Source organism: Scytonema hankhaensis NUACC26, assembly GCF_045865695.1.
GTDB lineage: Bacteria > Cyanobacteriota > Cyanobacteriia > Cyanobacteriales > Nostocaceae > Scytonema.
Genome location: NZ_BAACAP010000221.1, coordinates 1 through 57671, shown reverse-complemented (window position 1 = coordinate 57671; position 57671 = coordinate 1). Strand labels below are relative to the sequence as shown.

At 41.6% G+C, this 57671-nt stretch carries 55 protein-coding genes, 1 pseudogene and 1 riboswitch (1 of these 57 running past the window's edge); of the genes and pseudogenes, 31 read left to right on the top strand and 25 right to left on the bottom strand.

Going from position 1 to position 57671, the window contains the following annotated elements; genetic code table 11:
* The 4 genes from ACKTT2_RS30820 to ACKTT2_RS30805 all read right to left on the bottom strand — a co-directional run.
* Positions 1 to 210, bottom strand: partial view of an AbiJ-NTD4 domain-containing protein gene (locus ACKTT2_RS30820; protein WP_407893896.1) — the beginning only. 735 nt of this gene lie to the left of the window's left edge; the window shows 210 of its 945 coding nt (coding positions 1-210); the start codon lies at positions 208 to 210; its stop codon lies beyond the left edge, outside the window.
* A gap of 59 nt (positions 211 to 269) precedes the next feature.
* Positions 270 to 1367, bottom strand: a complete 1098-nt coding sequence (locus tag ACKTT2_RS30815) for an AAA family ATPase (RefSeq protein WP_407893894.1) — start codon at positions 1365 to 1367, stop codon at positions 270 to 272.
* Between the two features lie 36 nt (positions 1368 to 1403).
* Positions 1404 to 2543 (bottom strand): dynamin family protein, encoded by a 1140-nt coding sequence (locus ACKTT2_RS30810; RefSeq protein ID WP_407893892.1) that lies wholly within the window; start codon positions 2541 to 2543, stop codon positions 1404 to 1406.
* A 737-nt stretch (positions 2544 to 3280) separates the two neighbouring features.
* A complete protein-coding gene (locus ACKTT2_RS30805) occupies positions 3281 to 3457 on the bottom strand; it encodes a hypothetical protein (RefSeq protein WP_407893890.1) in 177 nt (58 codons plus the stop codon).
* 593 nt (positions 3458 to 4050) lie between these two features.
* Here ACKTT2_RS30805 and ACKTT2_RS30800 point away from each other — a divergent pair.
* The 8 genes from ACKTT2_RS30800 to dpdD all read left to right on the top strand — a co-directional run bounded on the left by ACKTT2_RS30800 (position 4051) and on the right by dpdD (position 9139).
* Positions 4051 to 4368: a type II toxin-antitoxin system HicB family antitoxin gene (locus ACKTT2_RS30800; protein ID WP_407893888.1), complete on the top strand. Its 318-nt coding sequence runs from the start codon at positions 4051 to 4053 to the stop codon at positions 4366 to 4368.
* Positions 4365 to 4796 carry a type II toxin-antitoxin system VapC family toxin gene (locus ACKTT2_RS30795; protein ID WP_407893886.1) on the top strand — a complete coding sequence of 144 codons (432 nt, stop codon included), beginning with the start codon at positions 4365 to 4367 and terminating at the stop codon, positions 4794 to 4796. Before ACKTT2_RS30800 ends, ACKTT2_RS30795 begins: the two co-directional genes overlap by 4 nt.
* Before the next feature lie 437 nt (positions 4797 to 5233).
* Entirely contained in the window at positions 5234 to 5629 is a 396-nt protein-coding gene (locus ACKTT2_RS30790) for an AAA family ATPase (RefSeq protein WP_407893884.1), read from the top strand.
* Between the two features lie 12 nt (positions 5630 to 5641).
* Positions 5642 to 5932: a phospholipase D-like domain-containing protein DpdK gene (gene dpdK / locus ACKTT2_RS30785; protein ID WP_407893954.1), complete on the top strand. Its 291-nt coding sequence runs from the start codon at positions 5642 to 5644 to the stop codon at positions 5930 to 5932.
* Positions 5933 to 5957: 25 nt separating this feature from the next.
* Positions 5958 to 6323 (top strand): papain fold toxin domain-containing protein, encoded by a 366-nt coding sequence (locus ACKTT2_RS30780; RefSeq protein WP_407893882.1) that lies wholly within the window; start codon positions 5958 to 5960, stop codon positions 6321 to 6323.
* A gap of 14 nt (positions 6324 to 6337) precedes the next feature.
* Entirely contained in the window at positions 6338 to 6727 is a 390-nt protein-coding gene (locus ACKTT2_RS30775; protein ID WP_407893880.1) for a hypothetical protein, read from the top strand.
* 316 nt (positions 6728 to 7043) lie between these two features.
* Positions 7044 to 7565: a phospholipase D-like domain-containing protein DpdK gene (gene dpdK, locus ACKTT2_RS30770; protein WP_407893878.1), complete on the top strand. Its 522-nt coding sequence runs from the start codon at positions 7044 to 7046 to the stop codon at positions 7563 to 7565.
* Positions 7562 to 9139, top strand: coding sequence for a protein DpdD (gene dpdD / locus ACKTT2_RS30765; RefSeq protein WP_407893876.1), 1578 nt, complete (start codon positions 7562 to 7564; stop codon positions 9137 to 9139). Before dpdK (ACKTT2_RS30770) ends, dpdD begins: the two co-directional genes overlap by 4 nt.
* A gap of 120 nt (positions 9140 to 9259) precedes the next feature.
* Here the strand turns inward: dpdD and ACKTT2_RS30760 are convergent, their stop codons facing one another.
* Both ACKTT2_RS30760 and ACKTT2_RS30755 read right to left on the bottom strand, forming a co-directional pair.
* Positions 9260 to 10084 carry an IS982 family transposase gene (locus ACKTT2_RS30760; RefSeq protein ID WP_407893874.1) on the bottom strand — a complete coding sequence of 275 codons (825 nt, stop codon included), beginning with the start codon at positions 10082 to 10084 and terminating at the stop codon, positions 9260 to 9262.
* Positions 10085 to 10317: 233 nt separating this feature from the next.
* A complete protein-coding gene (locus ACKTT2_RS30755; protein WP_407893872.1) occupies positions 10318 to 11157 on the bottom strand; it encodes a prephenate/arogenate dehydrogenase in 840 nt (279 codons plus the stop codon).
* Between the two features lie 137 nt (positions 11158 to 11294).
* On the opposite strand from ACKTT2_RS30755, the gene ACKTT2_RS30750 reads away from it, so the two are divergent.
* The 3 genes from ACKTT2_RS30750 (at position 11295) to ACKTT2_RS30740 (ending at position 14454) form a co-directional block, all read left to right on the top strand.
* The gene (locus tag ACKTT2_RS30750; RefSeq protein WP_407893870.1) at positions 11295 to 12860 is read left to right on the top strand and encodes a pentapeptide repeat-containing protein; all 1566 of its coding nucleotides are present in this window, start codon (positions 11295 to 11297) and stop codon (positions 12858 to 12860) included.
* A 26-nt stretch (positions 12861 to 12886) separates the two neighbouring features.
* The gene (locus ACKTT2_RS30745) at positions 12887 to 13477 is read left to right on the top strand and encodes a DUF1517 domain-containing protein (RefSeq protein WP_407893868.1); all 591 of its coding nucleotides are present in this window, start codon (positions 12887 to 12889) and stop codon (positions 13475 to 13477) included.
* Positions 13478 to 13548: 71 nt separating this feature from the next.
* A complete protein-coding gene (locus ACKTT2_RS30740) occupies positions 13549 to 14454 on the top strand; it encodes a hypothetical protein (protein ID WP_407893866.1) in 906 nt (301 codons plus the stop codon).
* Between the two features lie 250 nt (positions 14455 to 14704).
* Here ACKTT2_RS30740 and aroF read toward each other — a convergent pair whose 3' ends face one another.
* The 3 genes from aroF to rpsO all read right to left on the bottom strand — a co-directional run bounded on the left by aroF (position 14705) and on the right by rpsO (position 16702).
* A complete protein-coding gene (gene aroF / locus ACKTT2_RS30735) occupies positions 14705 to 15775 on the bottom strand; it encodes a 3-deoxy-7-phosphoheptulonate synthase (protein ID WP_407893864.1) in 1071 nt (356 codons plus the stop codon).
* 180 nt (positions 15776 to 15955) lie between these two features.
* Complete coding sequence (locus ACKTT2_RS30730; RefSeq protein ID WP_407893862.1) at positions 15956 to 16420, bottom strand: PAM68 family protein; 465 nt, start codon at positions 16418 to 16420, stop codon at positions 15956 to 15958.
* Between the two features lie 12 nt (positions 16421 to 16432).
* A complete protein-coding gene (gene rpsO, locus ACKTT2_RS30725; RefSeq protein WP_407893860.1) occupies positions 16433 to 16702 on the bottom strand; it encodes a 30S ribosomal protein S15 in 270 nt (89 codons plus the stop codon).
* A 336-nt stretch (positions 16703 to 17038) separates the two neighbouring features.
* On the opposite strand from rpsO, the gene ACKTT2_RS30720 reads away from it, so the two are divergent.
* The 5 genes from ACKTT2_RS30720 (at position 17039) to ACKTT2_RS30700 (ending at position 24208) form a co-directional block, all read left to right on the top strand.
* A complete protein-coding gene (locus tag ACKTT2_RS30720) occupies positions 17039 to 19540 on the top strand; it encodes a response regulator (protein WP_407893858.1) in 2502 nt (833 codons plus the stop codon).
* A 152-nt stretch (positions 19541 to 19692) separates the two neighbouring features.
* The gene (locus ACKTT2_RS30715) at positions 19693 to 22881 is read left to right on the top strand and encodes a PAS domain S-box protein (protein WP_407893856.1); all 3189 of its coding nucleotides are present in this window, start codon (positions 19693 to 19695) and stop codon (positions 22879 to 22881) included.
* Entirely contained in the window at positions 22853 to 23227 is a 375-nt protein-coding gene (locus ACKTT2_RS30710) for a response regulator (protein ID WP_407893854.1), read from the top strand. The genes ACKTT2_RS30715 and ACKTT2_RS30710 overlap by 29 nt, the downstream gene beginning before the upstream one ends.
* 199 nt (positions 23228 to 23426) lie before the next feature.
* The gene (locus tag ACKTT2_RS30705) at positions 23427 to 23876 is read left to right on the top strand and encodes a hypothetical protein (protein ID WP_407893852.1); all 450 of its coding nucleotides are present in this window, start codon (positions 23427 to 23429) and stop codon (positions 23874 to 23876) included.
* 56 nt (positions 23877 to 23932) lie between these two features.
* Positions 23933 to 24208 (top strand): Mo-dependent nitrogenase C-terminal domain-containing protein, encoded by a 276-nt coding sequence (locus ACKTT2_RS30700; protein WP_407893850.1) that lies wholly within the window; start codon positions 23933 to 23935, stop codon positions 24206 to 24208.
* Positions 24209 to 24226: 18 nt separating this feature from the next.
* Here ACKTT2_RS30700 and ACKTT2_RS30695 read toward each other — a convergent pair whose 3' ends face one another.
* From ACKTT2_RS30695 to ACKTT2_RS30680, 4 genes are all read right to left on the bottom strand, one after another.
* The gene (locus ACKTT2_RS30695) at positions 24227 to 25894 is read right to left on the bottom strand and encodes an alpha-amylase family glycosyl hydrolase (RefSeq protein ID WP_407893848.1); all 1668 of its coding nucleotides are present in this window, start codon (positions 25892 to 25894) and stop codon (positions 24227 to 24229) included.
* A gap of 203 nt (positions 25895 to 26097) precedes the next feature.
* A complete protein-coding gene (locus ACKTT2_RS30690; protein WP_407893845.1) occupies positions 26098 to 26952 on the bottom strand; it encodes a cyanophycinase in 855 nt (284 codons plus the stop codon).
* Between the two features lie 132 nt (positions 26953 to 27084).
* Positions 27085 to 27354, bottom strand: coding sequence for a hypothetical protein (locus ACKTT2_RS30685; RefSeq protein ID WP_407893843.1), 270 nt, complete (start codon positions 27352 to 27354; stop codon positions 27085 to 27087).
* Between the two features lie 247 nt (positions 27355 to 27601).
* A complete protein-coding gene (locus ACKTT2_RS30680; protein ID WP_407893841.1) occupies positions 27602 to 27814 on the bottom strand; it encodes a hypothetical protein in 213 nt (70 codons plus the stop codon).
* Positions 27815 to 28221: 407 nt separating this feature from the next.
* Here ACKTT2_RS30680 and ACKTT2_RS30675 point away from each other — a divergent pair, with 407 nt between their 5' ends.
* Positions 28222 to 30132: an ATP-binding protein gene (locus ACKTT2_RS30675; protein WP_407893839.1), complete on the top strand. Its 1911-nt coding sequence runs from the start codon at positions 28222 to 28224 to the stop codon at positions 30130 to 30132.
* A 184-nt stretch (positions 30133 to 30316) separates the two neighbouring features.
* Here ACKTT2_RS30675 and ACKTT2_RS30670 read toward each other — a convergent pair whose 3' ends face one another.
* The 3 genes from ACKTT2_RS30670 to ACKTT2_RS30660 all read right to left on the bottom strand — a co-directional run bounded on the left by ACKTT2_RS30670 (position 30317) and on the right by ACKTT2_RS30660 (position 33304).
* The gene (locus tag ACKTT2_RS30670; RefSeq protein WP_407893837.1) at positions 30317 to 31186 is read right to left on the bottom strand and encodes a DUF2382 domain-containing protein; all 870 of its coding nucleotides are present in this window, start codon (positions 31184 to 31186) and stop codon (positions 30317 to 30319) included.
* A 128-nt stretch (positions 31187 to 31314) separates the two neighbouring features.
* Positions 31315 to 32277: a DUF2382 domain-containing protein gene (locus ACKTT2_RS30665; RefSeq protein ID WP_407893834.1), complete on the bottom strand. Its 963-nt coding sequence runs from the start codon at positions 32275 to 32277 to the stop codon at positions 31315 to 31317.
* Between the two features lie 184 nt (positions 32278 to 32461).
* Positions 32462 to 33304 carry a DUF2382 domain-containing protein gene (locus tag ACKTT2_RS30660; RefSeq protein WP_407893832.1) on the bottom strand — a complete coding sequence of 281 codons (843 nt, stop codon included), beginning with the start codon at positions 33302 to 33304 and terminating at the stop codon, positions 32462 to 32464.
* 299 nt (positions 33305 to 33603) lie between these two features.
* On the opposite strand from ACKTT2_RS30660, the gene ACKTT2_RS30655 reads away from it, so the two are divergent.
* Entirely contained in the window at positions 33604 to 34263 is a 660-nt protein-coding gene (locus ACKTT2_RS30655) for a bifunctional 4-hydroxy-2-oxoglutarate aldolase/2-dehydro-3-deoxy-phosphogluconate aldolase (RefSeq protein ID WP_407893830.1), read from the top strand.
* Between the two features lie 89 nt (positions 34264 to 34352).
* Entirely contained in the window at positions 34353 to 35189 is an 837-nt protein-coding gene (rsmA, locus tag ACKTT2_RS30650) for a 16S rRNA (adenine(1518)-N(6)/adenine(1519)-N(6))-dimethyltransferase RsmA (RefSeq protein WP_407893828.1), read from the top strand.
* A gap of 396 nt (positions 35190 to 35585) precedes the next feature.
* Here rsmA and ACKTT2_RS30645 read toward each other — a convergent pair whose 3' ends face one another.
* The 3 genes from ACKTT2_RS30645 to ACKTT2_RS30635 form a co-directional block, all read right to left on the bottom strand.
* Entirely contained in the window at positions 35586 to 35963 is a 378-nt protein-coding gene (locus tag ACKTT2_RS30645) for an endonuclease domain-containing protein (protein ID WP_407893826.1), read from the bottom strand.
* 247 nt (positions 35964 to 36210) lie between these two features.
* Positions 36211 to 37260 (bottom strand): serine hydrolase, encoded by a 1050-nt coding sequence (locus ACKTT2_RS30640; RefSeq protein ID WP_407893824.1) that lies wholly within the window; start codon positions 37258 to 37260, stop codon positions 36211 to 36213.
* A gap of 129 nt (positions 37261 to 37389) precedes the next feature.
* Positions 37390 to 37617, bottom strand: coding sequence for a hypothetical protein (locus tag ACKTT2_RS30635; protein WP_407893822.1), 228 nt, complete (start codon positions 37615 to 37617; stop codon positions 37390 to 37392).
* A 242-nt stretch (positions 37618 to 37859) separates the two neighbouring features.
* Between ACKTT2_RS30635 and ispE the strand changes: the two genes are divergently transcribed.
* From ispE to ACKTT2_RS30620, 3 genes are all read left to right on the top strand, one after another.
* On the top strand, positions 37860 to 38810 hold the full coding sequence (gene ispE, locus ACKTT2_RS30630) for a 4-(cytidine 5'-diphospho)-2-C-methyl-D-erythritol kinase (protein ID WP_407893820.1): 951 nt from the start codon (positions 37860 to 37862) through the stop codon (positions 38808 to 38810).
* Positions 38811 to 38876: 66 nt separating this feature from the next.
* Entirely contained in the window at positions 38877 to 39197 is a 321-nt protein-coding gene (locus tag ACKTT2_RS30625; protein WP_407893817.1) for a DUF3082 domain-containing protein, read from the top strand.
* A gap of 163 nt (positions 39198 to 39360) precedes the next feature.
* Positions 39361 to 40125, top strand: a complete 765-nt coding sequence (locus ACKTT2_RS30620) for a pentapeptide repeat-containing protein (RefSeq protein WP_407893815.1) — start codon at positions 39361 to 39363, stop codon at positions 40123 to 40125.
* A 58-nt stretch (positions 40126 to 40183) separates the two neighbouring features.
* On the opposite strand, the gene ACKTT2_RS30615 is transcribed toward ACKTT2_RS30620, so the two are convergent.
* Together ACKTT2_RS30615 and ACKTT2_RS30610 are read right to left on the bottom strand one after the other, a co-directional pair.
* Positions 40184 to 41386, bottom strand: coding sequence for a glycosyltransferase family 4 protein (locus ACKTT2_RS30615; protein ID WP_407893813.1), 1203 nt, complete (start codon positions 41384 to 41386; stop codon positions 40184 to 40186).
* A 222-nt stretch (positions 41387 to 41608) separates the two neighbouring features.
* Complete coding sequence (locus tag ACKTT2_RS30610) at positions 41609 to 42790, bottom strand: phosphoserine transaminase (protein WP_407893811.1); 1182 nt, start codon at positions 42788 to 42790, stop codon at positions 41609 to 41611.
* A gap of 106 nt (positions 42791 to 42896) precedes the next feature.
* On the opposite strand from ACKTT2_RS30610, the pseudogene ACKTT2_RS30605 reads away from it, so the two are divergent.
* Both ACKTT2_RS30605 and ACKTT2_RS30600 read left to right on the top strand, forming a co-directional pair.
* Positions 42897 to 43088: pseudogene (locus ACKTT2_RS30605) on the top strand (cryptochrome/photolyase family protein); the annotation flags it as partial.
* A 278-nt stretch (positions 43089 to 43366) separates the two neighbouring features.
* Complete coding sequence (locus ACKTT2_RS30600) at positions 43367 to 45172, top strand: alpha-amylase family glycosyl hydrolase (RefSeq protein ID WP_407893809.1); 1806 nt, start codon at positions 43367 to 43369, stop codon at positions 45170 to 45172.
* A 512-nt stretch (positions 45173 to 45684) separates the two neighbouring features.
* Here ACKTT2_RS30600 and ACKTT2_RS30595 read toward each other — a convergent pair.
* The 4 genes from ACKTT2_RS30595 to hppD all read right to left on the bottom strand — a co-directional run bounded on the left by ACKTT2_RS30595 (position 45685) and on the right by hppD (position 51239).
* A complete protein-coding gene (locus tag ACKTT2_RS30595; RefSeq protein WP_407893807.1) occupies positions 45685 to 47745 on the bottom strand; it encodes an AMP-binding protein in 2061 nt (686 codons plus the stop codon).
* 86 nt (positions 47746 to 47831) lie between these two features.
* Positions 47832 to 48746 (bottom strand): hypothetical protein, encoded by a 915-nt coding sequence (locus ACKTT2_RS30590; RefSeq protein WP_407893805.1) that lies wholly within the window; start codon positions 48744 to 48746, stop codon positions 47832 to 47834.
* 209 nt (positions 48747 to 48955) lie between these two features.
* Positions 48956 to 50113 (bottom strand): homogentisate 1,2-dioxygenase, encoded by a 1158-nt coding sequence (locus ACKTT2_RS30585; RefSeq protein WP_407893803.1) that lies wholly within the window; start codon positions 50111 to 50113, stop codon positions 48956 to 48958.
* Positions 50114 to 50147: 34 nt separating this feature from the next.
* The gene (gene hppD, locus ACKTT2_RS30580) at positions 50148 to 51239 is read right to left on the bottom strand and encodes a 4-hydroxyphenylpyruvate dioxygenase (protein WP_407893801.1); all 1092 of its coding nucleotides are present in this window, start codon (positions 51237 to 51239) and stop codon (positions 50148 to 50150) included.
* A 524-nt stretch (positions 51240 to 51763) separates the two neighbouring features.
* Between hppD and ACKTT2_RS30575 the strand changes: the two genes are divergently transcribed.
* From ACKTT2_RS30575 to ACKTT2_RS30545, 7 genes are all read left to right on the top strand, one after another.
* On the top strand, positions 51764 to 52198 hold the full coding sequence (locus tag ACKTT2_RS30575; protein ID WP_407893799.1) for a response regulator: 435 nt from the start codon (positions 51764 to 51766) through the stop codon (positions 52196 to 52198).
* A gap of 388 nt (positions 52199 to 52586) precedes the next feature.
* Positions 52587 to 52778 carry a DUF2795 domain-containing protein gene (locus ACKTT2_RS30570; protein WP_407893797.1) on the top strand — a complete coding sequence of 64 codons (192 nt, stop codon included), beginning with the start codon at positions 52587 to 52589 and terminating at the stop codon, positions 52776 to 52778.
* A gap of 221 nt (positions 52779 to 52999) precedes the next feature.
* Positions 53000 to 54274 carry a TIM-barrel domain-containing protein gene (locus ACKTT2_RS30565; protein ID WP_407893795.1) on the top strand — a complete coding sequence of 425 codons (1275 nt, stop codon included), beginning with the start codon at positions 53000 to 53002 and terminating at the stop codon, positions 54272 to 54274.
* Positions 54219 to 54557 carry a DUF5110 domain-containing protein gene (locus ACKTT2_RS30560; protein WP_407893793.1) on the top strand — a complete coding sequence of 113 codons (339 nt, stop codon included), beginning with the start codon at positions 54219 to 54221 and terminating at the stop codon, positions 54555 to 54557. The genes ACKTT2_RS30565 and ACKTT2_RS30560 overlap by 56 nt, the downstream gene beginning before the upstream one ends.
* A 569-nt stretch (positions 54558 to 55126) precedes the next feature.
* Positions 55127 to 55312: riboswitch (cyclic di-AMP (ydaO/yuaA leader) on the top strand.
* A 162-nt stretch (positions 55313 to 55474) separates the two neighbouring features.
* Positions 55475 to 56752 carry a glycosyltransferase gene (locus ACKTT2_RS30555; RefSeq protein WP_407893791.1) on the top strand — a complete coding sequence of 426 codons (1278 nt, stop codon included), beginning with the start codon at positions 55475 to 55477 and terminating at the stop codon, positions 56750 to 56752.
* 145 nt (positions 56753 to 56897) lie between these two features.
* Positions 56898 to 57149 (top strand): hypothetical protein, encoded by a 252-nt coding sequence (locus ACKTT2_RS30550; protein WP_407893789.1) that lies wholly within the window; start codon positions 56898 to 56900, stop codon positions 57147 to 57149.
* Positions 57150 to 57299: 150 nt separating this feature from the next.
* A partial coding sequence (locus tag ACKTT2_RS30545; RefSeq protein ID WP_407893787.1) for a hypothetical protein occupies positions 57300 to 57671 on the top strand: 372 nt, incomplete at its 3' end.

Here is a 57671-nt window from a genome sequence, read left to right as displayed (position 1 = left end):
CAATATATCTAATTTCATCCCCGATCGATCCGTTCCACATACGTGATTGTTATTATCAGGACATCTTTCAGAAAACTCTTCAGTAAAGTACTGTTCATCAATACACTTATTAATTAACACTACTAAGCCACCCCAAACCTTTGCATCAATTTCATCTTCAATTCTTGGCTTTAATCCAAATTCGCGTTCACCAAAGTAAAAATTGCTCATTATAGTCTTCTTAATAGAAATAAAGGTTGCTTGTTTCCAAATATATCTGTGTTAGAGGTTCAATATTCTTTAGAAGAATCTATACTGTATTTTAGATTAATCTTAGTATTAGACCAAGGAATACCACCGAAAAAATTCTTACCTGCCTCCAATATTTTGATAATTTCCTCAATACGGTCTTTTGACGCTGTTGTAGGTGAAGTGATTTCACGCAAGTGTTCAATATATTTATTCCAGTCACCTTCTACTGCATTAGCGCCTTTCTCAAAACTCTTAGTTGTGTCTTGCCAAAACTGCTCAATTCCGTCTGTAAACTTATTAATCACACGTTGTTCTTCAAAATATTTAACAGTTTGCTTTGCTAAACGCTTCTGCCAAGATTCTCCAAATAAACCCCACACAGCGAAAGCTAATGCAGCCACCAATCCTACACCAAGCACTATTGGACCACCAATAGCTGCTATGAAAGAAATCACCGCAGCAGTACCACCACCGATACTAATGCCAAGTGCAGACAAAAGACTAACTAACTTAGCCACTAGAATATAACTACCAAGATTTCCTAATGCTGCTGCCCAAGCAGATAAAGCGCCAATGCTAGTTAGTCCTGTAAGTCCGCCTAGAAAAGCTCCTTTCGCATCAAAGGGGATCTCGATAGATATATCTAAATTTGGGAGCTTAAGTAAAGCCTCTTGGTATGAACCGAGGAAAGACTCAATTGAAGGTGTTAATTTATCAGAATTAACTTTGATTATCTGTTCTACCTCATGTTGTAATTTCTCAACTAGATAACCAGCAAGACTTTCCTTTGCCTCTTTTTTATCATCGTATAGATTGCGGATAGTTTTTTCGATGGTATCGACAGTTAAAAATTGCTCTGTATATCTTTGAAATGACGTTCTGCTATTTCGTTGTAACTCACGGATACTCTGATGTACCTTGTCGCGTTTCTGCTGAGTTTCTTGTTTACGAGTTGCTTCATTCTCCTCAAGTGCTTGTAGTTGCTTACGCCGTGAATCTATATCAGCAAGAGTTTTTTGATAAGCATCTATTTGTTTACCATAGTTTTTTGTGTTATCCTCCTTAATTGCATTTATTTCCCGCTCGACACGGCACATATGTGCTTCAGGGAGAAATTCGCCTAGTATTTTAGTCAAGTTATCAAATAGCTGTTGACATCTATCAGGTCTTTCTCACCAAAAGGTGAAGAACCTTTTTCGTAAATCTTCTTGAGAAATTTCACGATTTGTTCTTTCTCGACGAGTTGTTAATACCCCTTCATTAAGTTGCTTATAAAGTCGGCTTGCAGCTTTGTAAGGAATTTCTTTAAGCTGATGGTCAGAAATACTCGGATCGGCATGAGTAGCCACAATGAAGAGATTACCTAGCGTAGGGAAATTACTGCTTTCATTCTCTCGTACAGGAAGCAAGTTCAGTAAATTGCTAATTCGTCTCATGTCTTGATCGTTAATATGACCTTTGGCTGGTGAAGCGTATAGCAATATATCGGCTATCTGTGCTGCACTATTAGCCTTCTCCACATCCTTCGAGACTTCATCTGGCTGATCTGAAAAGCCGGGAAGATCTATCAGGTTATAAGCTTGTAGCAAAGGGGAGTGAATGTGTACTACAGCTGCATGAGCCGCTATATCTTCATATTCTCCGTGTACTCCATATTTCTGCAAAGTATCAAAACTTCCTGCTTGCACACAATACTTCTTACAACGTTCTTGGTCATCTAGAAGAAGTAAGTCAATAATTTGCTTACCTTTTTCATCTTTTATCCAAAAATCCTCATTAACAATCAATACATCTTCTTTGCACCATTTTGGACGGTCTTCTATATGGCGAACAAACGTAATTACTCTTGTTGCTGGCTGATAACCGACAGGCAAGTTTTTACTTCCCAACAAAGCGTTTGCCATGTGTGATTTACCAGCATCAAAGCCTCCAGTCAAAACAACATTAGGCTTTTGTTTATAAAGCTTAAGCTGTTGCTGAAAATCACTGGGTGTTGCTGGTGGTGTTGGTATATCTAGTTTGTCTACAGGAGGAGTAGCATCAATGTACTGATTCAGTAAATTTAGTTTGCGATAAAGTTCAGTGTATGGAGTTCCTGGATCAATTCCTTTAAGTAGTGGTACAGGTGCTGACATAGCTGTAGCAAGATCAACACCTAACATTTGCAGCCATTTCACTAAAAGCCCCATTGGAACGGTATCGGGAGCCTGCTCATAAAGATTTACTTGCGTCTTAGAAATGTCTAAGGCATTAGCTACTTCTAGCTGCTCCATACCCGCGTTTTGACGATATCTTAGTAAGTCAATATTCATTCCTGTTACTCTAATGCATTAATAATCCAATAAAATACTTAATACAAGTATTACCAAATTTAAAACCGTACTAACACTGATATTTGAAACAACGTATTAAGCGATCGCTGTCAAATTTTAAGACGATGAATGTAGAAATTAGCGCTTAAGCTGACGGGATTTTCTACAGCAGTAAAATCCTATAGTGGCGGCGTTGATGACGAAGATGAAGATTCTCCGACAGAACGCCTACAGGTAAAAGCGGATTATTTCCGATTGCTTGCAAAGTTAAAATTAGACCAAGTCTTCCAAGCGGTCATCAATAACAATGTAGTTAACTGAGCAGGAGTAATTTATGAAAATTGTTACTAGTTAGGAACAAAAAGGCACTCAACCAGTGTTGGAACACGAAGCGGTGAATCTACTGTAGGAAAAGATGCCTATTGAAGCAGCGCGGGTAACAGGGTTAACAGTGGAGCGAGTGCAACAGTTACGGACAGAAATTCCTAAATAGGGCTTGCTGAAAAAGTCGGGCCAGGTGAATATAGAAGCCACACAGTATGCAAAATGGGACTTTCATCCCTTAGTTTCCTAATTTACCCAGCGCTCGCCGACGAAAATGTAAGGTTTTTGAGACTATAAATGTTATAAACTTGCACTTGTTTGGCAAAAAAAGGCTTGAAACCCTTATCTGTTCTACCTTCCGATTGTATTCAGCAAGCCCTAAATAGTGCATTAGTATCTACAAGAAAAGTCAACTATAACTCCTCGTCGTCATACATACTTTCTCGACTAACAGCATAATATGATAACAGCGGTGTATTGCGATCGCGATTCTCCGCCCACTCCCGAAACGCTTGTGCCAATTGTTCTGGGGTTGCGGTTTCGTATAAAGGACGTTGCACCTGTTGCGGTTGAACTAATCGCTCAAGCATTGCATCTAAGTGTGGTTTAATTTCGTCTGGGCTTTTTGTGGTTATCCGCGCCAGAACCTAGGTAATTGTTTCTATATCTTCTTTATGGCTTTCCTCAAAATCACGAAGCAGTTCTTTTGTTTGGTTGTTCATAGCGATCGCACTATCGTTCGACAGAATTATTTTTAAATTAGCAAGAGATTTCTATATTAGAATATCCCAGCATCTTCGGCTGAGGGAAAGGGAAGCTAGACTTAGCAGAAAGTTTAATTTCTTTAAGTAAAGCTGCGGAGCTTTTGCGAAAACCGATTCACGAAGTAGAGACTGGATTAAAAAGACCGCGTATTAATGGCGTTATTAACTACAATGGAATTTAATTATAAATAGCTAAGCGGAAATAAACCGAGCTATATTACAAAATATAAATATGCTGGAAATCCTTACCAATGAGGAATGACAAACGACAAATGACGCTCCTCACTAAACTGGTACATCACGAATAGGGGTACGCAGGCTCCCTTGGGTTGGTACTGGGAGCGCAAAGAAATTAAAAATTACTGAATAATTGCTGGCATAAGGATTATGATGGAAATAATAAGTTGTAATTGCTGTCTATGAATCCTCAATCCGTTGCAAATTTAAACAAGTTACCTCTTCATGTCCTAGTTGAACGGCTGGATTCAGGGCATTTTATAGCATCAGTGTCAGAGTTAGCTGATTGTGTAGCCGAAGCTGAAAATCGTGAGGATGCGATCGCATATGTACGGGAAAAAATTAAAGCAAGGTTAGCAAATATTGAGATTTTAACGATAGAAGTTTCAAATAACCCTTGGACAGATTTTATTGGTATGTTTGAAGGAGATGAAGAGTTTGCAGAGCTTGCAGAGGAATTGCGGACAGAGCGCGAGTTAGATATAAATGGTGGAGCATGAGCCTTTGGTTGCTAGATACTGACCATGTCTCGCTACTCTTGGAAAGACATCCACAAATTAGCCGTCAGGTAGCTGACCTAGGAGCGGAAGTTGCGATCTCCATCGTAACGGTTCAGGAATTGTTTAATGGCTGGGTAGTACGAATTAATAGTACGCAGAAAGTAGAAGATGTTGTACGACTTTATGGAAAATTGAATCGTACAGTTGCTCTATTCGGACGAGTGAGGATATTGGATTTTGACGAGAAAGCAGGTGAAACTTTTCAGCATTTGCTAAAAGAAAATCCAATGTTATCTAAGCAGCGATTACAGAAAGATATGCGAATTGCTGCAATTGGCTTAGTGAATGATGCAGTTGTAGTGACACGAAACTATCGAGATTTTTCTCAGGTACCAGATTTAAAAATTGAGGATTGGTCACGCCTGTAGGGATGAAATTGCTCGGCGTTGATAAAACGCCCACATTACTTAATTCAACCACAGGGTAGAATTGAAAATGAACAGCAAGCAATTGAGCACTTGCAAACTATGCAAGTCTTTGATGTTCCTACTATTGCTCAATTCTACTTCTTAACCGACAGACATTACGGGAAAATAAAAGCTTATATTAGAATGTTATATTACCTGTGCTTGCTTATTCTAGAATATTTGCGATTCTAACCTGCCTCTGCTTAAGTTGAATGAGAAGAAATGCCTTTCAGTTACATCTTTTATAGCCTACATAGGAATCCGGTTTGATTTCTGAACGAGTTTTTAGGCTTTAAACTTGCTGTATAAGCTTTTGAGTCTCAGTATACGGTCAAAATTCAAATAGGAATCTTAGATGGCGTTAATAACTACAATAGAAGTTAATTATAATTCCTCATATGAAAGTCGAGTCTATCCTCATAAAGAACTTCAAGCGCTTCGAGAGTCTGGAGGTATCGTTTCAAAATCAAACCCTCAACACGCTCAGCAACCGCTTTTTGGTATTGGGCGATAACGGTACGGGGAAGACAACCCTACTGCAAGCCATTGCACTTCCCTTGGCATTAGCAACCAAGCAAATTCAACAAGTTACCGATTTTGATTGGCTGGGATTCCTCCCCGGTCGCTACCAACGTTGGGGAATACCGCAGATTGAACTGGAAGTGTTATTTACAGATGCGGAAATCACTGCGACTCGTGCCAGTCAATGTATATGGCTGGTCTCTCCCTGGATATCCGATCTCCCCATTATCGATAACACCGCTAACACCTTCGTGTGCTTGGAACCTTCCTGAAGTCGCTCCCACATCCGCCTCTCCCAAATACTCACTACTTTAGCTGAACGCGGAACAACCGTACACATTGCTACCCGTCCCGATACCCACAACAACACTTTTAAAGAAAAAGTCAAAGCCAGAATTGACTATCAAGAATTTCCCATACGATTTCACATGACCGAAGAACTCCATGCAAAAGGTATCCTAGGAGACGGGTATTATCTTGCAGGTTCTATGAATTTCACTTACAATGGCACGACTGTTAATGAAGAAGCCCTAACTTTCGAGACATCAACAGAAGTCATCGCCCAAGACTCTTAGCAATGGCATATGGCATAATTGGAATGTGTATAATCCAGAACTTCGTCAACAAATTGCAAGCATTGCCAGTCGTTTTCAAATCTTTGAATGCATTCAATGTGCCGAAGCCATCAAAAGATTTCTGATTGAGCAAAAAATTCGTGGCAAACAGATTAAACTGTTTACGGGAAGTACAGAAGACCCTTTTTGTAACATCTACCATGAAATTCTTAACCAAAATATTTCAACCAATGGTTACCATGAAGCAATTGTGCTGGAAATAGAAGGCAAAGAATTAGTGTTTGATAATATTCATCCTCAAGGAGTCTTAAAAGCAGATTGGATAAATAATCTCTACTGTCCTATAAAAGATATAGGTGGAGATTTCCAAATCACAGAAATTGATTTCTAATTAGGAGATTTAGCATGAGTAACTTTTACGAATTGATCCAGAAGATTAAGAAAAGACCTTCCATGTATCTAGGTAAACCCGCAATCAGTAATCTCCGCTCCTGTTTAGCTGGTTACATTCTTGCTCGACGTGAACTAGGCATTTCTCAGACTGAACAAGAAAAGAAATTTACTGAATTTCAAGAATGGATTCAGAAAAAATTCAACATCTCTTCCAGCCAATCCTGGGATAAAGTGATTCTCTTCTATTCAGAAGATGAACGCACTGCTCTAGAGCGTTTCTTCGAGTTGTTTGAAGAATTTGTAAGCCCCGATCGCAAAAATCTTGTTGAATCACAAAATTCTCAACTAGAATCTTCGCCCGACTTGTTTGTGAGTAAACTCTCAAGCCGAACGAACTCTTGAAAACTGCTCTCTAACGATTTTATTCATATTTCGCACTATAGAGCATTGACATATAGCAAAAATATGCATAAGAGGTCTACCAATTGTAAGGGCGATCGCGAAGCGCAAGCTGTACCCAGCTTATCGCGCGTTGGCAAAAGTTAAGCAATGCGATCGCTCGAACGCGCAAGCCGTACCAGGCTTATCGCGAAGCGCAAGCTGTACCCAGCTTATCGCTCATCCTTATTTAGGAAATGGGATTATGCCCTGCTGCTATTATTGTGGAGTCGTACTTTGAGGAAAAATGAGATAAGCACTCTCAATGTGGGCTTATATTATGCCTTCCCGTTACATACACTCCCGCCTAAGCTCGCGCCAAATCCCCGACTTACTCCAAACAATCTTTACCGCCGAACTCCTTAACCCTAGTCAATGTATATGGCTTGTCTCCCCCTGGATATCCGATCTCCCCATTATCGATAACACTGCTAACACCTTTTTATGCTTGCAACCTTCCTGGAGTCGCTCCCACATCCGCCTCTCCCAAATACTCACCACCTTAGCTGAACGCGGAACAACCGTACACATTGCTACCCGTTCCGATACCCACAACAACACTTTTAAAGAAAAAGTTAAAGCCAGAATTGACCATCAAGAATTTCCCATACGATTTCACATGACTGAAGAACTCCATGCAAAAGGTATCCTAGGAGACGGGTATTATCTTGCGGGTTCTATGAATTTCACTTACAACGGTACGATTGTTAATGAAGAAGCCCTAACTTACGAGACATCAACAGAAGTCATCGCCCAAGAACGTTTGGTTTTTACCCAACGTTGGGGAGGGGTAATACAATGAACGATTGCAGCCCTACACAAGTCCGCCACTTCCTAGAGCAATTTTTTGGTACAGGTAACAAGTTTGACTTAAACCAAATAGAACAAGACGAAGGAAAACAAGCAAAAATCCGTCCTTGGGTAGAGTTGTTGACAAGAGACGAACCTCAACCTACAGTTCTTCCCTGCTGGCGAGAAGCAGGTGTAGATTGGTATGCGATCGCCCTTTCAGAACGTCAATTACGGCGCTTAAGTGAAGAATTAATGGCGTTTGTCGGTTCCACATATTCGACATTTCGGGGACAAAGAGCACAACTCAACTTGCAAGACCCCGTAGAAGCAGCAGTTTACGAATTTACTAACGGAGCTACAATCAAACTGTGCGGATCGGTAAAGGACATTTGGGAAGCACTAGAACGGATGCGCCGGATCGGTGAGAGACGGGTGAAGCGGGTTGCAGATGTTAAGCGTCCCACAGGTCGAGTCCTACGTGACTTTTACATGGCGCTTCAAGCAGGCGATCGCGTTGCTGCAGAAAACTCTCTTCAAAATCTTTTAGACCAACACCGCCTAGATGCGCTGAATCTTTTGTTTCTACGAGTACAACTCTTAGCAGAATTAGAACAATGGAAAGAGCTACTTAATTTACCAGAACTGGGCAATCTCTTACAAGTTCGCAGACCTTTTGCTGTTACTCAGGCGTTGCTAAAAGCAGTTTACCGCCACGATCTGCAACATTTTGAAGACAATAACGCTCCTAAAAGTGCTCTAGCCTATTTTAAAGAAGTCGTTTTTCCTCGTTACAACAATCTTTTCACTGTCCGTGCGGGTAGTAAAGCCCCAGAAGTATTAAAGTTATTTATGCTACTAGCGGTCGGTGGAGAACAATCAAAACCTGCTCTCCGAGACGAACTGCTAGCAATTGAGGACGTTGAGGAGACTCACTACCGTTATTTACAAAGGTTAGCTGCACTCCTACCCGATACTACACCACCCAGCACGGGCGATCCCTTGCAACAAGCCGAACAGCTAGCCAAAAACGGAGACTTTGATCGAGCATTTTCATTGCTTTGTGATGCTCCATCGTCGAAAGAAAAAGTTCGCTTGCTCTTCCAATGCGCCTACGAATTGCAAACCTTAGCAGTGGAAAATACTGCATTGCAAGCCTTTGACAAGTTGACTGCTGACGAGCAAACCGCTTTGCTGAAGGTTCGTTGGAACCAAACTTTTCTTACCCAACTACAGGGAAGTCAGGATAAGACAACTGACCTAACAACTTTATCTGTCCCGACGAATTGGCTGGAGTGGTTGTCGCAGCTTGACAAAGATCCTAATTGGGAGCGATCGCTACATACTGCCCGCCAAGGGGCTGAGGAATGGGATGTCAGTAGCTTGCTGATGCAACCGCAAGCAGTCGTGAAGTTTAAAGAATTGTTATACACAGTAGGCTCAAAAGCTGAGTCAATTTTGCATAACGCCCTTCCTTACTTATTAAAGTTTTTTCAAGAGGATGAGCAATTTCCCCGTCATGAGTTTCTTACTCTCTATCAGTCGCTATTAACCCAAGTTGCGGGTTATCAACTTTTGGGTGCTTAGCGTCGAGAGGTTCAAGCGATCGCATCCGTGCGAGACTCGCGGTTGCACGTAGCACAACCACAGGCTAGACTTAATCAAAACAAGATATACTGAATCAGTATGAGTCTCAAAAATAGCTGTCTATATAAATGCCTGTTTTAAAGTAAAAGCAAAAATAAATGCTTCTATCTTAAGTAAAAATCCTTCATAAGTGACTGCATGGATTGATTTGGGAAAAACACAAGTAATACTACTGAATACCGTTTCAATGTAGTGTCTAGTACACTGCTTAATATACTTATTCCACGGTTCATCCTGACGCTTGGAGTTTTTTTTCCGCATTACTTTCAAGAAGATTTGGCATGATTCAGACAAGTCATCCTCAGCAGTATAATCAGTGTATGCTGAATCACAATATACTTCGCTTTCTGGTAGTAGATTTAACGGCAAAGCATTTAATGCACGTACATCGGAAGCGCTACCAGGCAAGAATACGAATTCCACCGGAATTCCACTTTTTGTGGTTAATAATTGGACTCTTACCCCATAGAAATAACGTTTTTTCGATGCAATGTAACCCCTATATTCTTCTGACTTGATTAATTTAACATTGAAGAGCCGGATATTATCGCATATTGGTACAGGGAAGGAGTCTAAAAGATACTCCGTAGAATCACTACTTTGTTTTAGTATTGTTCCTATTTGGTGAAATAAATCGTTCATCAGCATTGAGAGATGATGTAATCGCCGATTAAATCGTGACTTTTCTAACATATTTGGTATCAAGTTATGGTCTTGCATATAGCTGCAAGCTTTACTATGATTACCATTGAAAAATATTGCTGAAATCAAAGCCGTTGTAATAATTTCTGCATCACTCATCTGACGACGAATGTCCTCGTCATGCCTAATCGCCTTGAGCAAGTCATCAGTGATAGCATAGATCGTAATTATTTCGTTTAGCATATACCTCTCCTATTTTGACTCTGGAGGGGATTTTATTGCTTTTTTGACCCCGTTGCGATCGCCTGAATCTGTAACTAGCAACTTGGGTTATTAGTAAAGGAAGTGCAAGTTTGCTTCGCGAGATTAGAAAATACTTAGCACGAGAGTAAGAAGTATCGGCTACGCATTCACATTTAGTCCGCGCAGGCGGACTTGGTTTGTATAGCCCAGAATTCTTTCTGAAGGCAATTAGCTCAATCAACAAACTTAGGTCTTGCCTTACTTGTTGCCTGTAATTTTTGTTCTAAAATATCCCAATTTTCTTGCTCGATCGCAGCAATTAATTCATCTAAACTCTGACGGTATTGTGAGAGCGATCGCAACAATTGCTGTCGATTATATTTTGCCATCATCAGCCCCAATTCTGAATTGCCTCCACCCACTCGACTTGTATCTTTAAAGCCGGAACTAGCCAATTTTTGAGCTAATTGTAAAACTTTGGCATCTGTTTCACTCATACAAGCAGCAATTAATGAGGAACTGACCATCACGGGTAAGTGAGAAATCCAGCTGACTGCTTGGTCATGTTCTTCTGGAGAACAAGAATAGAGATTTGCTCCGAGTTCCTGCACTAATTTTTCCACAACTGAGATGGCATCTGGAGGAGTTGTATCCAATGGTGTTAGAACATAAGGCTTATCTAAAAACAAATTCCGCAAAGCCGCTTCTATACCACTTTCAGCCGTACCCGTCATGGGATGTCCGCCCACAAAATTTTCCCACCGAGGTGCGATCGCTTCAACTACCGGTGTTTTTACTGAACCAACGTCAGTTACAACTGCATTTGAAGGTAAATGAGCAATTAGCTGCTCAAATGTGGGAATAATAAGCCCTAGAGGTGTACAAATAAAGACTACCTCTGCTGCTGAAAGCAAACTCACGTCCACGGAAGCCTCATCCACACCGCCAAGGGTTTTTGCCCTCTGACAGGTGGATTCCTGGCGACTCACACCCAAGACATAATGTCCCTGCGATCGCAAATCCAAACCCAAAGAACCACCAATTAATCCAAGCCCTAAAATACCAATATTCATCTAAGTAAACTAATCAGTAACCAGTAACCAGTGACCAGTGACCAATGACTAATTCCCAGTCCCCAGTCCCCAATCCCCAATAACCAAATTTTTGCATACTACCAACTCTTGAAGTTGGCAATTCAGGAGTAAATTCAATGAATGTAGAGGAATTTTTAGATAAATATACATCAGGGACAAGAGATTTTTATGGAGTTGACCTTTGTGAAGCCAATTTAAGTGGAGCGAAACTCAATGGTGTTAATCTTAGCAAAGCTGACTTGAGTGTGATTAACCTGAGTGGTGCGAATTTAAGCGAAGCTAACTTGAGTTATGCCAAGTTGAACGTTGCAAAGCTTAGGGGGGCTAATCTCAAAAATGCTAACTTGAAAGGCGCTACTCTCAATGTCGCTAATTTGATTCGAGCCGATTTAAGCAATGCTCAACTGACAGGAGCTTCTATGATTCGCTGCGAATTAATTCGTGCTAATCTCAGTCATGCTGACTTGATGACAGCAAACCTCAAAGGTGCGGATTTGCGAGAAGCTGCACTTAGACATACTGTCCTGCGAGAGGCACATTTAAGTGAGGCAACTTTTAAGGATAGTTTCCTGACAGGAGCAAATTTAGAACTGGCAAACTTAAAAGGGGCTGACTTAACTCGTGCGGATCTCAGTGGGGCAAATTTCCGCGATGCCGAACTCAAACAAGCAATTCTCATCCAAGCAGATCTCAGTGGGGCAAATTTAAGTGGTGCAAACCTCCGGTGGGCAGATTTAAGTAGGGCAAATCTCCGGTGGGCAGATTTAAGTGAGGCAAAACTAAGTGGAGCAAATTTAACTGGTGCAGATCTAAGTTATGCCAATTTAACCAATGCTAGTCTCATTCACACCGATTTAACTCATGCAAAATTAATCAAGGTGGAGTGGGTTGGTGCAGATCTTACAGGGGCGGTTTTAACTGGGACAAAATTATACGCCACTTCAAGATTCGGATTAAAAACTGAAGGAATTATTTGTGAATGGGTAGACCTCAGCCCGACAGGAGATCGTACAATTATACATAATTTTACCTCTCTTGATTCCCGCGACTTTTTTAATGAAACCCCACCAACCATCCGAATTATTGTAGATAAAACTATAGACCATGAAGCAAATTTTGCTATAGCTGGTGCTTATTACCAAATTGCTCAGCAATACCCAGAACTCAAACAACCCCCTAGTATAGAAGTAGGGTGTCGCCGAACTATTTTCACCTTCTACGTGGATAATGACGAAAGTTTATTACCCACAGCTTATATAGCTATTCTTCCCTTCAAAGATACATCAAACGCCCATAAAAATATCTATACTCTTATAGAGATGATTTCTGATGAAGACACATCTCAACTAGGTTTAAGATTTCACTCCCTTGAAAAAGTTAATATGCTCTTAGAACAAGCGATAGATAATGCTGCTCTTATAAAGAAAATGAAAAAAATTTTGGAAATTACGGGAAAATTTAAGTTTTTTCAAGCTCCCACTCAGATAGTTTTAACGAATTCCAGTGCTCAAAATTTACTTTTATACGACCATCCATACTTTGGTAAAAGATTTCTTAATAGCGCAGATGACCTTCATTACATAGCTTATGATAATTCTATGGAAGTCTCACAAATCATCACACCTTCATTAAGTATGATTGTTGATTTTTTTAAGGGATTTCATTTGACCAGTGACCAGTGACCAGTTATCAATAATAGGAGAAAACAATGCAAGCATTTAATAGAATGATGGGTCGAACTCGTTACGTCGTCTGTCGCATTATGTTACATTTAGGCGGCTCTGACGTAGCACCCATTTTGGGAATTCTCAATCGCGCTGCAAGGGAAGCGGTAGATGTTGAAGGTGATATGGAAGTCTTGGGAGAAGGATTGGTAGAAGTTTCCCAGACCCTTTTACAGTACGACGAATACTGGCACTCAGCTGCAAATCAAGGCGATGTATTTTGGAGTGAAGGAGAGGCGGGAGATTATGTCAATGAACTCTTCACTGACTCAGCTCAACGTTATTTGAGCGAACCGGATTATGGTGATGATTACAGGGACAATCAACCTTTATCTCTCCCCGTTACCAGTAATGTCGTTGTCATGATTACGGTAGCATATGAGGGTGAAGTTCCAGACTTAGAAACCGATCTAGCGAACATACAAGCGCTGAAAGAGGGCTTGAAAGCGTTAATCAATTTGCATTACAAACATAAATTACGGGCAATTCAGGTACATTTCTCGCCAGCCCGGTTGGGTGATGAACTCACAAGCGATCAACTTTTACAATATTACCCAGAGTTGATACCTCTATAATTTTGGATCGGTCGTCCACACCTACCACATAATGGAGAAATTGTTAAGTTAAGAACAGGAAAATTATCATTATGATCGTGACAGTTTTGCGTAAGTTTACCGTTGTTTTTTTAGCCTTGAGTTTGTGCTTGACAACCGTTGCTTGCGGTGGTGGTGGAAACCAAGCCACAACACCAGGTGGAAGCAATAATCAAAGTAGTCGAACAGTATCTAATACATCTAATAATAAATTGGCTGATGGTCAGTATCCAGTACAGCAAGCTCAGTACAATGATGCTGATGGGGAGTACACGTTATTTCTGTTAAATGCTACACCCCCCAACTTTAGGACAGAAAATTTACAAATGGCAAGGTTGACTGATGACCAAATCAAGCAAGGTCAAAAAACCTACTTGAAGGTAGAAAACGGTCAGCCTGCACTCTTCCTAACAGAAGATTTCAAAATTGAATACGTTCATAATGTCACCGAGACGAAGACTAATCCTCAAACTGGTCAACAAGAAACAGTGGTTGTTCGTCAAGAAAACAGTTTTTGGGCTCCTTTTGCTGGGGCGGCTGCAGGTAGTCTAGCAGGTCAGGCTATTGGTAGTCTTTTATTTAGACCTCAGTATTATGTTCCTCCTGTCTACCAACCTGGTGGTGTTATCTACGGGTACGGTGGTTACGGTAGAAGCTATACTGATGCAGTTCAAAGCTATCGCACTCGCTACAATGCACCTCCTGCTGTAGAGAGAAATAGAACTGCTTTCCGCACAACAGGAACTTTGAGAAGATCCTATCCCGGTGGTAGTACAACAACACGTACTGCACCACGTACCGTTCCTGGTAATCGTGCCACTGGTTCGGGTTATGGCGGTAGCACTCTCAGACCTTCTGGTTCTAGCACATACCGTCGTAGCCCTAGTGGTAGCAGTTTTGGTAGTGGCGGTGCTAGTCGTTCTAGACCACGTGCCGGTTTTGGTAGCAGAAGACGCTAAATAAGCAAATAAAATGGGTAGGCAACGAATCAACCCATTTATCGTTCCCAGGCTGAGCCTGGGAATGTATTGGTAGAGGCTCCGCCTCGAAAAAAGTAAAGTAGTAAAGTAGGGTGGGCAATGCCCACCAATGTAAAATAAAATTATGCTTGCCTCGACTCTTAACTGGAGGCAGAGTTTCCAACGTAGGCATTCCCAGGCAGAGCCTGGGAACGAGAGTAAACTAGGATGAGAATATCCTGGTCACTGGTCACTGTACACTGGTCACTGGAACCGCAGTAGGTTGAGACCAGCGACCAAAAGCTTTACCAACAACTGCCAATTCTTGCATCAAACGGTCAAAACGCTCTGGTGTCAGAGATTGAGGTCCATCGGATAGAGCTTTGGCTGGGTTTGGGTGAACTTCTATCATTAAAGAGTCGCATCCAGCTGCGATCGATGCCATTGCCATTGATGGTACATATGACGCCCAACCAGTCCCGTGACTGGGATCGATCATAATCGGTAAATGTGTCAGATTTCGCAGAACTGGCACTGCAGATAAATCTACAGTATTGCGAGTGTACTGGCGATCGAAAGTCCGAATTCCTCGTTCGCATAAAATCACGTTTGGATTGCCTGCTGCTAGGATGTACTCAGCTGCCATCAACCAATCCTCAATAGTCGCAGCCATTCCCCGCTTCAGAAGAACTGGTTTGGGTTGTGCGCCGACTTTTTTCAGAAGGGAAAAGTTTTGCATATTTCTTGCCCCTACCTGAACAACGTCCGCGACTTCTGCAACGACATCCAATTCAGCTGCGTCCATCACTTCTGTAATAATACCCAGCCCTGAAACTTCCCGTGCTTTTGCCAATAATTCCAAAGCACTCTCGCCGTGTCCTTGGAAAGCATAGGGTGAAGTTCGTGGTTTGTACGCGCCCCCACGTAAAAACTGAGCACCAGAAGCGCTGACTCTGCGTGCAGTCTCTACAATCATTTCTTCATTTTCTACCGAACAAGGACCAGCCACAACAACTACAGGATGGTTTTCGCCGAAGATGACTGTTCCGTTAGGAGTATTAACTACAACCTCTGAAGCCTCACCGTGTCGAAATTGACGACTAGCCCGTTTGAAAGGTTGTTCAACCCGCAAAACTTGCTCGATCCAAGGGCTAACTTCTTGAATTTGTAATGGATCTAAGTCAGCAGTATCACCGACAAGACCAATAACGACTTTGTGTTTACCAACAATTTTTTCTGGTGTCAGACCCCATGTGCCTAGTTCCTGGCTCAGACGATCTACTTCCGCTTCTGGGGAACCAACCTTCATGACTATAATCATGCCAATCTTTCCTGATTAGATGTGATGAGATGCTTCTTAGATAACGATATACCGTCAGTAGCTAATTACTATAAACCTTTAGCAAAAGTTTTGAAAATGGCGACTGGGGCATGGGGACTGGGGACTAGGTACTGAGATAATATTTATTTTCCAATCCCCAATCGCTAGTCCCCAATCCCTTCAAGTATTTTTCTGCCGAGTTTCGCGCCAAACTGCTACCATTCGTCCCCAGTTGGTTGTGAACTCATTCAAACCGACTAAACCGCCGACTCTTTCTTCATCCCAAGAGGCTGAGAGAACACCGTAAGTGATCCCCAATACCCCTAATCCAAAAAATCCCATATCAACAAGTAATACGGCGATGGGAGGCAGTTTAATGCCAGCATAAGTTTGTAGCAGATAGCTAGCAATGAGAGTACTGATTCCTAAAGCAGTTGGAACGCCACAAAAGCCAGCCACTCTGCGGATCATCCGTTGGCTGACTATTTGAGGGATTGCCATTTCTTCTTTGGTAAGAGGCTTTTTCGCGTCTTTTACCTTTGTTTGTTGCTTAGTTACTGGCTGTTCGCTTTTTTCTTTTGGAGGCTTGCGTCGCTTTTTGTTTGGTTCAAAGGGCAAGCGATTTTGTTCGGATTCAGCAGACATAAGCAATTATCTCTATCCACGAATACCAAGACGCCCGATGAGAGCTTGATAATGCTCCCGGCTACCTTGTTGAATGTAAGCCAAAAGGCGCTTGCGTTGACCGATCAATTTTAACAATCCCCGACGAGATGAATGATCTTTCTTGTTAGATTGGAGATGTTCGCTCAGACGGTTGATGCGCTCTGTCAACATTGCGATTTGAACATCAGCAGAGCCTGTATCAGTTTCGTGAACTTGATAGTTAGAGATAATTTCTTGTTTGCGCTGTTGCGTTAATGCCATAATTCAACTTAGTTTTATATTTTTGCAGCAGTTTTCCATAATATCACAGCTATCTTGAAAATAGGGATTGGGGACTAGGGATTGGGGATTGGAAAAGAATTATTTTCCCAACCTCGTTGTAAGCGCGATTACCTTGGTTACGGTTCTCGAACACTACCCACAGGTGTCTGGAATTACTAACTGACAACGGCTGAAGAAGTGTTGAGTTTTACAAAGCACCCGTAAAACTTTAACACAACTTAAGATATGCTTGTGTTGTTATATGTGGCAAGTTGGTGTATGAGTTAAATTCATTTTAGCAGTCAATTTTTATAGAGTGCGGCTCCGCACACCGCTATGAGAATTCTTGTTGTAGAAGATGATGAGTTAATTGCCAAACCCCTTGTCCAAGCTCTATCGGAGCAACATTATGCTGTCGATATTGCTACCGACGGTGAGGCAGGTTGGGAGTTTGTACAAGCTTTTGCTTACGACTCGATCGTGTTGGATGTGGGTTTGCCAAAGTTGGATGGCATTAGCCTCTGTCGGCGAGTGCGATCGCATGGCATTCACTCACCTATCATTTTATTGACCGCTCAAGATAGCAGCACTCATAAAGTCGCTGGCTTGGATGCAGGAGCAGATGATTATATCACAAAGCCTTTCGATTTGCAAGAACTGTTGGCTCGTATCCGTGCTTCAATCCGAAGAGGGGGTTCGGCTTTACCTCCAGAATTACATTGGGAAAATCTCACGCTAGACCCAAGTATATGTGAAGTCAAATATAATAATAAAACGCTCCACTTAACCCCGAAAGAGTATAGCTTACTCGAACTTTTTCTTCGCAATCCCCATCGCATATTTAACTGTGGTGCAATCATAGACCACCTGTGGTCTTTTGAAGAACCACCGGGAGAGGATACAGTGAGAACCCATCTTAAGGGAATGCGAATGAAGCTCAAGAAGGCGGGTTTAGCAACTGACCCCATCGAGACAGTGTATGGTATTGGCTACCGCTTGAAAGCTGAGAAAAAGGGGACTGGCGACTGGGGACTAGCGACTGGGGACAAGGAGAAAAAGGGGACTGGGGACTGGAAACTAGCGACTGGGGACAAGGAGAAAAAGGGGGATAGGGGACAGGGGATAGGGGATAGGGAAAAAGACGCAATCGCCAATCCCCAATCGCCAATCCCCAATCGCCAATCCCCCACTCCCCAAGACCTGAAGTACCAAACTCAAAAAATCATTGCAAGTGCTTGGGAAAAAGCAAAAGACAAGATAGGCGATCGCATTACAGCGATCGAGCAAGCTACTACAGCCCTGTTTCAGAATAGTCTGGATGAGGAGTTACGCCTGCGAGCACGTTCTGAAGCTCACAAGCTGGCTGGTTCTTTAGGGATGTTTGGTTTTGAATTTGGATCGCGCATAGCCAGACAAATTGAAGAACTGCTAGAAGTTGAGGTACGACTGCTTGGGGAACAAAAATTGCACCTGTCGGAACTCGTTGTATCATTGCGGCGGGAGTTACAACTTTCAACGACCAAAGAGCAACATGAGGAGTCCTCAGTTGATAGTCGTCCTTTAGTGATGTTGGTAGGATTGGAGGAACCACTGGCTGATGAATTGGTCAGATCGGCTGATACTTGGAATGTACAAACGTTTTTAGTCTCCAAGCCAAGACTTGTTAAGAAGCACTTAACCAAACGACGCCCCGATGCGGTAGTACTAAATTTACCAGGTACGATGACTGAAGAGGGTTTACAGTTGCTAGCAGAATTAAACTGTTCTGCACCTCCCATACCAGTTTTAGTACTAACAGATCGGGATAGTTTACTCGATCGCGTGAAGATAGCTCGCTTGGGCGGACAGGGTTTTTTACAAAAACCAGTAGCATCAGCTATGGTATTGGAGACGATCGCAAATTTGCTCCAACGCAATCGTCAGGCTACAGCAAAAGTCTTGTTTGTAGATGACGATCCGCTCATCTTGAATGCAATGTATTCTTTATTACAACCTTGGGGATTAAAAGTTTCTACCTTGGAAAACCCTTTAGAATTTTGGGACACTTTAGAAACAATAGCCCCAGACTTGTTAGTTCTGGATGTAGAAATGCCTCAGATGAGTGGAATCGAACTGTGTCAGGTGGTGAGAAACGATCCCCGCTATTGTGGGTTACCAGTGTTATTTCTGACATCTCATACAGATGCGGAAACCATGCGCCGCGTGTTTGCTGTTGGTGCAGATGATTACGTATGCAAACCTATTATTGGTCCCGAACTAGTAACGCGCATCCTCAATCGGTTGGAACGATCGCGTCTTTTAAGAAATATGGCAGAAACGGATGCTTTAACAGGAGTTGCCAATCGCCGCCAATCAACCCACGAACTCAACGAATTACTGAACTTATCGAATCGTCACCATCAACCTTTCTGTTTTGCTGTTCTTAGAGTAGACCATCTCGGACAAATCAATCAACAGTACGGTCATGCTATTGGAGATGAAGTGTTATCGCGATTGGGAAGAGTTTTGCGACGTGTATTTCAAAGCGATGTTGTTTGTCGTTGGGGCGGTGCAGAGTTTGTTGTGGGAATGTACGGAATGACACAAAAAGATGGATGGCAGCGATTGGAGGAAGTCGCGGAAAATATCAGTCAAGAAAATTTTGTGGCTACCAATGGAAGCCGTTTTCAGGTAACATTTAGTGCAGGAGTCGCCCAGTATCCACAACAAGGTACTGATTTACAAGTACTCTATCAAGCGGCATTATCAAGGTGCGATCGCCCGTTTGCATCCCAGCGTGCTTTTACTCGCGTCTGCGAAGTAGAAGTACGTGGGGATACTGAAGGCGTCCGAGCATAGGATAGTCTCTTTTTTCAAACAGCCGAACCAGTGTGAAACCTATAATGCTTGTTAGCAGTAAGGAAGCCAAGGAATTGCTTTAGTTTCCACAGCTAAAGCTGCTGCCATATAATAAGGATAAATAACGTATTCATTTATACAGGAAAATAACGATGACCAATGGCAAAAACTTGTGGATTCCGATAATTGTAGGTACGGGCATTATAGTTCTCAATTTATTATTTTGGCAGGAGTTGGTTCGTCAAGAAGACGTTTATATAAAGAGGAACGCTGAATTAGCAGCAGCAAGTATTAGCCACGACATCAAAGCTGAGATCCAAGCACGGGCATTAGGATTGATTCGCATGGCTAGGCGTTGGGAATTAGAAAGTGGAACTACCAAACCAAAGTGGGAAGCGGATGCTTTAAACTATTACCAAGATTACCCCGGTTTTCAAGCACTTGCATGGGTAGATGAATCAAATTATGTCCGTTGGATTATTCCTTTAACAGGAAATGAGGCAGCACAAAACTTAAATTTAACATTTGAGGAACGCCGCCGTACTGCTTTAACAAGAGCAAGGGAAAGCCGCAAAGTCTCAATGACTCGTGTTATCAACCTTGCTCAAGGCGGTAAGGGTTTTTTGGTATCTGTTCCCCTGTTTCCGAAAAACAATTTTGATGGTTTTATTATCGGTAGTTTTCGCAGCCAAATTTTGTTGGATGCTATTTTAAGTAAGAGTTTGCAGCAAAAATATGCGATCGCTATTTTTGACGGTAACGATAAAATTTATACAAACCAAGAAAATCTTGTAACCAAGATTCCTGCTAAATGGCAGCACAATACAGAAATTCATCTCAATGGTATAACTTGGCGTCTAAAAGTTTTACCTACACCAGCGCTCGTAGCTACAGAACGTTCTCCCCTTCCCAACGTTGTACTGAGTGGAGGCGTCTTAGTAGCTGTGTTATTTGCGTGGGGAGTCTATCTCACCCAACAATCGCAAAGGCAAACACAGCAATTGAAAGCGATAAATCATGAATTAGCGAATAAAATTGTCGAAAGCCAACAAGCAGAACAGGTATTGCAAGAATATACAAAAGAAGTTGAAGATTTATACAACAATTCACCTTGCGGCTATCACTCTCTCGACAGATATGGTACATTCGTTCGCATTAACGATACTGAATTGAGTTGGTTGGGATATACGCGAGACGAAATCATTGGGAAAAAAAAATTTACTGATGTTATAACAACCTCTAGCTTAGAAACATTCCAAAAATCATTTCCACTTTTTCAACAGCAAGGCTGGATACGCGATCTGGAATTTCAGATGGTTCGCAAGGATGGTACAGTTCTGCCCGTGCTTTTAAGTGCAACCGCTATCAAAGATACAGCAGGTAACTTCCTGATGACGCGAAGTACAGTTTTCGATATTACTGCACGCAAACAAGCGGAAACAGAACTACGCAACCTCAGCACTGCTTTAGAAAGCGCTGTAGAAGGAATTTCCCAATTTAATCCCGAAAGACGTTACATTTACGTCAACCAAGCTTATGCCAAGATAGTAGGCTACCAACCCCAGGAAATACTGGGTACGGAATGGCAACAAACCATCCATCCAGAAGACCAAGAAAAGGTCATGATGAAATATCAAAGAATGTTAGAACATGGGAAAGCAGAAGTTGAAGCCAGAGGAGTGCGTCAGGATGGTTCGGTGTTTGATATGCAAGTCGTTATGGTGAAAGCTTGGGATCGGCACGAGAACTATAAAGGATATTATTGCTTTGTTAAAGATATCAGCCACCGTCGCGAAATTGAACGGATCAAAGATGAATTTGTCTCAGTCGTCAGTCACGAATTAAGAACTCCGCTAACTTCAATTCGCGGTTCTTTAGGTTTAATTGCTAGTGGCGTACTGAGTACCCAACCCGAAAAAGCTCAACGGATGCTAGACATTGCCGTTAATAACACCGACCGTTTAATTCGACTGATTAACGATATTCTTGATATTGAACGCATCGAATCTGGCAAAGTCACAATGACCAAACAAATCTGTGATGTGACAGGCTTGATGCAGCAATCTGTGGAAGAAATACAGTCTATGGCAGACAAAGCAGGAGTCACGCTTGCTATGTCTCCTATCTTAGCTAAGCTGTGGGCAGACCCCGACCGAATTGTACAAACTTTCACTAACTTACTCAGCAACGCTATTAAATTTTCACCTCAAGGTAGCACCATTTCGTTTAGTGCCAAAGAAGAGGGGAGTGGGGAACAATCTGTCCATACTCCCTCAATTCTCTTCACCATGCGCGATCGAGGAAGAGGGATACCTGCTGATAAAATAGAAACTATTTTTGGACGGTTTCAACAGGTAGATGCTTCTGACTCACGCAAAAAAGGTGGTACTGGCTTAGGTCTTGCCATTTGCCGGAGTATTATACAGTGTCATGATGGACGTATTTGGGCAGAAAGTACTGTGGGAGAAGGCAGTACTTTTTACATTTCATTACCTTTGTACCGAGAGGAAGAGCCAATCATTCCATCTGTTCCACTAAACAACAGCGATAGCCCATTGATATTAGTATGTGATGACGATCCCTCAGTCCGGATTGTCATGCAAACTATGTTAGAACAAAGAGGTTATCAAACAATATGTGCTGCTTCCGGACAAGAAGCAATAGAGGTAGCAATCAAACAGCAGCCAGATGCGATCTTTCTGAACCTCATGATGCCCGGTATGCACGGTTGGGAAACTTTAGGAGTGTTAAAGCAGCAACCCCAGACTAAAGATATTCCCGCAATTGTTCTTAGCGGTTTAATGCCAGATGCGAGAACCACCCCCCATTCACACGTTACGGACTGGATTGTAAAACCTCCTGATGAAAAATTATTATTTCAAGCTTTGGAACGAGCACTTGCAGGAGAAAAAAGCCAGAGTCTGAAAGTATTGGTAGTAGAAGATGATACAGATTTGGCACAAGTATTAATTGCCGTATTTGAACGTCATGGAGTTGAAACTTACTATGCTAGGACAGGACGAGAAGCTTTACGTTTGAGCCAACGCATTCTTCCCGATTTACTGGTATTAGATTTAGCATTACCAGAAGTGGATGGCTTTGCTGTGGTAGATTGGTTGCGGCACCACAGACGTTTGTGCATGGTTCCTTTAGTTGTTTACTGTGCTAAAGACCTCAATAACTTTGACCGAGAACGATTAAAACTCGGACAAACTCTCTTTTTTACTAAAGGACGTGTCACGCCAGAAGAATTTGAAGAACATATAGTGAGTTTATTAAATCGAATTATTCCAACGATTAAGGGAGATAGCAGTGACAGCCAAACGAATTCTTATCATTGATGATGAAGAAGATATTAGAGAAGTCGCACAACTTACCTTAGAGGCAGTAGGTGGTTGGGAAGTTTTAACAGCTGAATCGGGTATGGAAGGGATACAGTTAGCTGAAGTAGAAAAACCAAATGCTATTCTTTTGGACGTAATGATGCCAGATATGGACGGAATCGCAACTTTTGAGAAACTTAGGACGAATCCTGAAACTCAGGGTATTCCCGTAATTCTACTGACAGCTAAAGTGCAGTCATCCGACCGTCAGAGATTTGCAGAACTTGGTGTTAAAGGGCTAATTGCCAAACCCTTCAATCCGATGGTGTTAAACGACCAACTGACAGACATTCTAGGTTGGTGATAGATGTTGCAAAAAATTTTTCCCTCTCCACAGGTTCTTCATTTTTGGACTCTAACTTAAATATCAGGTGACCTCAACTAGTGACTAGTGACCAGTGACTAGTGACCAGTGACCAGTGGTTACTAACTAAATCACTTTGTTAGTTATTCATTTGCAGTTGTTTAAAAAAAATACTTAACTTTGAAGAAGGATATTGTAAATGTACGAGCAAGACTTCGAGAGGGAATATCAAGAATTTAACGCTGCTGTTAATTTGTTTGCCAATATCTTAAAATTTAAAGACAGAGACCTAGTAGAAACTTGCGAACAAGTTTTGATGAACCTTATGGGTTCTAAATATACACAGAATATCATGAACGCCGCTTTGTTTCAACTAGCAGAAAGTGCTCCTGAGACTTGTCAGTGGATTTGGCAAAACTTTCCTTACCTTGACGCTTGTATTACTTTAAAAGAGTATGTTGTCATGTTCGCCGTACAAAAATTAATTGGTCAAGGTTTTGTTTTGGGTCAAGATTTTAGCGTTACAGCTGAAGGCGAACTGTTAATCAATCAGAATTCACGCTCTATCTTAATGCAAAGTATTTCTGATGCAGACCGTGTTTTTGTGACAGAGGTTTTAGATACTGCTCAACAAGAACTAACTTACTAAGTGTAGGGTGGGCAATGCCCACCCTACTAACAACTAACAACTAACCATTAACCATTATGTTACATCATTTCAGTTTTAATCCTATTCATACAATACGCCAATGGCTCGACTCTATAGAAATTAATGACTATAAAGTTGCTCAACGGCTTTGCAAAACTATTCCTGCACAGTGTCCATTTGAACGCAAATTCACACTCTTTAATCGTACCATCTTATATATTCCACCTCTGTGTAAGCTAAATCCTTTCTACGAACAATTAGTCATGCTTCGCTTTAAGTCTTTAATTTACCTTGCAGATGTATGTGGAGAAGATGTTACTGTATATTGTTAACTGGTCACTGGTCACTGGTCACTGTACTAAGAGTTTTGCTTGATATGCTTCAAGATTGAGTGTGATGCGCTCGTCATTAGCTTCGATATCGTAACCATCTATCCACTCATGCCATTTGCCAGTACAGGGAAAATTAGGAACGCAATACTCATTATAATTTTGCTCTGAGAAATTTGTCACGACAACAACACGGTTTCCCTGTTCGTTCCAACGAACATATGCCAAAACTTTTGCCTCAACATTTTCATGGAAAAATTCTATATTGTCGTTGTGCAAAGCAGAATTTTGTTTGCGTAAGGAGATCAGCTTTTTATAGTAATCAAATAACTCTCGATTTTGGTCTCTTTCTAGTAACGGCCATGCTATCTTTTTAGGTTGATTAACGTTTTCACTTTTGCGCTTGTGTTCCCCAAACTCTTCACCCATCCATAGCATGGGAATACCCATCGCTGTCATGAGTACTACAGCTGCTAACTTGGCTCTTTTAAATGCATCTTCATCAAAGATACCACGATCGCCTAATTCTCTTAATAAGTGTTCGCGATCGTGAGTTGCCAAATAATTGATAACGTTTGTTGTTGCTGTATAACCCTGTTTTCTGGGGTCTAAAACTTCCTTCAGCTTTTCAGGTTCAAACATTTCTCCACTGATATGTGGTAGAACAAAATAGCGAAAACTTTCATGCCAACAAGAATCCAATGGACCTTCTGGAGTTGTGATTTTACTAGTGTCGGGAATATGTTCTGCGATGTTGAAAAACGGTTTTGGTGCAGTGTTCTTTTTAGATTGTTCGGCTAGCCAAGTCAAAAACTCATCGTTAGCCAATTGTCGCACCGCATCAAAACGAATTCCATCAATATGATATTCTTGAACCCAATATTTTACGACATCTCCAACGTACTTCCAAGCGGGCTTAACGTCTAATTGTTCGTCATAGTTGTTGTAGTTAAACTCCGGTCCCCAGTAATTAGCAGGATCTTCCGGATAATGCATATGTTCGTAGTACCAGTAATTTCGGTCAATTAGCAATAAAGGGCATTCTTCATCGGTATGATTGTAAATGCCATCCATGAAAACTCGAATTCCTCTACCATGGCATTCGTCAATAAAGCGCTTTAAATCTTCTGTTGAACCATAGCTAGATTCTGTAGCAAAGTAATGACGGACTTTATATCCCCAACTGTAATCGCCAGGATATTCATTCACTGGCATTAATTCGATCGCATTTATTCCCAATTCGCTAAGATAATCTAACTTTTCAATAGCATCTACATACCGTCCGCGTTTGTAGGGATCGACTTCACCACCTGTGAAGTCCGCGACGTGCATTTCATATATAATTAGTTCGTGATTGTTTGGTAAGGGCGTGCGATCGTGCTGCCAAACATATGTATCAACAATTTTTTGTCCATCTTTGATCCTTACTGTAGCAACTTTTTTTTCTTCATCAACATCTGTTGCATAAGGGTCAATAACATCCACCCATTGGTCTGGTTCAAATTGCGGGCTTTTTGTTTGTACGCGAAATTTATACTGATAAACTCCATCTTCAAGTTCTACTTGCGTGCGAAAATAACCATCCTCACACCTGTCCATTGGTATCTCTTTCCAATCGGAAAAAGACGCAATAACAGCAGCGCCATTATTGCGAGGTGCAAACAATTCAAATTCAATTACACTTGTCATTTTTGGGATTGGGGATTAGGGATTGGGGAACTCGGGGCCCCCTCTGGGGATAAGGGGCAATGGGGATTGGGGATTGGGGAACTCGGGGCCCCCTCTGGGGATAAGGGGTAATGGGGATTGGGTAGACAAAGGAGACAGTTCTACCTTGTCCCCCTTGTCTTCCTTGTCCCTAGTCGCTAGTCCCCAATCCCTAATCCCTTGTTCTAAGCAGCAGGTGTCACAATTGGTGTAGGAGCATTTGGCGTAGTATAACTATCTAAGATCGGCTTACGAGTTTTTAAATCAAATTTATAGCCGTGTGGCAGAATATGAAGTCTTGCTCCACAAATTGCCAAAGGTTCATCCTTTAAAATGTCATCAACATTGCTATGTATCACTGATGAATCATCAACAACTGTGATACACCCTTCCCCTACCACCTCGATTTGATTATTGGTCACTATGATAGCTGTGTTCTCGTCAATTCCAAATCCCAAAACAGCAGGCTGCTGGGCTAATGCAGCGATTAAGCGTCCCAGCCGCCCGCGCTGTGAAAAATGCTGATCTATCACTACACCTGGTAAAAAAGCCATACCAGGACCCATCTCAACAATATTCATTCGAGGATTTGTTTCTGAATCACCCTCTACAATCATTACATCAGGCATGACCGCAGCACCTGCACTTGTTCCACCTATGACGAAGCCTTCAGAATAACGACTGTGAATAGCTTTATCTAGGTCAGTATCTTTCAAAACACTCGTAATGCGAGCTTGATCTCCTCCAGTAAAAAATATACCAGTCGCTTCATTCACTGCTTCTAACGCTGTAGATGAAGACGCATCACTACGAGTTTCAGTATCTACTATACGAACATTTTCGGCTCCAAGGCGCTCAAAAACTCTTATATAATTTTCTCCAACTTCTCTTGGCAATTCTGTTGCTGCTGTCATAATAACAATTCTGGCTTTTGTACCTCCAGCACGGCGAACAAACTCTCGAAGAATTCGACAATCTCCTTCTTTGTCTTCCGCACCCCCAATAATAACTAGCTGTCGCTTAATTTCATTAGCTACCATATAGCCACCTCATAAAAGTTATTAGTTTTAATAAAACATAACTATCAATAACAAGGAAACATCCATTTGGTAGATTACAATACAAAAAATAAATCTCTACTATAGTAGAGAATGTTTGAGATAAATTAAACCTTATTTCTTGCTATCATTAAGTTCTAGACAAAATTCGTTGCGGTGCAGAATTCGGATTATCTCTACACCAGGATATTTGAACAACACATCAAACTTGCTATTAGGCATTCTCAAATTTTCTGGAATGAGATAAGTCTGAATCGGTTGTGTTAATACTAAACCATGCCCAGGAAAAAGAAAAACAGTAATTTCACCACTACGCAGGCATCCTAAAACTTTTGCCGGGACACGTACATAAAAGGAACATCTCTCTTCTTTATCAGCATCCATCTGCTACAGGCTGCGGTTAATTTTTTCTTAAAGTATCTTACAAAAGTGGGAATTGCTATATAGCAATCCTAAATCATTCGGAAAAACTTAGATCCCCAACTTCTTTAAGAAGTTGGAGATCTGTACGAGCGAAGACTAAATTATGCGTTATAGCTATACGGAAAAAAGATATTATGAAATGTTTTTATCTTATCATCAGCATAGAGCGCTCGCCATGCAATCGCATTCACTCAAATTCACAGAAATATCATTTGGTATTAAGAACCTGATTGTCAAAAAGTAATTCACAAAGAAAAGTGCGAGCCTCTTCTAAAGAAAAGTGTTTGGGCTTTCCCTGATAAACGATTTGGTACTCGTTATTTTGCGGACCATCGCCATATCCAGAAATCAGTTTATGATGAAAAGCTTCCTCTGCGAGGTGTTGAACTTCATTTCTAAGAACAACTTCTGTATTAATCATAACTCTGTCGTCTCCTAGAATTTTACTGACAGTGACTTAACTAAGTATAAAAATACAAAGGTGTTATGGCTACCTTCAAAAGTTGTATGTTGTGGCTCGGTCTAATGAAAGATAAAGAAGACATTCAAGTACTAAATTATAACTCAATTCCTGTCAAGCATTCCCCGTTCCCTGTTTTTCTTATCAATGACTATGCCTTTAGGATAACCAAAAATTATTATATCGGAGTTACAATAGGAGGGCATAAGCGTAGTATTTGATGCTAAAGTCAAGTGTAACGTTTACAGTGCGGTGAGGCTGTTGCCATCGCTTCACAACTAGTATTCGATAGTACATAGATAGTAACTCAGTCTGGAGAAAGCGTATATACCTCCAGGTTCAGGTGTTTAGCCAAAGGTCTAGAGTCAATGGTTCAAGACAGAGTAGCAGACCCAATCCGCGTTAATGCAAGAAAGACTGATGCGTTCGATATTTTCAACTTCAAGCATTTTGTTGGGTCTAATCCTTATTTAGAAACAGGGGCATTAGTATTTGATTTTACTTTGACTGAATTTATACAACCTCTACCTATAGAGGATTATGTTACAGTCATTAGCGATCGCTACCCAAATTTGGGTAACCAAACATACGATTCCTATGCCCATCTGTTTGCCCGTACTTTATCAGAAGTTGGAAAACTGCAAATGGACTTACACCTCGATAAATGGGGTATAAAATCCTATCCAAATTTTACGAGGATTAGCTTGCAGTCATTGCACGAACGAACAACACGAGCTATCGTTTACTTTGTCTGGGATTGGTTTGAAGCCATAACTCGAGACAAAGAGATTACCTTTGACGAACAAATTTCCAGCCTTCAAAAAAGGTTTCGATTATCAGTCTACGGCGGTCCAACAGTTTACGCTTTACTACGAACGGCTTTTAATAAAGGTATTCCTGCTTTCTACTTATGGGATGAAGGACTTACTCAGTATGGGTATGGCAAGAAACAGGTTCGGGGTGTAGCCACAACATTTGATTGTGACAGCCACGTAGATTCTGACTTCACGACCCGGAAAGATGACTGTAAAGCTTTTTTAAGAACTTTAGGGTTCCCAGTTCCCAAAGGAGATATTGTTGTCACACAAAGGGAAGCGATCGCAGTTGCAAAAGAGGTTGGTTACCCGGTAGCAGTGAAGCCAGTTGTTGGTCATAAAGGAATTGGAGTCACAGCAGAAGTCCGAGACGAATACGAAATAGAATCTGCTTTCGAGCGTGCAGTTGAGGCAATTCCAGAAAACGAATCGACACGTATCATCGTTGAGAAAAGCATTGTAGGTTCAGATTTTCGGTTGTTATGTGTCAATGGTAGATTTGTTGCTGCTACGGAACGACGTCCGGCTTGGGTTGTTGGTGATGGAAAGTCAACTATTGATGAATTAATCCGAGAAGAAAACCGAAAACCAGGACGATGGGACACTCCAACCTCAGCCATGACTAAAATTCAGTGCGATGAGGCAATGGAACAGTATCTAGAACAGCAGCGATTGTCACTCAGTAGCGTCCTTGAGAAAGACCGTAAAGTTTATCTCCGCAAAGTTGCTAACCTCTCATCAGGAGGAGTTAGCATTGATGCAACCCGTGCCATTCACCCTGATAATATCATTTTGGCGCAAGATATTGCTCAACACTTCCGACTCACTTGCTTGGGAATTGATGTCATCTCCCGAAATCTTAACGAATCTTGGAAGTCAGGCGATTTTGCTATTCTAGAAATCAATGCTGCACCTGGTATTTTGATGCATCTTAACCCTGCTACAGGAGAAAGCGTTGATGTTCCTTCACATATCTTAGAGACTTTTTATAAGTCAGGAGCAGATGCCAGAATACCCATAATCACCTTCAACAAAATCTCCTTACATGACCTTCAAGAAACAATAGACCATATTCTTTTACAACATCCTGATTGGACAGTCGGTGCTGTTTGTCGTGAGGGAGTTTTTGTCAATCGTTCGGAAAAAATTCTCAATAAAGATTACAACACAAACCTCCTAACATTGCTTCGCAATCCTAAACTAGATCTATTAATTGCTGAGTATGAAGGAGACGTTTTGGATAGGGAAGGTATGTTTTATTACGGTAGTAATATGGTCGTCCTTAACAATCCTACAGAGACTGAGATGATGCTAGTACGTGATGTTTTTGACGACTCCACTGTTGTCATTAGAAAAGGAGATAGTATTTCTATCAGACGCAAGGGATTGATTGAAGAATATTCTTTGGGAGAAGATGAACCTTTCACGCGGGTTTATTTGAAGGAGATTGGCACTGTTTTGTAATTTTAGAGACTTCCAAATAAAAAATATTCAACTTACTCTTGTGGTGCGAAGAGCAGCGCCGTGCGGAGAGCAGTGCGTTGCGGGGGGTTCCCCCCGTTGAGGCGACTGCGGGGCGTTTCGCCAGCCACCCCTATAAGACGGGCGTCCTCGCCCGTCCCACAAGTTTACAAATCAGATAGTCTTGTTAACTTTTTGATGTACGAGTAAACCACTCTTGATAAGTTTGCTGACGTTCTTCATCTTCAACAACGATTGTAACTCTGACTGCTTTACAGCCGTGATTTCGTTCGAGAGCGATCGCATTTAAAAGTAAACTCGCTATTTTAGGAGAACTAAAGTCACCACTGACTGTTAAACTACTATTAATGCTCTCAGTTGGAGAAGAATCCTCCAGCTCGATAGACTGAAATTCAGCCGATATTTCTCCTTGACTCAAATCTATTTCTGCAAGCTGTTTGCGTTCTGGACTAACTTGTTCCACAATCAATTTTTCGCTCCGAACAGGGACTTGTACCATCCGGGTTTCTACTTGCTTGCGAACGATTACTTCACCAACCTTTCTTTTGTTGCGATCTACTATAACTCGTTCTCCTAATAAACGAATTATCTCGTCTACAGAAGTTATATCACCATCATTTACATCAACTATTCTGTCTGAAATTGGTGGAGTACCTTGTGTATTTTCTTCTAAAATTTTTGAATTTTCTTCCATTGTACTAACTTTGCTATATTTGTCTAAAGGATTTTCTAATAATTTTATTTCTATTTTTTCTACTTTTAAAAAAATACACTTACTTTGGGAGTCAATTTTTTCTACTAACTTACTACTTAACAAAAATGATTGATGAGTCTCGTTCAATTTTGCACTAACTACAAAGCTAATTTGACGTTTAGCATCAATAATTAAATCTTTTACTTCACCTATTATCTGATTTTGCCTATCTATAATAGTAAAGTTACGCACTTTTTGGCGCAAGCTTTCAAGCAAAGTACTAATTCTGGCAATTTTGCTAGTATCTTTATTACCTATACTAGACATTGTATCATTCGTCATTCTTATTAACTTTATTAAGAATTGATTACTTGAACAAGCTTTAAGACCCTTTAAGATCCCCGACTTCTTTAAAGAAATCAGGGATCTAACTCTTCTAGTGGAGAGACTAGAAGGAAAAATAGAGACAATTAACGCTCATCAATTGGAAGACCAGGAGCATTAACATCTAATTCTTCACGACGAACCGTTTCTTGTTGTTCCACAGTGTCCTTGTCTACAACTTTTTTAACTCGAACTTCTTCGCGTACAACAGCTTCTTTGCGAATGTCAGGAGTTTCTTCATAGATTTCCAGACGAGCAACTTCGCCTTCGCGGAAATTAGCTTCGCCAGGAGCAACTGGTCTACCTGCATCTGTTGGCGTAACTCGCTCAACAACAACTCTCTCTTTCTCAATTGGAACTGCAACTCTTGCTGTTTCAGTTTCAATATGCTTTCCAATTGTAACTTCACCAGCCTTGATGCGTTTCTTATTTGCAACTAATCGCTCTTCGTACAGTCTCAGAGTTTGATGATCGCGGTCATTTATCCCAAACAAAGATGGCTCAGAGTCATAACGGTATGTATCGCGATCGTATTTGGGGATGCTAGGTGTAGTTACAGGCTGATTAATTGTAGATGCAGCTTGATTTGCAGCGGATGCAGCCGCATAATTAGCGTCTAGAGGAGCAGATGCTTCTAAAGGAGTAGATGTTTCCAGAGGAGCAGATGCTTCTACAGCTCTGTTAGTACCTACAGGATTTCGATAAACGTTCCGAACGCGCTCTTCATAATCATAATCAACAGTGTCGCGTTCGTTGAACTCTGGTAAATTATCAGCTTGCTCTCTAGTCATCCCAACTGCATATACGCGAGTTGTATTGTAATCAATGCGAGCGCGACCAATAGGAAGTAATACTTTCTTACCAAAAATCCAAAAACCTAAGTCAACTACAAAATAGCGAAAACGACCTTCATCATCAACTAAAACATCGCTAACTGTACCAATCTTTTGGTCGCTTCCTTCTTCGTAAACCCCCATTCCTTTGATATCGTCGCCGCCAAATGTGTCTTTGTAGTCTGGATCGAAATCAGATACTTTATAAAGAGGCATATTCGTTACCCTCCAACTATTTCCGTCTCTTGTTAATTATCTTAGAAAAAGAGTTTTTATGAGCCATCTCTCTTACGAGTGAATTCTTTTTTAAATTAGTAGATAGTAGTTATTTATTAGTAGTAGATATTGTGTATTACTATTAACAACTAACAACTAACAACTATCCACTAACAACTAACCCTTAAATTCGATCGCTTGTATTGATATCGGAATTATTGGTTAACAAATCTCCCTCAGTCCGAATATCTAATTCTTCGCGACGAATGGTTTCTTGAGCTTCAACAGTATCTTTGTCTACAACTTTTCTGACTCGAACTTCTTCGCGTACAAAAGCTTCTTTATGAATATCTGGTGTTTCTTCGTATACTTCTATACGTGCAACTTCTCCTTCCTGGAACTGTAAATCGCTAGGATTTACTGCTATTCCTGCATCTGTAGGACTGACTCGCTCAATCACAACACGCTCTTTTTCAATTGGTACTGAGACTCTTGCTGTTTCAGTTTCAATATGTTTGCCAACTGCAACTTCTCCGGTTTTAATGCGGTTTTTGTTAGCAATTAATCGTTCTTCATACAATCTGAATGTTTCTTGATTTTGGTTGTTCAGGTTGTACAAAGTAGAGTCTTGTTGGTAATTGTATGTATCGCGATGGTGGGTTGTACTACTAGATAGAGGACGATAAGCCTTACGTACCTGTTCTTCGTAATCGTAATCAACCGTCAAATCTTCTCTATATTCAGGTAAACTTTGTACTTGCTCTTTGCTCAGTCCGTCTACAACAACTCGTTTAGCATTGTAGTCAATATGAGCAAGACCAATTGGTAATAAAATCTTTTTACTAGAGGAATTGTATGTGCTATCGATGACGAGATAACGAAAACGACCTTCAGGATCTACCAACACATCATCAACAGAACCAACTTTTGTCCCACCTTTGGTATAGAGATCTAGAGCTTTAACATCATCGCCACCAAAAGTTTCTCTGTAATTTGGATCGAAGTTTGCAATTTTGTAAAGAGGCATAATAGTTTTGATTGCACTACTAAGAACGTCTAAATATTAGAGTAGAATCGGAGAGAAAAAATTCCCTCTTGCTGACGACTTAATTTAATGGATTATTTATTAGTCAAAGGTTATGAATTTCTCAGAAGCTAGCGTTAAATATTTTTTAGTTCTCAATATTTGTTTTCAAGCCAAGAAAAAAGTGTTATGCTAGCTTTCTAACAAGCAAGAACACATCAGTCTATAGAAAGAAAAAATATTAATTTTTATAACATAAGTAATACTAATTGTAGTTAACATTAATCTAAAATTAGCAAAAAATGTCTAATCAACTTTGGCTATCCCAACTAAAAGAACATAAAGCGATCGCAGTCATCCGCGCTCCAGAAATATCGTTGGGTTACCAAATGGCTTTGGCAGTATCATCTGAGGGAGTTAAGTTAATTGAAATCACTTGGAATAGTCATCGTGCTGCCGATCTCATTGGTAAATTGCGAGTAGAATTACCTAATTGCATTATTGGCACTGGTACATTATTGAATTTTAAGCAGATGCAAGAGGCTATTGCAGCAGGAGCGCAATTTCTGTTTACTCCTCATGTGGACTTAGCTATGATTCAAGCAGCTGTTGCTATTGATGTCCCAATCGTACCGGGAGCGCTTTCTCCTACAGAAATAGTCACCGCTTGGGCGAGTGGTGCAAGTTGTGTCAAAGTATTTCCCGTAGAAGCACTCGGAGGCGTTCAATATATAAAAAGTTTGCGAGGTCCTTTGGGTCATATTCCCCTGATTCCAACAGGTGGCATTACTCTAGAAAATACTATGGACTTTTTAGAAGCAGGAGCGATCGCCGTTGGTTTAAGCAGTCAATTATTTCCCAAAAAGTTCGTAGAGGCAAGAAATTGGCAGGCGATTGCTCAACAGGCAAAAAATTTAATGCAGAGAATAGGGAATGGGGACTGGGGAATGGGGAATGGGTAAGAAACAATCCCCATTCCTCATTGCCCCTCAACAAGGAGGGGGCCCCGAGTTCCCCAATCGCCAATCGCCAATCCCCAATCCCCAAAATCATGAATTCTCAAAAGATAGCACCGCGTAAATCCTTTGCCCAGCATTGGCTAAAAAGTGATAAAGCCCTCAACGAAATCGTTCGAGCTGCACAACTCCAAAATAGCGATCGCGTTTTGGAAATTGGACCGGGAACAGGTATTCTCACCCGCCGCCTCTTACCAGAAGTACAATCTTTGTTAGCGGTTGAAATCGATCGTGACTTGTGCAAGCGCTTGGTTAAGGAGCTTGGAAACAAAGAAAATTTCCTACTCCTACAAGGGGACTTTCTCGAACTAGATTTACGACCCCTACTTCAATCATCTCCGGCATTTCAAAACCAAAACAAAGTTGTTGCCAACATTCCCTACAACATTACAGGTCTCATTATTGAGAAATTGCTAGGTACAATATCCAATCCAAATCCTCAACCCTATGATTTAATTGTGCTATTGGTACAAAAAGAAGTTGCAGAAAGACTGACAGCAAAAGCAGGCTCAAAAGCTTTTGGAGCATTAACTGTCAGAGTCCAGTATTTAGCAGAGTGTCAGTTCATTTGTACAGTTCCATCTGGGGCATTTTACCCACCACCGAAAGTAGATTCAGCTGTCGTGCGTTTGATTCCTCGTAGATTTGAACCACAAGCCTTGGATGCACGACAGTTAGAAATGCTAGTAAAGTTGGGTTTTGGAGCAAAGCGAAAAATGTTGCGAAATAATTTGCAATCTGTTGTGGAACGCGATGCATTAACCAACTTACTAGAAGAATTAAATGTCAATACCCAAGTTCGAGCAGAAGAACTGAGCGTCGAACAATGGGTTATATTAGCAAATAAAATAAATCTCAATTCGGGGAATTAAGAAAACAACATAAAGCCCCCCTTTTTAAGGGGGGTTGGGGGGATCGATAACCACATATCGCACACGAAAACAACACAAAACCCTTCTTTTTAAGGCCGGTGTACACACATCTTTAGAGATCCCCCTAAATCCCCCTTCCCAAGGGGGACTTTAAGAATTTCCCCCCTTTTTAAGGCTACGGTGTACACACATCTCTAAAAAAGATATGAAACATCCTGAAAACAGGAGAGTTTGATTTCAATTCCCCCCTTTTTAAGGGGGGTTAGGGGGGATCGAAATCGTAAGAATGCACTTTCAGAGACTTGTGTGTACACCGTAGCTTTTTAAGAGGGGTTAGGGGGGATCGAAACCGCAAGAACTCACTTTCAGAGACCTTGTGAGTGCACCGTAGCCTTTTTAAAAGGGGATTTCTTCCTCAATTTGCTGACACACACCATCAAATTCCATTAATACCTGCTCATTCGTAAACCGAATCACCTTCAACTCATATTCTGCTAAAGTCTGTATCCTTTCCAAGTCGTACAATCTACCATCTTCTGTAAAATGGCTTTCTCCATCCACCTCAATTACTAGTTTCAGAGCAGCACAGTGAAAATCAACTATAAAGCGATTTATCGGACGCTGACGCAATACGCGAAATGGAAATGTTTTCAGATATCCTTGCCAAAGCTTTTTTTCGGCAGGAGTGGGATTTTTGCGAAGTTCCTTAGCCCTGACTATAAGTTGTGGGTTGTAGGGCAAGTGAAAATCTGTTGTACTGATGTTGTAAGTCATTCGATCCCCCCAACCCCCCTTAAAAAGGGGGGCTATGTGTACACACGAGTCTCTCAAGTGCTTTCTTGTGCTTTCGATCCCCCCAACCTCCCTTAAAAAGGGGGGCTATGTGTACACACGAGTCTCTCAAGTGCTTTCTTGTGGTTTCGATCCCCCCTAACCCCCCTTAAAAAGGGGGGAAATTTTCAAAGTCTTAAAAAGAGGGAATTGGAATTACGTATTTTTATGGCAAACTTGTTACGTATTTTTATGGCAAACTTGTTACTTGTGAATGGTTTTCGTAGTCATACACAAATCGGGAAACCTGACGAATGAACTCTGTTGCTCTGGAGTCATGATTAGGTCTTTTGACTAAAATACCTGCCAAGTATATTTTTCCGCTTGGTGTCTGAATAATTCCTGCATCTCCAAGTACAAATCTTAGAGTTCCAGTTTTGTGGGCAATAGTAGCACCCGCACCTAAACCAGATGGAAGCATACTTTGGTTGTGGCAATGACGCATCATCTCCAAAACCTGAGCGCGACTGGTGTTATTGATTAATTGATTGTTGGTGACTAGTGCGGACAATTTCACTAAGTCTTTTGCACTAGTGGTGTTGGTTCCGTTAACATCTGCTAAAAAATTGCGAATTGTCGTATTTTGCAATCCCCAATTGTGAAAACGCTGGTTTAGTACAGCCTGACCACCTAAACGGTCAATAATCATATTTGTGGCAGTGTTATCACTGATAGTCATCATCTTTGTCGCTGTTTGCAAGACGGTAAATCGACTACCAACAGATTTATCTTGCATATCTCCAGAACCACCTGCAACTAAGTCTCGTCGCATGACTAGAGATTCGTCAAAGCTCACTCTACCTGCTTCTATTTCCTGAAATAACGCTATCAAAATTGGGAATTTAATGGTGCTAGCTGCAGGAAACGCTTTGTCGCCATTAATATTCAAATAATCGCCCGTTTGTAAATCTAAGAAAAATATTCCAGGGAGAAGAAAACTATAGCGACCCATTAAAGCTCGAATTTGAGAATTAAGTGGTAACATTTCTTTGCCTAAAGGAACAATTTCGGCAAATGAAGCACGATCGCTTGGATTTACAAAATCACTTTCAGCTTTTGGAGCAATAAATTCTATTTCCGGTAAATTAGTTAATTCTTTATCCGCAATACTTTGTGATGATTTACTCTGGGCGATCGCTCTTGATTGGTTGTTATACGTAGATTGTAATAAACTTGCTTTTGCTGGAGATGATAACAATACAAGAGATGTAACGCTTAATACGAACCAGTGTAGTTTCATTAGTGTGCTAGGAGGCTTTAGTTGCGATCGCTACTTAAATTTTTGCCTCTTATTCATAAACAAAAACAAGTGCAATTGTCAAGATCGCGATAGCTTTTTCGTGAAACCTTCACACTTGAGCAATCCTAGTCAATTTTTCCCTATGCCACCATTACAGTATATATACTGTGTTGACCAGTGTTCGCAAGCTTCTGTAATCACTCGCAACTCTTCCGAACTAAGGAGTTCATTTGGTTTTTCCGACGCTAGAATCTTAGCTGCTGAGGCTGCTAGTTTCTGTTCCACACCATACTTAAGTAACTCTCCTTGATAAATATTCTCGTTTTCTTTTAGGAGTTTAAAAAGGTAAGGAGTCATGAATCTTCCAAGATAGCAAATTACTAATACTTTTATTTTGTAAATTTGAGATGTAGTCGCTACTACCAACAGAAAGATTAAACATTTTCAACCTTAAGGTAGTTGTAATAATAAAACTAAAGACTGTGTAGTGTCAAGAATGATTTGCATTTAGTCTGAAAACGTAAAAGCCTGACATAATGAGGTTGTTATTAACCGATGTAGAAGATCGATTCATAACTTATAGCCAATAAACTTTACGTATGCGTAGTTATACCTTAACAGCCCCTGCCAAAATCAACTTGTATCTGGAAATTATTGGCGATCGCGCCGATGGGTATCACGAGTTAGTGATGATACTTCAAAGTATCGATCTAGCAGATGAGATTCATTTGGAAGCAGGTAGTATTGATACCATCCGCCTTCGCTGCAACCAACCAGAATTACCTACAGACAGAGGTAATTTAGCATACCGCGCTGCAGAATTAATGACGGAAAAATTTCCCGAAGCATACGCAAAATATGGTGGCGTGGACATTAGTATTAACAAGCGTATCCCTATAGCTGCAGGGTTAGCAGGAGGTTCGGCGAATGCAGCAGCTGTATTGGTAGGAATCGATTTGCTGTGGGATTTAGGTCTGACTCGCACAGAATTAGAGCAGCTAGGATCTTTACTAGGTTCAGATATACCATTTTGTGTCGGAGGTGGGACAGCGATCGCAACAGGAAGAGGCGAACAACTTTCACCGCTTAATCCTTTAAACAATATATATATAGTATTAGGTAAATATCGCAGCCTAGAAGTTTCCACTGCTTGGGCATACAAAACCTATCGACAGCAATTTGGAGATACGTATCTAAGAGATACGGAAAGCTTAGCAGCTCGTGCAGCAGCAGTTCATTCTGGTTCGATAGTTAAAGCTATAGTTAATGGAGATAGAAAAGAAATTGCCGAAAAGCTGCATAACGATTTAGAACGTGTCGTATTACCAGAATATCCGCAAGTCTTGCAACTAAGGGAGACATTTGCATCTGCTGGTGTTTTAGGAACAATGATGTCTGGTTCGGGTCCGAGCGTGTTTGGGGTTTGTGAATCTCAACAACAAGCGGAACAAGTTAAAACTCGTATTCGAGAAACCATTCCCGACAAAGATTTAGAATTATTCGTTACTCAAACCATTACTCATGGAGTACAATTCACGGTTAATCGTTAATAGATAGTTAAATAGAACAAAGTATAGATATGGCTTTCTAAATCCAAATTAGTTACAGTATAAATTATGGCAGACCAAAATATTTCGCAATCAACTGATTCTCAACCGCAAGTCACGACAAGTCCTTTACGATGCATAATAGGAGCCTTGATTTCAGGGGCATTAACCTATGGATTGTATTCTTTAATGGTTGGCATAGTAACAACCTATGCCAAGAAACCCATTGTATCAAATAGTCAATTAGCAGCAAGTATTGCTTCTGCAGTGCGTACTTTGGTTATAGGTGTCACTGCTTTAGGTACTGGAGTATTTGGCATAGTAACAATAGGGCTGTTGGCATTAGCAGTGCAACTAGTTGTGCAGAAGCAGAGGGGAAAACAAAATTAAATTTTGGATACCTCAGCTACTACTTTTAAAACATCTTCTGACACTGAAATGACAGCAAAAAGACTTGAAGCTAATTCATTGTTAATAGGATTTTTTTGCATTCTACCAAAAAGGAGTGAATTCTTCATATTTTCTTTGTAAAGAAGCTTAACGTAAACTTGTAATGCTAAGTTGTGAATTGTTAGCTTTAATTTCGTCTGGTGTCCAAACTTGGAATGAATGGAGGGACAAAAATCCTGAAATTAAACCAGACCTATGTAATATAGAACTTTCGACTATTTTAGATGGTATAAACTTCAGTTATGCAAATCTCAAAGGAGTTAAAATTTACGAAGCCGAACTACGAAACGCGAATTTTAACCATGCAGACTTAAGCGGTGTTGATTTTAGTATTGTAGATTTAAGTGGAGCGAATTTAAGTCACGCAAACCTTAGTGATGGGTTGTTTTTAGCATCAGTAGAGTTTAATGGAGCTAATTTGAGTGGAGCAAACCTTGCAAGAGCAGATCTTGGGGTATGCGTCATTTTTCACGGTCTTTTATTTCGAGCAAGTTTAAGTGGAGTTAATCTCAGTCATGCAAATCTCCATCACGCAAGTTTGCGATTTGCCGAGCTTAACGATGCTAACCTTTATGGAGCAAATCTTTCTGGGGCAGATCTTTGTGCAGCCGATCTGAAGGGAGCCAATCTTTTTGGAGCCGACCTTAGCTATGCTGATTTAAGAGGAGCCGATTTCACCAATACCAATCTTACGCACGCAAACCTCAGCCATGCAAAGTTGTTTGGCGCACCTGATTTTGAAAAATTAGGAATATATGACCTAAGTTATCTGAATGACAGAAGAGTCAACTTTAGTAAAGCTAACTTAAATGGAACTTGTTTACATCCAACGGGTCTTGAATTCATCTTACCCATTGAGGTCAATTGAATCTCCACACTCCTGCCGTTGCATAACTTCTTGTCCTAAAGAGCTTCATAAGTTAACTTTAATTGTGCTGAATTATAACAGTTTCTAATACTTTTTCAATACCATCTATCATTTTTTCAAAACTCAATTTTGAAGAAATATGATGGCGACATCTTTCACCTAATTGAGCATCTTTCTCTCTCCAATTTATAACTCGACTCAAAGTTTCTGCCAAATCTCTTTCATTTGTTGCCTCAAAAAGGAAATTTTGAAACTCTCCTGTTAAAATTTCGGGAATTCCTCCAATTCTGCTTCCTACCACAGGCGTACTGCAAGCCATAGACTCTATAATCGCTCTGCCAAAGGGTTCAGACCATTGACTCGCTAAAACTGTTACATCACTAACTTGATATAGACTAGTTGTGTTATTAACATGACCTAGAAATTTGACGGATTGCTCGACTTTTAAATCGACGACTAATTGTTCCAATAATTTTTTATAGTCTTCCTTGTCATTGACAGAGTTCCCCGCAATTAAGAGTCTGGTATTAGGAAAATTCTTTTGTAATAAAGCAAAGGCTTTGATAATAGTTTCCACTCCTTTCGCCCGATCTAATCTTCCAACAAAAGAAATGACTTCAATATCTTCAGAGATGTTCCATTCCTTTCTCGTTTTTACAAAATCATTAGTAGGTTTATAAACTTCTAAATCGACTCCATTGTATACGATATCAATTATATTTTCTGGATAGTCGCTATTAACCCAATCCGATTTTGTATGATTTGAGACTGTAATAAAATGTTTAACCCCTTTTAATCCAATGCTCCATTGAGAGCCAAGATTTGAAAATGCAAGGAATTTTTTTAAACCTCTTAATCCCATATTCCACTGCCATGTCGCCAACTTTTTCCTTGGTGGTGGGAGATGGAGATAACAAACTAAAGGAACATTTTTATACGAAGCTAAAGCAGAACCAAAAGGAGTATCATGAAACTGATTGCTGAGAACGAGAGTCTTGCAATCGAATGGAATATTTTTACCAACTTTCCAAAGATCGATTAAAAAATCAAAAACATATTGTGGTCGATTAATTAAATATCTTTTAACCTTAAAGACGCGATCGCAAAACTGTTGATATTGCTCTAGTAAATTACCTTCTTGGGTATACAGCAGAGAAATTTTGTGTCCTTTCTCAGCCAAACCACAGCAAATGTCAAACAAGGCAATTTGTTGTCCGCCGAGACGAGAAGAAGGAGTTTGCTCTAAAACAATAAGGTGCATAAAAAGGCTATCTATTTTGGATTATTTAGTATGGGGCATAGGGCAAAGCAAAAACACCGTTGAAATTAATTTTGTCCAATTTTTCCAATGACTCCCTTCCCACTAGAAGATTATTTATATATAGCGTAGGGTGGGTAATGCCCACCAACATCGAACGGTGGGCATTACCCACTCTACAAGAATTTATATTTTACGCTTCAATTAATGTTGTTTCGCGATCGCTCACGCTACAGCTTTCTCAAAATCAGCTTTCACGGTAGCAAAAGCCCAATCCAACCAAGGTAACAAAGCTTCGATATCCGAAGTTTCTACTGTTGCACCGCCCCAAATTCTGATCCCTGGAGGAGCAGAACGATAAGATGCAATATCGTAAGCAACTTCTTTTTGTTCCAAAACTTTAGCGAGTTTCTTGGCAAATTCTGCTTGTTTTTCCGAGTTCAAAGTCCCAAACCAAGAATCTTTAATTTTCAAGCAAATAGAAGTACAGGAACGAATTTCGGGATTTTCAGCGAGGAATGCAGCCCAACTGCTTTTCTCTACCCAACCGGCGATCGCAGCTAGATTGGCTTCACTGCGGCGAATCAGCCCTGGAAGCCCACCAATACTTTCTGCCCAAATTAAACCGTCAAGTGCATCTTCTACGCACAGCATTGATGGTGTATTGATAGTGTCTCCTTTAAAGATACCTTCAATCAACTTACCCTTTTGGGTGAGACGGAAAATCTTTGGTATGGGTCTACCTGGGTCATAGCTTTCCAAACGTTCCACTGCACGTGGTGAAAGCACAATAACTCCGTGCTGTGCTTCTCCACCCAAAACCTTTTGCCAGGAATAGGTCACGACATCCAGCTTTTCCCAAGGGATATCCATTGCGAAGACAGCAGAAGTCGCATCACAAATGACCAGCCCTTGGCGATCGTCTTTTATCCAATCACCATTAGGGCATCTTACACCTGATGTTGTTCCGTTCCACAAAAACACCACATCATGACTAAAATCAACTTGGTGTAAATCGGGTAAACTACCATAGGGTGCTTTCATAATCCGAGCATCAGGCAACTTCAGCTCATCTACGACATCTTTCACCCATTCCTGACCGAAACTTTCCCATGCCAATATGTCCAAGGGAAGCTTTCCCAGCAATGACCACATAGCCATTTCCACAGCGCCCGTATCGGATGCAGGAACAATACCCAAACGATAGTCTGACGGAACACCAAGAATTTTCTTAGAACGTTCGATAACTTCTGCTAACTTGGCTCTACCATCTGTGGAACGATGAGAACGACCCACACAAGCATTGGCTAGTTTTTCCACCGACCAACCAGGGCGTTTTGCACAAGGACCGGAGGAAAAATGGGGAACGTTGGGTTTAACGGTTGGGAGAGAGAGATGCTCTGACATAGAGTGAACTTAGTACGGCAGTATGGCATTAGGTTAGCTAGTTTACAGCATACCGAGTTTAGTCTTCAAAATTGTTTACATTTTTTTAGTACTTTAGGCAAAAAAAATGACAATTGGTGTTTGGATATTAGGAGATCAACTTTGGTCAGAACAAGCAGCTTTGCAAAGTTGTCACAAGACTGATAACGTACACGTCATCATGATTGAGTCGTTGCATCATGTCCAAGCTCGACCCTATCACAAACAAAAGCTAGTTTTAGTATGGTCAGCAATGCGGCACTTTGCTGAAGAATTACGGAGCACGCTATGCAAGTTCAATTAGCTTAACGATCGCACATCAATTAATGCATGAGTTGGTTTCATCGATCCCTAATTAAGGATATGAGGTGATATTTTAGGGAGCCTATGTCACTAATACCTAGTAAAAAGCAACAATGTTAGACCTTCTTCGGGTTGTACACCCCCTTTTTCAGTAACCCGCAGAATCTTGTAAAGACGTTTCGCCGTAACGTCTCTACAACTGGAACGTTCTAATTCAGAACACGGAACTTTAACCTCAGAACAAGGAGTTTGCAATTGATTTCCACTATCTCTATATCCTCACATTCAGGCATGGGCGCTATCCCCTACGATGGGGGTACTGCCTTTCGGGTCTGGGCACCGTTTGCTCATGGTGTTTCTGTAGTAGGTAGTTTCAACAACTGGACTCAAGATCGGAATCCGCTGACCAGCGAAGGCAATGGCTACTGGTCTGCTGACGTACCTAATGCTAAAATCGGCGACGAATACAGATTTGCGCTCGTCAACCGCGATACCGACAAGACCTACTCAAGGAATGACCCCTACGCCCGGGAAGTCACCCACTCTAGCGGTAACTCGGTAATTCACGATCCTGACTTTGATTGGAGTTCGGAGAACTACACCATGCCGTCTTGGCATGAGATGGTCATCTACGAGATGCACGTTGGGACGTTCTACGATGAACCAGGTGGAGCGCCAGGGAAGCTTGAGGGAATCGTTCAGCGGCTAGGTTACCTCCAAGATTTGGGTATTAATGCAATTCAGCTCATGCCGCTTGCCGAGTTTGCCGCCGATTTCTCTTGGGGCTACAACCCTGCTAACCCCTTCGCCATTGAAAAAATTTACGGCGGTATTAGAGAGTTCAAAGAGCTGGTCAAGGAAGCTCACTCTCGCGGCATTGCCGTGATTCTCGACGTGGTCTACAACCACTTTGGCCCCAGCGATCTCGACCTGTGGCAGTTTGATGGCTGGAGTGAAAACGGCAAGGGCGGCATTTACTTCTACAACGACTGGCGTTCCAAAACCCCCTGGGGAGATACGCGACCCGACTACGGTCGGGGTGAAGTGCGCCAATATCTGCGCGACAATGCTCTGATGTGGCTAGAAAAATGCCATGTTGACGGTCTGCGTTGGGATTCTACAGTTAACATCCGGACGCTGAACAACGGTAGCGGCGGCGACATTCCAGAAGGCTGGAGCTTCATGCAGTGGATTAACGACGAAATCGACGCCAAACAACCGTGGAAGCTCACGATCGCCGAAGACTTACAGAACAACGAATGGATTACCAAGGATACGGGTGCTGGCGGTGCTGGCTTTGACGCGCAATGGGACTCTAGCTTCGTCTATCCTATTCGCAATGCGATTGGCACTCTTAACGATTGCGATCGCAATATGTATGCTGTTTGCGACGCCATTAATCACCGTTACGGCACAGATTGCTTCGAGCGGGTGATTTATACAGAATCCCACGATGAAGTCGCCAATGGTCGCTCCCGCGTTCCGGAGGAAATCTGGCACGATAATGCTGGTAGTTGGTTCTCCAGGAAGCGCTCTACGCTAGGAGCAGCTTTAGTGTTCACCGCACCGGGCGTTCCCATGATCTTCCAGGGTCAGGAACTCCTTGAAGATAAATGGTTCAACGACCAAGACCCGTTGGACTGGAAGAAGTTGGAAACCTATTGTGGTATCCACGATATGTACCGCGACCTCATCCGTCTGCGTCGCAATTGGTACAACGAAACCAAGGGTCTGTGCGGTCAACACGTCAACGTCCACCATGTTAATAACAATGATAAGGTTATTGCGTTCCATCGTTGGGAGAATGGCGGTCTTGGGGATGATGTCATTGTTGTGGCGAACATGGCTGACCGGAGCTATGAGAGCTATAACATCGGGTTTCCTAGCGAAGGCTACTGGCGAGTACGCTTCAATAGCGATTGGAATGGCTACAGCCCTGACTTTGGCAATTATCCTGGCTATGATACTACAGCAAGTTGGGGCGCTAAAGATGGGATGTCTTGTAATGGGAATGTCGGGATTGGTCCCTACAGCGTGCTTATTCTCTCGCAGGACAACTGATAGGTTATACCAAATCGCTTTGATACCCCCCTTTTAGCTCGGGAGCATCCCAATGAATGCACATTGCCCTCAGAATAGAATTCTCTTGCTATACAAACTAAGTCCGCCTGCGCGGACTTAGTTTGTATAGCCGCGATTTCCAATCGCTTGGCGTTTTTTCCAAATTGGGATGCTCCCTTTAGCTCTGGCAAGGAGGAAGTTGCGGCTACACCTAAAATACGCGGGAGCGTGGTAGCTCTGAAATATGAGACTCAATTCATTTAATTTCTTGAGTCTCATATGTTATGTATATCAAAGTGGAAACGCGACACGTACAATTGTAATCACCATGATGTGGGCAGATGATTATTCGAGCATGAGAATTACGATCTGCTCTTCATGTAGCTCTCACTCATAAAGAACGGGCGAGGACGCCCGTCCCACAAGAGAAAGTTGGTTATTTTTTTATTTGGAAGTCCCTAAGCTGTTAACGTGTCCTGTTTTGCAGGTTCTCGTCGATTGACCAAGGCGTGTTACAGCCTATTTTTATGAATAATCGGAAAACAATACTGTTCGCGCAATACCCGACGCATCACTTTATTAGAAGCCGTGCGTGGCAAAGTATCAACAATGACAAGATCGTAAATTTTGAATAAAGGATTAAGATGTTGCTTAATTGCGGCTTGTAAGGAAGTCATTATTGCTGTTTTATCTTGTTGAATCTCCGGTGCAACGACTGCATAAATCACCAATCGGCTTGGTCCTCCTTGTGAAGGAGAAACAGCGATCGCAGCACTTTCACAAATTCCTGGTTGGCGATTCAGAACTTGTTCGATCTCAGCTGAACTCACCTTAATCCCTCCGAGATTCATCGTATCATCAACGCGACCGCGAGCGCAGTAATAGCCGTTAGGTAATCGTTCTATTTGGTCGCCATGACGGCGCAAAGGAGTTGAGGAGGGAAGAACAGGAGTATTGGCAAAGTAAACTTGGTAATGGTCTTTGTTCAACAACTCGGTAGACAAGCCAATAGATGGAGGTACGATAAACGCCTCACCTTTGTCAGCAGAATTTCCCTCTGTGTCAAGAATCACAAAATCTAATCCCAAAGCAGGTGTGGTAAAAGTTGATGGTACGCAAGGCTGCACCAAAGTTCCAGTGATATAGCCGCCACCTATTTCTGTACCTCCACAGTATTCGATAATGGGTTTGTATCCAGCTAAAGACATTAGGTAAAACATATCTTGCGGTTTGGAACATTCACCTGTGGAACTCAAAGCTTTTATTGCACTCCAATCTAGCCCTTGCATACAAGCGGTAGTTTTCCATTGACTGACAAGACTTGGTACCACACCAAGTAAATTTACTTTAGTGTCTTGTATAAACTGACCATATTCTCTTTCTGTAGGTGCTCCGTAATAAAGGGCAATAGTCGCTTTATTCAACAAGCAAGCGTAAATCAACCACGGTCCCATCATCCATCCTAAGTTAGTGTGCCAAGCAACTACATCGCCGGAGTGGATATCGTGATGCAGATGAGCATCAATAGCACATTTTATGGGAGTCGTTTGCGTCCAAGGAATAGCTTTGGGTTCTCCTGTTGTACCGGAGGAAAATAAGATATTAATAGCAGTAGCAGGATGAGCGGGGATGGCATCGAATCGAGGGTTGGAACTGAGAAAATCTTCCCAAATCAAATCGTCGGGACGCAATTTTAAAAAGGCAACAGTTTCCTTATTGCCCGTTTTCGTTTTTATAACAATTGCTCTAGGAGAATTGGCTGCGATCGCTTTCTCATAGAGAGGCAATTGCTTACCACTACGTACAATATAGCTTTGAGTAAAGATTGCTCGAGCGTTGGACAGACGCAACCTCATAGCAATTTCTGTAGCAGCAAAACTGTCAGCTATAGAAACTACCACGCAACCAGCTTTAATAATTCCCAAGTAAATTGCTACGGATTCGACTGTCATAGGCATCACAATAGCAATAGTGTCTCCTAAAATAAAGCCAGCCTCCACCAATCCGTTAGCAACTCGGTTAGTTAAAGATTGGAGTTCGCCATAAGTCATGGTAGAAATTGAACCCCGATTCGATTGGAAGACAATAGCAGGTGTATCATCTGGTGCTGAAAAACAACTTTCAACGATGTTAAATCGAGCACCTACTAGCCATTGTGGTGACTCAACTCCATGACTCAAATCAACGATATGGCTGTACTTTTCCTGAAAATGAATACCCAAATGTTGAATCGTGATGTCCCAGAACTCAGCCCGATTTTGTGCCGACCAAGCATGAAGTTCTAGATAAGAATCTAGTTTTAGGGAATTCATGAAAGCAGCGATATTGGTTGCTTGAATTTGTTCTTGAGAAGGAAACCAAGCAGGAGGTAATCCTTGGCTGCTATCCCAATTAAAGAACGTGGTTTTGTAAAGGAGTTCGTGTAGTGCAAAGGGGTGATTAGGTTTAAGAATATATCGTACCAAGTGTTGCCAGCAATCACTAGGCTGTAATGAAGCAAGCCATTCATTAACTTGCGGCAGAATTGCGATCGCACTATCTGCTTCGACACCACAAGCAGTGATTTGTTCCACTGATAATTCCACCCTCATCCCCCGTGTCAAGTCGCTTTGCTCCAATTCTTAATTATGAACTTCAATTACGAATTACGAATTACGAATTACGAATTATGACGGTCCGCCTCTAATCCATCCCAAAAAACAGCAATGGCATCAAGAATCTCTCGTCCTCCCTGAATGAATTTAGTTTGGTCAAAATCGTCTTGAAAATAAACTGCTTCAAGTTCCTCCAGAGTGTGTCCGGCGTGTTGCATCTCGACACGATTATGCCAACTAAAGAAAGCCAAACGCAGATGCGGGTATCGAGCTTGCTTGATGCGCGTGAGTCCTTCCTCCAATTCCTGCCAAAAGCCTGCTGCTGCCCAGTTTTCCACTGCAAAGCTAGCACCCTCAGCGATATGTGGGTCATCACTTCCATAAAGACGTTGCAGTTCGTTACAGAAGTGCAAAGTTGTAGAACTTCCGTGTTTGCATTTGCCAATGTCTTCGTAATGTAACCCCAAACCCTCAGCTAAATTGACTAGCCATTCAAAATGTGCCGCACGGAAACGACAAATACCACCATCTACTGTACCTTCAGTACTGACTAATTCAGGATCTCCTTCTCGATCCTTGTCCTCCTCCGTCTGACCCCGATTGTTGCCAATCGATTGGTCTAGCTTCCGATAAATGACGCCTAGTTCATTCAGCAATATTTCTCGACTCTTTCGCGACTGCTCAAGGGTAGGTGAGTTAATGGCTTTTAACAGTGCTGCTATGAGGAACTGATTGGAGAATACCGAGAATTGCTGAATGAAATAACGCAATTCTTTGTCTGTAGCCGTACCGCCAGAAAACCATTGAGTATAAGTGTTGTTAGTAATGATGCGATGTTGTAAGAATTCTTGATTGATTTTAGTGAGGAAATTTTGAAAATTGTCTACTTGTTTTTGAGTTAATTCGCCTCGATGCGATCGCTTTTCAATACGAGAAGATATGGTTAAAGGGCTTGCGGTATTTACTTGGGTATTAGTCATATTTTTTATATTACACAGAAATTAACTAGACGTTGACCTCTCTGTTCTCTCGATCTGGTGCCTCTGGCTGGGAATGCCTTACGGGAGGCCCCGCCTCCAGTCTTCTGTTACGCGAGGCTGAGCCTCGCAGACTACATTCCCAGGCTGAGCCTGGGAACGAGGGGTGTGAGCCTGGGAACGAGGGGTGTGGGGTCGGGAACGAGGTCAACTCAAGCAATCCAACTGTATGCATAGTCTTTATCCTCCAAAGCCAAGGCTTGTTTTGTCAGTTGCAATGGACGAAAAGTATCAATCATTACAGCCAATTCGTTAGTACGTTCTTTGCCAATCGAACTCTCGTACATTCCTGGATGAGGTCCGTGAGGAATACCACTAGGATGAATGGTAATTGACGATCGCTCTATCCCTTTACGAGACATAAAGTTTCCAGAAACGTAGTAAATCACCTCATCCGAATCTACATTGGAATGGTTATAAGGAGCGGGAATTGCCAGAGGGTGATAATCAAAAAGGCGTGGTACAAAGGAACAAATAACAAAGCCAGGAGCCTCAAAGGTTTGGTGTACTGGAGGAGGTTGGTGAATTCTGCCAGTGATAGGTTCAAAATCCTCAATGTTAAATGCAAAGGGATAGAGATGCCCATCCCATCCCACAACATCTAGAGGATGATGGTGATAGAGATAGCTAATAATTCTATCTCTGGTTTTGACCCGCACCTCAAATTCTCCTACCTCGTCATAAGTTCCTAACTTCTCTGGCGGACGAATGTCGCGTTCATTATAGGGAGAATGTTCGAGAAATTGTCCGTATCGATTGAGATATCTTGCTGGTGGTTCTATGTGTCCGCTCGCCTCAATGACAAGCATTCGCTGCTCTATACCTAACTCAGGTATAATACGCCACAGTACTCCTGCAGGAATAACTAAATAATCTCCTACTTGATAGTGTAAAATACCGTACTGGCTCTCTAATACACCAGTGCCATCATGGATGAATATGACTTCATCACCATGAGCACATCGATACCAGTATAACATGGGTAATGTGGGTCGAGCAATTGAAATGCAGACATCTGCATTTGCCATTAACGGAACCCTTGCTTCCACAGCATCTGCCCCCAATTCTACGGTTACTGTGCGTAGATGGCGGTGACACAGGGGACTCGATTCTTCATAGGACGCATTCACTGTCCTCTCTAACAAAATTTTCTGTATTTGTGTAGGCGGACGTAAATGGTATAGCAAGGATTGAACGCCTGAAAAACCTCGCATCCCCATTAATTCTTCATGATATAAAGAACCATCAGGTTGACGAAACTGAATGTGTCGCTTATGGGGAATTTTTCCTAATTTATAGTAGTAAGTCATGCTCTCATCCCCTTAGATCCCCGTATTTGGTGCATCATAAATTCCCCCTGAGTGCTTGTTCGCGTTCTATCGCCTCAAACAGGGCTTTGAAGTTACCTTCACCAAAACCTTGTGCTCCATGACGCTGAATCACTTCAAAGAAAAGCGTTGGTCGGTCTTGCACGGGTTGGGTGAAAATCTGGAGTAAATACCCATCTTCATCCTTATCTACTAAAATGCCCAAATTTGCTAGTTGCTCAATAGGCTCATCAATGTCACCAACTCGCTCTTTCAAGTTTTCGTAATAAGTTCTCGGTACGTGCAGAAACTCCAGCCCCGCTTTTTTTAATTGAGAGACTGTTTCGATAATGTTATTAGTCGCGCAGGCAATATGTTGTACTCCCGGACCGTTATTATATTCCAGGTACTCTTCAATCTGAGATTTGCGTTTCCCTTTGGCTGGTTCGTTAATTGGCAATTTAATCTTACCCGTGTCGTTCTGCATCACTTTAGACATTAAGGCTGAGTACTCTGTAGAAATTGCCTCTTCGTCAAAATGCACTAGCAGGTTAAAGCCCATTGTATCAGTGAAAAACTGTACCCATTTGTTCATTGCTCCCAACTCAACGTTGCCAACGATGTGATCGATATTACATAAGCCTACAGAATGATTACTGTTGGCAGGGTATTGCGGTATAAAGCCAGGGGCAAAGACTCCAGAGTAATCGCTCCTTTCCACAAATTTAATCAAAACATCACCATAGGCATGGATAGCCGCATAACGCAACACACCGTATCCATCTTCCTCTTCTGTTGGTGCGATCGCACTTACAGCACCTCTTCTAATTGTTTCTTTATAAGCGCTTGTAGCATCTAGCACTTCAAAAGCTATAATTGCCACTCCATCACTATGCTTCAGAACGCTTTGCGAGATGGGATGGTTGGCAAAGAGTGCTGCACTCAGAACAAAGCGGGTTTCCCCTTGCTGCATGACATAAGATGTTACTTCACGGCTGCCAGTTTCCAAACCCCGATAAGCTGTATTAGTAAATCCAAAAAACTTAGAATAGAACAGTGCTGCTTGCCTTGCATTTCCAACATAAAATTCAAGGTGGTCGAAGCACTTAATAGGGCAAAAATCAATCATCTAAATTCCTCCCAGTTCAGAGGAAATACTGGAAATATCTTTTTCACAAATGTTAGATTTAATACATGATTTGCGTTACTCTCTTTCCGCTCTAAAATTACCGATCTTTGTAGTAGGGTGGGCACTGCCCAACGCCACTCCTAGCAGTCGCGGGGGAACCCGCGCACTTCGGGTGGCTCCCCTACGTGTTTGGGTAATCGAATAGCGGTTCGGGAGTAAGTCATTTTGAATACGAGTCATGTAACCCTGGGCATTAGAGCAAAGCACTACCTCGTTCAAAAAATCCGCTTTTAGTTACGATGGTGAACTAAGTAATACCATTTTACTTGAATCGCGAGCCGTGTCAATTTTGTAACAACGCCATACTTTGCGTTTCTACATTATCGTTTTGCATCATCTTTTTCGTAGAATGGTATAACCTCTAATCCGATTATAAAATTAACTTTTTATTTTGCCAGGGTATGCTTTGTTAACTTATGTGCCTAATATTCACTCTTGGACTTCAGACAAAAAAGAGGTTGTAGATGAGCGCTCCCAAGTTGCCTACTGTTCTAGTGGTTGAGGATAGCCCTGACGATCTACTGTTTATTCAACGTACTGCTGTCAAAACCAACTTACAGCTATCTTTGAAAAGCGTGACAAGCGGAGATGAGGCTGTAAGGTATTTGCTAGGTGAAGGTTCTTATGGGAATAGAGATATTTACCCATTACCCGTTCTGATTTTAACAGATACAAGAATGCCTAAGATGGGGGGGTTAGAGCTAGTCACATGGATTAAACAACAAAATGATTTTAAGGATTTACCAATTGTTGTGATGAGCAGTTCTACAGATACAGATAATGCAGAACGGTTTATTGCGCTTGGTATCAGCTTATATTTTGTTAAACCTATGTCTATCAATGGTTTTCAAGAGATTTTAAGGGAAGTGATGTTGCTACTTTCCCAAAATCCAGAGTAACTAAGTCCAAAAGTACTTCTTTATTCAGCAGAGCGATAAGCGGAGTTTAACAGCTAAAGCTATACCGCATTTTTGAAAAATAGTTCAATACTAATCTCTTTCTTAGGATAGATGTTAATAAAATTATCCAGTGCATTATGTGAATTTTCTCCTCCAGTAGCAGGAAGTTGCAATTATCAAAAATTTGTATCTTAGTTAGCGAATGAAGTTAATACTGAGCTGGTCTGAACAGTTAATCTATTCACGCTCGTCTATCGCTTCAGAATAAGTTGTGAATTGATAAGCTGAGTGCGCGATAAGCCTTCGGCTTAACCCTTAAAAGGGTATCGCATTTTCTGTCAGACCAGAAAAAGTAGTGTGATTCCTAGTTCATTAGTAGGAGGTTGTCATGATTAGAGTAAACTACGTACAGCTACAGAAAAGCTTGAATGAAGTTCAATACCCGGTAAGCAAGAAAGATTTAATTTTTTATGCCGAGGAAAAAGGTGTAGACGAAGGAGTACTTCGGGCTTTTAGGAATTTGCCAAATCAGCAATACCAAACACCTGTGGATGTGAGCCAAGCAATGGGCAAAGCATAACTTCCCACCTCGTTCCCAGCCACTGGCTGGGAATACTTTTTTACTTTAAATGCACGCCTCACGCATTTCTTTATTCTCGCAAACGAGATAATATAGAACGGGAATTTTTCAAGCGTTCTACAGAAATAGGATTTGACAAGCCTGGAGAACTTATTCGTACCGAACTTACAGACAGAGGTGCTAATTTCTATTTTGAACTTGCAGAATTAGAAATTTGTTTTTTGACTGAAGATTTTGTTCGAGTTGATTGGAAACCTGGTATATCACCTATTCCTTATGCCATTGCTCGACAGGATTGGCAAGAGGTGAAAACTCAATTTGCAGAGACAGAAAATGGTTACTCCATATCTAGTGCTAAATTAAAAGTTATTGTCAAAGAAGATGGTAGTTTAAAGTTTTGCGATTCTTCAGGACAAATCTTACGTGAAGAACTACCTCCTTCTCGTAAAAGCGAAGGATGGTTACATCAAGCACAACTAAGACAAGAAGAACAAATATACGGGCTTGGGGAACGGTTTTCTTATCTTAACTTACGTGCTGCTAAAGATGAGAAGCAACAACCAAAAACATATCGGATGTGGAACTATGATGCGGCGGGCATGTATGGCCCTGGTTCAGCTCCAATGTATATATGTATTCCCGTATATTTAGGTTTGCATTCCTCTGGCAGTTATCTGATTTTTTATGAAAACTCTTTTGACGCTTATTTTACCTTTGGGGAAATTGCTGTTGCTGATTTTGCAGGGGGATCGCTGCGTTACTACTTTACTTATGGCGTACCGGCTCAACTTTTAGAACGTTATACAGAATTAACTGGGCGTGCGGCTTTACCTCCTCTCTGGGCTTTAGGTTATCACCAATCTAAATGGGGATACCGTACAGAAGAAAAAATTCGGGAAGAAGCTCAAGCATTTCAAGATCGCAATTTACCTTTGAGTGCTATTCATTTAGATATAGATTGTCAAGTTGGTAATAGAGCGTTTACTATCGCTCCCGATCGCTTTCCTAAATTAGGAAGTTTTACACAAGAACTCAAAGAACTTGGGGTACAGTTTATTGCTATTCTAAATCCAGGTATTAAGTACAGCCGTCATAGTAATTTGTTTTTAGAAGGTCAAATACTGGACGGCTTTTGCAAACTCCCCAACGGGAAACTTGTTGTTGCTCCTGTTTGGCCTGGTTGGTGTGTATTTCCAGATTTTACTAACCCCAAAGTTCGTGGATGGTGGAGTCGCCAATATCAGTATCTGCTAGATGTGGGTGTTGCAGGATTCTGGTACGATATGAATGAACCAGCTGCTTTTATTGTTTGGGGCGATCGCTCGCTTCCTAAAGTCACACAACATTATATGGAAGGCAGGGGCGGGGATCATCGCGAAGCGCATAATATTTACCCTAGAACAAATTCCTCTGTTAGTTTTGGCAGGGAATATTTTACCTATGGAGGAGAAAAAGCAATTAACTCTGCATATTTACCCTCCTATAGAAGGCAATAGTGAAAATCTTCTTTACTCTGATGCAGGTGATGGTTATGGAGATTCGAGATTGCATAAATTTGCGATAACACGTTTTGAGAACAATTTAGAAATCGTTTGGACAACAGAAGGTAAGTACCCTTTTCCCTATAGATCGATAAGCTTACATATACACGGAATCCAACCACAACAAGTTTGGATTGATGATAAGGAAGTAACTTGTACTGGACAAATAATAGAATTAGTAGACTCAGAGGAGTTGATTGTCAACAATCGCTTCTGCAAGATTCATATTCAGGATTAGGGGGAAAGTACTTAAAGTCCCCCTTTTTAAGGGAAGCTATTGCGTTGGACGGTGAGACCAGTGCTGGTAGCGTTCGCGTGTGCCTTGCATATAGCGTGTGCCTTACACATACCCGTAAGGGCGTGGATAATGGGGGATCGTGTATAGCAATCATTTGGAGAATTGATATTGGTGGGCAATGCCCACCCCACAGGATGGAATCAATATAGTTTTTACATCTATCGATAGATAGAAAAATAATATAGATGAATAGAGTAATTCATAGAGTTGTCTTTAAAGAAAATTCATGTAATTATACTAACTTATGTTAAGCATTTGAAATTTATTTCTATGAAGGATATATCTTAGATGCAGGTCGGACTTCATAATTGTTCACCCATAACTCGTTGTACCAAGCTAGCTTTGTTAAACGGTTACCAGAATTACAAAACTTGCAATAATACGTATTGGAGAGTAGCAATGCTGGTTGCTTAAAGAAGTCTTCCTTAAAAAAGGTTGACTTATGTGAAGGTTACAAGTTAAATTCTTAACAATAGAGATTCGGTCTGCCTAGTTCACGGTTTACCTTAAACATAGTGTTCCCACAGGTAAACGTGGAGCGGAGGAACCACCCTTGGGGCTAATCTTGCACAAGGATAAAGGCTTAAGTATAAAGGATAAATAAGAAATCCTTTTTCTCACTTGATCCTTCAAAAGAGGGACATCTCTCAGTCCTAGCCCGTCAGCTAACTTCGTCGGCATTGAGAGGAGACTGAGCGAACAGCATTCTTAAGCAAGTAATGCTTTGTTCTCGTCGGTATCCTTGGCTGGTATCTGTGCGCTTCGTTGTACCTGCCCTTAGCTTTGGATAAGGGGTTACGCTACCTTGATTCAGATATTTAAGGTAGGAAAGATTGCCATAAGAGTGAAGTTTAACTATGCTACTGACAAAAAAGCATCGCATCGCTTTGATTTCTGTGGATGGAGATCCTGCTGCAGAAATAGGACAAGAAGAGGCTGGTGGACAAAACGTATACGTCCGTCAGGTGGGTTATGCATTAGCTCAAAAAGGTTGGCAAGTGGATATGTTCACTCGCCGTAGCAGTCCCGAACAAGCAGCTATCATTCAACATGGAACTAACTGTCGAACAATTCGACTCAAAGCTGGTCCCATGGAGTTTATAGGTCGCGATAGTCTACTGGATCGTTTACCTGAATTTATTGCAGAGTTTCAAGCATTCCAACAAAATCAAGGTTTTCAGTATTCTCTGGTTCACACTCACTATTGGTTGTCTTCCTGGGTGGGAATGGAACTGAAAAAGCGTCAACCATTGATCCAAGTGCATACATACCATTCACTAGGAGCAGTGAAGTACCGTAGTGTCACTGATATACCAGCAATAGCTAGTATCCGACTAGCTGTGGAAAAAAATTGTCTGGAGAGTGTAGATCGAGTTGTAGCCACTAGCCCCCAAGAACAGGAACATATGCGAAATCTTGTTTCCTGTCTTGGACGCATAGAAGTCATTCCTTGCGGTACGGATATTGAGAAATTTGGCTCAATTGAACGATCTGTAGCACGTCAAGCATTGGGGATTGCTCCTGATGCAAAAGTGGTGCTCTATGTCGGGCGCTTCGATAAACGTAAAGGTATTGAAACACTCGTTAGAGCTTTTGCAAAATCGAGTTTGCACGGTACGGGTAACTTGCAGTTAATTATTGGAGGCGGTAGTCGTCCCGGTTATAGTGATGGAATCGAACGCGATCGCATAGCCAGTATTGTATCTGAACTTGGATTAGAAAATTGCACAGCCTTTCCAGGACGGCTTGATGAGACTATTTTGCCCTCTTACTACGCTGCGGCTGATGTGTGTGTTGTCCCCAGTCATTACGAACCTTTTGGTTTAGTTGCTATCGAAGCGATGGCTAGCCAAACCCCAGTTGTAGCCAGTAATGTTGGTGGATTGCAATTTACAGTAGTACCCGAGGTTACGGGATTGCTTGCTCCTCCCAAAGATGAAGATGCTTTTGCCGTAGCCATTGACCGAATTCTAGAAAATCCAGAATGGCGCGATCGCCTTGGTGAAGCAGGTAGACAGCGTGTCGAAATTGCTTTTAGCTGGCAAAGTGTTGCCTCTAGATTAACTCATCTTTACACTCATCTGTTACCGGAAGTTGTCCCTTCACGCGAGAAGAAAGCTCCAGCTGTTGCTTAATAACTACTATTTCCTAATCAACTTATGAGGGAGGGAAACCGCAATCATTTCGCCGCCTCGAATCATAACTTTTCCACTGATAACCAACATTTTGTAGCGTAAGTACAAACAACCGTAAAGTCTATTCAGTTAAGGAGTCATGACAATGTTAGAGATTGGTGACTATACACGCCATCAGGTTACTGGACTAATTGGTCAAGTTGTCGGTTACGGGCATGAAGTCGTACAAGGAGTGTACGTAACAACTCTCAAAGTCAGAGAGATTTCCAACGGAAGCCAAGACCGCAGCAGATTTTTAGAAGATGTATACTCTGAATGGGTACGAGTAGAAATAGAAGAAGTTCCTACAACTCTTTCCTCAGAATCGGGGAAGAGTGAAGTCGCATTGCAAGCATAACGACACAATTCTTACTTTTGTGGTACGGGCGTCCTCGCCCGTACTGTATTACAACAGTTTTCACCTCAATGAACCATACCGTTTGTAGGGGCGCAATGCCTTGCGCCCCTACATCTGTGGTCTATAGCGATTTTCTGTTGACTGTAATACATGAATAAATTGTGTTGTGGAACGGGTGTGTTGTGGAATGGGTGTGTTGTGGAACGGGTGTGTTGTGGAACGGGTGTGTTGTGGAACGGGTGTGTTGTGGAACGGGTGTGTTGTGGAACGGGTGTGTTGTGGAACGGGTGTGTTGTGGAACGGGTGTGTTGTGGAACGGGTGTGTTGTGGAACGGGTGTGTTGTGGAACGGGTGTGTTGTGGAACGGGTGTGTTGTGGAACGGGTGTGTTGTGGAACGGGTGTGTTGTGGAACGGGTGTGTTGTGGAACGGGTGTGTTGTGGAACGGGTGTGTTGTGGAACGGGTGTGTTGTGGAACGGGTGTGTTGTGGAACGGGTGTGTTGTGGAACGGGTGTGTTGTGG

Excerpts from the sequence above, each read along its gene's own strand:
- ACKTT2_RS30585 (WP_407893803.1), bottom strand. The coding sequence starts at position 50,113 with ATGACTTACTACTATAAATTAGGAAAAATTCCCCATAAGCGACACATT.
- ACKTT2_RS30705 (WP_407893852.1), top strand. The coding sequence starts at position 23,427 with ATGTACGAGCAAGACTTCGAGAGGGAATATCAAGAATTTAACGCTGCT.
- ACKTT2_RS30805 (WP_407893890.1), bottom strand. The coding sequence starts at position 3,457 with ATGCTTGAGCGATTAGTTCAACCGCAACAGGTGCAACGTCCTTTATAC.
- ACKTT2_RS30790 (WP_407893884.1), top strand. The coding sequence starts at position 5,234 with ATGAAAGTCGAGTCTATCCTCATAAAGAACTTCAAGCGCTTCGAGAGT.
- ACKTT2_RS30700 (WP_407893850.1), top strand. The coding sequence starts at position 23,933 with ATGTTACATCATTTCAGTTTTAATCCTATTCATACAATACGCCAATGG.
- ACKTT2_RS30640 (WP_407893824.1), bottom strand. The coding sequence starts at position 37,260 with ATGAAACTACACTGGTTCGTATTAAGCGTTACATCTCTTGTATTGTTA.
- ACKTT2_RS30575 (WP_407893799.1), top strand. The coding sequence starts at position 51,764 with ATGAGCGCTCCCAAGTTGCCTACTGTTCTAGTGGTTGAGGATAGCCCT.
- ACKTT2_RS30800 (WP_407893888.1), top strand. The coding sequence starts at position 4,051 with ATGAATCCTCAATCCGTTGCAAATTTAAACAAGTTACCTCTTCATGTC.
- ACKTT2_RS30615 (WP_407893813.1), bottom strand. The coding sequence starts at position 41,386 with ATGCACCTTATTGTTTTAGAGCAAACTCCTTCTTCTCGTCTCGGCGGA.
- ACKTT2_RS30745 (WP_407893868.1), top strand. The coding sequence starts at position 12,887 with ATGCAAGCATTTAATAGAATGATGGGTCGAACTCGTTACGTCGTCTGT.
- ACKTT2_RS30570 (WP_407893797.1), top strand. The coding sequence starts at position 52,587 with ATGATTAGAGTAAACTACGTACAGCTACAGAAAAGCTTGAATGAAGTT.
- aroF (WP_407893864.1), bottom strand. The coding sequence starts at position 15,775 with ATGATTATAGTCATGAAGGTTGGTTCCCCAGAAGCGGAAGTAGATCGT.
- ACKTT2_RS30715 (WP_407893856.1), top strand. The coding sequence starts at position 19,693 with ATGACCAATGGCAAAAACTTGTGGATTCCGATAATTGTAGGTACGGGC.
- ACKTT2_RS30690 (WP_407893845.1), bottom strand. The coding sequence starts at position 26,952 with ATGGTAGCTAATGAAATTAAGCGACAGCTAGTTATTATTGGGGGTGCG.
- dpdK (WP_407893878.1), top strand. The coding sequence starts at position 7,044 with ATGCCTTCCCGTTACATACACTCCCGCCTAAGCTCGCGCCAAATCCCC.
- ACKTT2_RS30635 (WP_407893822.1), bottom strand. The coding sequence starts at position 37,617 with ATGACTCCTTACCTTTTTAAACTCCTAAAAGAAAACGAGAATATTTAT.
- ACKTT2_RS30795 (WP_407893886.1), top strand. The coding sequence starts at position 4,365 with ATGAGCCTTTGGTTGCTAGATACTGACCATGTCTCGCTACTCTTGGAA.
- ACKTT2_RS30660 (WP_407893832.1), bottom strand. The coding sequence starts at position 33,304 with ATGCCTCTTTACAAAATTGCAAACTTCGATCCAAATTACAGAGAAACT.
- ACKTT2_RS30610 (WP_407893811.1), bottom strand. The coding sequence starts at position 42,790 with ATGTCAGAGCATCTCTCTCTCCCAACCGTTAAACCCAACGTTCCCCAT.
- ACKTT2_RS30685 (WP_407893843.1), bottom strand. The coding sequence starts at position 27,354 with ATGGATGCTGATAAAGAAGAGAGATGTTCCTTTTATGTACGTGTCCCG.
- ACKTT2_RS30665 (WP_407893834.1), bottom strand. The coding sequence starts at position 32,277 with ATGCCTCTTTATAAAGTATCTGATTTCGATCCAGACTACAAAGACACA.
- ACKTT2_RS30590 (WP_407893805.1), bottom strand. The coding sequence starts at position 48,746 with ATGACTAATACCCAAGTAAATACCGCAAGCCCTTTAACCATATCTTCT.
- hppD (WP_407893801.1), bottom strand. The coding sequence starts at position 51,239 with ATGATTGATTTTTGCCCTATTAAGTGCTTCGACCACCTTGAATTTTAT.
- ispE (WP_407893820.1), top strand. The coding sequence starts at position 37,860 with ATGCGTAGTTATACCTTAACAGCCCCTGCCAAAATCAACTTGTATCTG.
- ACKTT2_RS30655 (WP_407893830.1), top strand. The coding sequence starts at position 33,604 with ATGTCTAATCAACTTTGGCTATCCCAACTAAAAGAACATAAAGCGATC.
- ACKTT2_RS30680 (WP_407893841.1), bottom strand. The coding sequence starts at position 27,814 with ATGATTAATACAGAAGTTGTTCTTAGAAATGAAGTTCAACACCTCGCA.
- ACKTT2_RS30555 (WP_407893791.1), top strand. The coding sequence starts at position 55,475 with ATGCTACTGACAAAAAAGCATCGCATCGCTTTGATTTCTGTGGATGGA.
- ACKTT2_RS30645 (WP_407893826.1), bottom strand. The coding sequence starts at position 35,963 with ATGACTTACAACATCAGTACAACAGATTTTCACTTGCCCTACAACCCA.
- rsmA (WP_407893828.1), top strand. The coding sequence starts at position 34,353 with ATGAATTCTCAAAAGATAGCACCGCGTAAATCCTTTGCCCAGCATTGG.
- ACKTT2_RS30750 (WP_407893870.1), top strand. The coding sequence starts at position 11,295 with ATGAATGTAGAGGAATTTTTAGATAAATATACATCAGGGACAAGAGAT.
- ACKTT2_RS30730 (WP_407893862.1), bottom strand. The coding sequence starts at position 16,420 with ATGTCTGCTGAATCCGAACAAAATCGCTTGCCCTTTGAACCAAACAAA.
- dpdD (WP_407893876.1), top strand. The coding sequence starts at position 7,562 with ATGAACGATTGCAGCCCTACACAAGTCCGCCACTTCCTAGAGCAATTT.
- ACKTT2_RS30740 (WP_407893866.1), top strand. The coding sequence starts at position 13,549 with ATGATCGTGACAGTTTTGCGTAAGTTTACCGTTGTTTTTTTAGCCTTG.
- ACKTT2_RS30810 (WP_407893892.1), bottom strand. The coding sequence starts at position 2,543 with ATGAATATTGACTTACTAAGATATCGTCAAAACGCGGGTATGGAGCAG.
- ACKTT2_RS30775 (WP_407893880.1), top strand. The coding sequence starts at position 6,338 with ATGAGTAACTTTTACGAATTGATCCAGAAGATTAAGAAAAGACCTTCC.
- ACKTT2_RS30550 (WP_407893789.1), top strand. The coding sequence starts at position 56,898 with ATGTTAGAGATTGGTGACTATACACGCCATCAGGTTACTGGACTAATT.
- ACKTT2_RS30675 (WP_407893839.1), top strand. The coding sequence starts at position 28,222 with ATGGTTCAAGACAGAGTAGCAGACCCAATCCGCGTTAATGCAAGAAAG.
- rpsO (WP_407893860.1), bottom strand. The coding sequence starts at position 16,702 with ATGGCATTAACGCAACAGCGCAAACAAGAAATTATCTCTAACTATCAA.
- ACKTT2_RS30720 (WP_407893858.1), top strand. The coding sequence starts at position 17,039 with ATGAGAATTCTTGTTGTAGAAGATGATGAGTTAATTGCCAAACCCCTT.
- ACKTT2_RS30760 (WP_407893874.1), bottom strand. The coding sequence starts at position 10,084 with ATGCTAAACGAAATAATTACGATCTATGCTATCACTGATGACTTGCTC.
- ACKTT2_RS30695 (WP_407893848.1), bottom strand. The coding sequence starts at position 25,894 with ATGACAAGTGTAATTGAATTTGAATTGTTTGCACCTCGCAATAATGGC.
- ACKTT2_RS30755 (WP_407893872.1), bottom strand. The coding sequence starts at position 11,157 with ATGAATATTGGTATTTTAGGGCTTGGATTAATTGGTGGTTCTTTGGGT.
- ACKTT2_RS30670 (WP_407893837.1), bottom strand. The coding sequence starts at position 31,186 with ATGACGAATGATACAATGTCTAGTATAGGTAATAAAGATACTAGCAAA.
- ACKTT2_RS30560 (WP_407893793.1), top strand. The coding sequence starts at position 54,219 with ATGGAGGAGAAAAAGCAATTAACTCTGCATATTTACCCTCCTATAGAA.
- ACKTT2_RS30620 (WP_407893815.1), top strand. The coding sequence starts at position 39,361 with ATGCTAAGTTGTGAATTGTTAGCTTTAATTTCGTCTGGTGTCCAAACT.
- ACKTT2_RS30625 (WP_407893817.1), top strand. The coding sequence starts at position 38,877 with ATGGCAGACCAAAATATTTCGCAATCAACTGATTCTCAACCGCAAGTC.